Origin of the sequence: Pseudomonas karstica (assembly GCF_009707515.1) — a bacterium.
Taxonomy (GTDB): Bacteria; Pseudomonadota; Gammaproteobacteria; order Pseudomonadales; family Pseudomonadaceae; genus Aquipseudomonas; species Aquipseudomonas karstica.
Window position 1 is genome coordinate 1 of record NZ_WLYI01000025.1, and the last position, 57,328, is coordinate 57,328.

Consider the following 57,328-nt stretch of genomic DNA (forward strand, 5'->3'; position numbering starts at 1 on the left):
CCGTTTGGGCCTTGAAATTGTTGAAGGTCCTGCGGCCCTTATCGCAGCCTCGTGCCTCGACAGCGGCTACAAAGACCGCGCCGATCTCCTGTAGCCGCTGGCGCAGCCTGCGATCGGCTGCGCAGCAGTCGTCTGGGCCTTGGAATTGTTGAAGGTCCTGCGGCCCTTATCGCAGCCTCGTACCTCGACAGCGGCTACAAAGACCGCGCCGATCTCCTGTAGCCGCTGGCGCAGCCTGCGATCGGCTGCGCAGCAGTCGTCTGGGCCTTGAAATTGTTGAAGGTCCTGCGGCCCTTATCGCAGCCTCGTGCCTCGACAGCGGCTACATAGACCGCGCCGACCGCCTGTAGCCGCTGGCGCAGCCTGCGATCGGCTGCGCAGCAGTCGCTGGGGTTTTGAAATTGCTGAAGGTCCTGCGGCCCTTATCGCAGCCTCGTGCCTCGACAGCGGCTACAGTCGAGCAGGCCCGCTTGTCTCCCGTGTCAGCTCAGCCGGCAAGGCGCCGGCCGTCTTGATGGTCTTGGTGACGATGTAGGTGAAGTAGCGTTCGATGCCCAAATCATCGAGCAACAGTTGGTCGATGAAGCGCTGGTAGTGGTCGATGTCCGGGGACTGGATCATCGCCATGTAGTCGACACCGCCGCCAGTGGCGTAGCAGAAGGCGACTTCGCTGGCCTCGTTCATTCGTTGCTCGAAGCGCCGCATGTCCTGGGCGGTGTGGCGGGCCAGGGTGATTTCCACCAGTACTTGCTGGCTTTTGAATACCGCGCTCCAATCGACCTGGGCACGGTAGCCTTTGATCAGGCCCAACGCTTCCAGTTTGCGCACTCGTTCCCAGGCCGGGGTAACCGACAGGTTGATGGCCTCGGCCAGGCTCGACTTGGTGATGCGCCCATCCTCGGCGAGGATGCGCAGGATTTTCAGGTCGTAGCGGTCGAGTTTGTGCACGGGCCGTGGGTCTCCAGAACGATCAAGTTTCAGGTCAGTACTTCGGCGATCACCGCCAGCGTGTCCCCACACTGCACCAACCCCGGAAAATGCCGCGCAGCCAGCAAGCCACTGCGCGCCGCACGGTATTCCACCGGGGCGACACCGCTACGGGTGACGTCGTACACGCGGGCGATAAGATCGCCCTGGCTCACGGTGTCGCCCAGGTCCCGGCACATTTCCAACAGGCCGTCGTGCTCGCTGGCGATAAAACAATCGGCATCAGGCATATCGAGCATCGTTGACTCCCCAAGTTCGACCTCACCTTGAAGAATCCCCGCATGCACCAGCAGGTTGCGCACTCCGCGTTCGGCAATTGCCACGCTGTGCGCCGTGGACGAGCCACCACCGCCCAGTTCGGTAGTCACAAAGACCTTGCCCTGGCTTTCGGCGGCGGTGTCGTACATCGCCCCGGCGTCCAACTCCAGCATGCGCATGCTGTAGGGCGCGTTGAAGGCGCGCATGCCGGCTTCGCATTGGGCCTGCTGCTGTTTGTCGGGCAGCACGTGGCAGGCGGCGAACGGCAGAAAGTCCAGGGTGCGGCCACCGGAATGGATATCCAGCACGATGTCGGCCAGAGGCAGCAAGGTACGGGTGAAGTAGTCGGCGATTTTCTCGGTCACGGTACCGTCCGGCTTACCGGGAAAGCTGCGGTTGAGGTTGCCTTTGTCGATGGGTGAGGTGCGCCGGCCAGCATGAAATGCCGGGGTGTTCATGAACGGTACGATAATCAACCGGCCACTGACGTCGGCCGCGTCCAGGCCCTGGGCCAATTTGCTCAGGGCCACCGGGCCTTCGTATTCATCACCATGATTACCGCCGGTGAGCAGTGCAGTCGGCCCTCGGCCATGCTGGATCACGGTGACGGGAATCATCACCGCGCCCCAGGCCGAATCGTCCCGGGAATATGGCAGCTTGAGAAAGCCATGCTGCACGCCGTCGCGATTGAAATCCACGGTGGCGCTGATGGGGTTGTCGGGCAAGTCGCTCATGGCTCAATCCTTGACGAACAGTTGGCGTGGCACGTTGCACAGCGTCTCGACACCGGTGTCGGTGATCAAAATGCTTTCGGTGATTTCCAGGCCCCAATCGTCCATCCACAACCCGGGCATAAAGTGGAAAGTCATGCTCGGCTGCAACACGCTGGTGTCGCCAGGGCGCAGGCTCATGGTGCGCTCGCCCCAATCCGGTGGATAACTGATACCGATCGGGTAACCGCAGCGGCTGTCTTTGTGGATGCCGAATTTCTCCAGCACTTTGAAAAACGCCACGGCGATGTCACCGGTGGTATTGCCAGGCTTTGCGGCTTCGAGGCCGGCGGCGATGCCTTCGACCACGGCTTTTTCACCATCGATAAAGTGCTGCGGCGGCTTGCCCAGGTAGATGGTGCGGGATAACGGGCAGTGGTAACGCTTGTAGCACCCGGCAATTTCGAAAAAGGTACCGGCGCCTTTTTCGAACGGCGTATCGTCCCAAGTCAAGTGCGGTGCACTGGCGTCGGCGCCGGTAGGCAACAGCGGCACGATTGCGGGGTAGTCACCGCCATGACCGTCGGCGCCGAGGATGCCGCTGCTGTAGATCTCGGCCACCAGCTCGTTTTTGCGCATGCCCGGTTCGATGCGCTCAAGGATGCGCCCGTGCATGTTTTCGACGATACGCGCGGCGATGCGCATATAGGCGATTTCCTGGGGCGACTTGATCGCCCGCTGCCAGTTCACCAGCCCTGCCGCGTCGATGAAGGTGGCATTCGGCAGGTGCTTTTGCAGCGATAGGTAGGCGGCGGCGCTGAAATAATAATTGTCCATTTCCACGCCGATATTCAGCGTGTCCCAACCCCGGGCACTGATGACTTCCCGTGACAGATAATCCATGGGATGACGTTCCCGCGATTGCACGTAAATGTCCGGGTAGCCGACGATGTTCTCGTGTTGCATGAACACCGTACGCTTGGCGCCGTTGGCATCCTGGCCGCGACCAAACCACACCGGTTCGCCGTCCAGGGCCAGCAGCACACATTGGTGCACATAGAACGACCAGCCATCGTAGCCGGTCAGCCAGGCCATGTTGGAAGGGTCTGTAACCAGCAGCAACTCAATGCCCTGCCCTTGCATAGCCTGGCGCACCTTGAGCAGGCGCTGGGCGTATTCCGCTCGTTCGAACGGTAGGTTGACGACTATCTGAGACATGCACATGTCCTCTGATAAATGACGCACGAATGAAGTGAATCAGCTGGAAAACTGCAAACCCTTGTCGGCCGAACGCGCACGTTCGAACGCGCACGTTCGAACGCCAGATTGGCCATGGCCGTGTCCTGGGCGCCAGTGCCGGTAAGGTCACATAGAGTGATTTGCGCGGCATCGGTGCGCCCGGGGCGCTGGCCTGCCAATACCTGGCCCAGTTCCGCCAGGCGCGATTCGTCGACCTGCACCCCAGCCGCCAGGGCATGGTGCAGTTCGCCGAGGATGCGGGTCTGGCTCAAGCGATCCGCCACATAGCGGTCGACCTTGGCCAAGGCCTGGGGCGCGATTTCGTTTTTGTGTTCGGCGTCGGAGCCCATGGCCGTGATGTGCAGGCCGGGGTGCAAGTGGTGGGCCTGGATCAAGGGCTCGCGGCTTGGGGTGCAGGTGATGGCGATGTCCACGTCAGCCAGGGCCTCCTCGATGCTGGCGCATGCAACGACCGCCAGGCCACTACTGCGTACCAGCTCGGCGCAGAAATCCTGCGCCTTGGCACTGTCCCGTGCCCAGACACGAACCTGTTCAATCGGTCGCACCAGGCGCAGCGCCTGCAATTGCAACGCTGCCTGCTCGCCGGCGCCAATCAGCGCCACGCGGCGACTGTCGACACGTGACAATAAACGCGCGGCCACCGCACCGGCAGCGGCCGTACGCACCGCTGTCAGGTAGCCGTTATCGAGCAACAACGCCTCTAATAACCCGGTGCGCGCCGACAACAGCATCATCATGCCGTTGAGGCTTGGCAGGCCGAGTTTCGGATTGTCGAAAAAGCCCGGGCTGACCTTGATCGCAAACCGCTCAAGGCCTGGCAGGTACGCGGTCTTCACGTCCACCTCGCCGTTGTGTTCAGGGATGTCCAGACGCAGGATCGGCGGCATGGCAACGGCCGCGGTGGCCAGCAGCACAAAAGCCTGTTCGATGGCTTCGATACTCGGCAAATCCAGGTCGACGCAGGCGCGCAGATCGGCTTCGCTTAACAGGGTGACTTGACTCATCAACGTAGCGCTCCCGTTCGTTATTGTTGTGATTTACGCGTCGAGGCCATTGAGCACACGCAGGTGCTGATCGATATCGACGTTGCGCCCGCTGACCACCACCACAATCGGTCCGCGCGGCTCGATCAGGCCATCAAGCAGAGCCGCGATGCCCACCACCGCCGCACCTTCCAGTACCAGGCGCTCCTGGCGATAGGCATGGCGCAGGGCATTGGCGATGGAAGCTTCACTGAGCAGGTGCAGGTGATCGCAAAGGTCGAGGGTCATGTTGAAGGTGTAGTGGTTGTCCAGGCCGATGCCGCCGCCCAGGGAGTCGGCAAGGGTCGACAGCTCTTCGACTTCCAGTGGATGGCCTGCCGCGAGGCTGGCGTGCATGGCTGCGCCGCGCTGCATGCTGATGCCGTGGGTGACGATCTGCGGGCTGGCACTTTTGATCGCCAGGGCCACGCCGGCGAACAGGCCACCGCCGGACAACGGCACGAGGACTTGCGCCACATCGGGTAACTGCTCGAGAATTTCCAGGCCCAGAGTGCCCTGGCCGGCGATGATCGCGGGATGATCGAACGGTGGCAGCAAGGTCGCGCCCAGCTCGTTGGCAATTCGCTCGGCTTCACGCTGGGCATCGTCCTGGGAGTGGCCGACGATACACACTTCGGCACCCAGTTCACGAATGGCCTGAACCTTGTTCTCGGGTACAAGGTGCGACAAACAAATGGTGGCCTTGACCCCTTGCCGGGACGCGGCGTAAGCCAGGGCGCGACCGTGGTTGCCGGTCGATGCCGCCACCACCCCACGCGCCTTTTGCCTGGCATCGAGTTGTGCCACCGCATTGCTCGCACCGCGTAATTTGAAGCTACCGGTGATCTGCTGGGACTCAAGCTTGAGGTACACCGCCACACCCATCTGTTGCGACAGGCTCGGCGAATACTCCATGGCGGTACGCCGCACCTGCGACTCGATCCGCTGGCGAGCGAGGTAAATATCGTTTAGCTGCAACGCTGGCATGACCACCTCCCACATGGGTATTGGGCGCAGTCTAAGAGGGCTTGATTGTCGCGATGAATGTACTAGGGCAATTTAACCGACAAACTTTTCGGCTCGCTCAAAAGTCATGAATCTGCGGGTACTGGCCGAATATTTCACGCATGCCTATCAGTGCATCGCGCATTTCTTCATCACTGCATTCGGCACCGACACACAACCGTACAGCCCGTGGTCGCGGCGTGCCGCGCACGGTGAAAGGATCGGGCGAAGTGACCGCAATATGTTTGTGGCGCAGTGCCCGTACCAGGCTATCAAGCTCCCAATGGGCGGGTATCCCGACCCAGGCATTCAAGGCATGAGGATGTTGGCCGAGCAGGTATTCATCCAGGTATTCGCGGACCATCGCCTGGCGCCCGGCCAACAGGTTGCGTTGCAGGCCCACCAGGGTGTCGGCGCGACCGTCGCGAATCCAGCGCGCCGCAATCTCCGAGACCATGGGCGTCGCCATCCAACTGTTGACCCGCAAGATACTTTCGGTGCGCAACGCCAGGCGCTTGGGCACCACCAGATAGCCGATGCGCAAACCGGTGAGCACCGACTTGGTCATGCTGGTGCAATAGAATGACAGTTCCGGCAGGTAATGACTGATCGGTGGCGCGCGCTTCTGGTCCAGCAACGGGCCATATACATCGTCCTCGATGATGTGCACGCCGAAACGCCGGGCGATGTCGGCGATCTCGCGACGACGGCTGTCGGGCATCAAGCTGGTAGTCGGGTTATTCAGGTTCGGGGTGCAGACCAGCGCGGTGATCCGCTCATTGCTGCACATGTCTTCGAAATGCTCCGGGTCGATGCCATGACGGTCCGTCTCCAGGCCCTTGAGAGTAAAGCCCAGCACCTGGGAGTTGCCGATCACGCCGTGGTCGGTGAGCCCTTCACAGAGCACCACATCATCGGGGCCGGCCAGGGATGCCAAGGCCAGAAAGATCCCGTGGGCGGCGCCATTGGTGATCAGGATGTCATCGCGCTCCACCCGCAGGCCCTGCCGGCCGATCCAGTGCATGGCGGCGTCGCGGTGAGCCTCGAAACCGGCAATCGGACGAAAGGCATGAATCCACGGCTGATCGTCTTCGGTGCTGAGTTCACGGCAGGTCTCACGCCAGAACTGATCGTGCTCGCGCGTATGCAGGATGCGGGTGATGGAGAAGTCCACCAGGGCCCGCTCGGGGCTGTCGAGGATATAGGTGGCCACCCGATCGCTCATGCGCCGCGAGACAAAGCTGCCGCGCCCGACTTCACACCGCACCAGGCCTTGGCGCTCCAGCTCCTTGTAGGCATTGGTGACGGTTTGCACGCTGATGCCCATGGCATCGGCCATGTGCCGTTGCGGTGGCAGGCGCTGATCGTTGGCCAGCACGCCTTGCTCGATATCGTCGGCAATCGCCTGTACCAGTATTTTGTATTTAGACTCGCCGCTGCGGGCGCTTTGCAATGCTGCTTTCCACGTATCCATCGGCGCTAAAACCCGCGTAGGTGCCAGTGCGCACAGCATCCCGCGAGAATCAGTGCAAAGCAATTGTCCTAGTGCAATACCATGATGGCCGGGGCTTTTGTATGCTCGGCCCAAGGTCGATGCAGGGGCCGCTCGTCAGGCCCTCACAATAAAACCAATCGACCTGTACCGGTGCGCGGAGCCATCCATGCAATCCGCCCTTGTACGCTTTGCTCTTGTAACACTGCCTCCTACCACAGAGCCGTCGACGACGGGTCCACAAGAAACAGGAGATTTTACCGATGAGCAATTCCACCTCCCGCACTCCCCATGCGTTGCGTCACCTGTTCGTGGCTGGCGCGATGCTCGGCGTGGCCATCAGCGCCCAGGCCGCCACCACCCTGGAAACCATTCAGGAAAACAGCAGCATCAGCATCGGCTATGCCAATGAAACGCCTTTTGCGTTTACCGAGACCGACGGTCGGGTGACCGGTGAATCGCCGGAAATCGCCAAGGCGATCTTCGCCCAAATGGGCATCAAGCAAGTCAATGGTGTGTTAACCGAGTGGGGATCGTTGATCCCGGGCCTGCGCGCCGGGCGTTTCGATGTGATTGCCGCGGGTATGTACATCACCCCGGCACGCTGCAAGCAGGTGCTGTTCACCGACCCGCAGTATCAACTGCCGGACGCCCTGCTTACTGCCAAAGGCAACCCGCATAAGCTGCACAGCTATGAAGACATCGCCAAAAACCCCGAGGTAAAACTGGCGATCATGGCCGGCACGGTGAACCTGGCTTATGCGCGGGACTCAGGCGTAAAAGACTCGCAGATCCTGCAAGTGCCGGACACCACCGCACAATTGCAGGCGGTGCGCGCCGGCCGTGCCGATGCCGCCGTGGGCACTCAATTGACCATGAAAGGCCTGGCCGCCAAGGGTGGCGAAAAGGTCGAGGCGGTCACCGAGTTCAAGGATGACCCCTCGCACATCGGCTACGGCGCCCTCGCCTTCCGTCCGGAAGACAAAGAACTGCGGGATGCGGTCAATGCCGAACTGAAAAAATGGCTGGGCTCCGAAGAACACCTCAAGACGGTTGCCCCTTTCGGCTTCGACAAATCCAACGTGACAAGCAAAACGGCTGCCGAGCTCTGCGCTCAATAGTCGAGACAGGCATGGCGCCACGGCGCGATGCCTATTTTTCTGCTTAATCCGAATGGCCAGGCTGAACCATGGGTGAATTACTTCCGCTGTTGATACAAGGCGCCTGGGTCACGCTCCAGGTGACATTCCTCGGTTCGCTGCTGGCGATTGCCGCAGCGATTCTTGCGGCGCTGGGGCGCATGTCGCCCTGGCGTGCGCTGCGCTGGTTTTCCATTGCCTACATCGAGGTGTTCCGCGGCACGTCGTTGCTGGTGCAGTTGTTCTGGCTGTTTTTCGTGCTGCCATTGCCGCCGTTCAACATTGAACTGAGCTCCTACAGCGTGGCCATTGTCGGTCTCGGCTTGCACATCGGTGCTTATGGCGCGGAGGTGATGCGCGGGGCGATCAGCTCGGTGGCCAAGGGTCAGTACGAAGCGTCCACGGCGCTGAACTTCAGCGGCTACACGCGCTTTCGCCGGATCATTCTGCCCCAGGCTTTGCTGGCAGCCATCGCGCCGGGCACCAACTTGCTGATCGAGTTGCTGAAAAACACCTCGCTGGTGTCCCTGATCACCTTGTCCGACCTGAGCTTTCGCGCCCGGCAATTGGACCAGGCCACCTTCCAGACCCTGGAAATCTTCAGCCTGGCGCTGCTGATGTATTTCGTCCTGGCCCAGGCCATCAATCTTGGCATGCGCCATGTCGAGCGACGCCTGGCCCGTGGGCGGATGCGTGGAGGCTTGTCATGACCTTGTTCGACTGGAGCTATGCCTGGCAAATCCTCCCCGACTTGCTGCGTGCCTCGCTCAACACCGTGGGTATTACCCTGATCGGCTTTCTGATCGCCATTGTGCTCGGCTTGTTCCTGGCGATTGGCCGACGAAGCCGACGACTCTGGCTGTCTTGGCCGGCCACCGGGGTGATTGAGTTCATCCGCAGCACACCGCTGCTGATCCAGGTGTACTTCCTGTACTACGTGCTGCCCAACTACGGCGTCAGCATGAGTGCCATTCAGGTTGGCATCCTTGGCATTGGCCTGCATTACGCCTGCTACATCGCCGAGGTCTATCGCGGCGGCCTCGATGCGGTGCCACGGGCACAGTGGGAGGCGGTGACAGCGCTGAACATCGCCCCGTACAGCGCTTACCGCAACATCATCCTGCCCCAGGCCTTGCGCCCAATCCTGCCACCCTTGGGCAACTACCTGGTGGCAATGCTCAAGGACACGCCGGTGCTGTCGGCGATTACCGTGGTGGAAATCATGCAACAGGCCAAGAACATCGGCTCCGAGAACTTCCGCTACCTGGAACCGATCACCATGGTAGGTCTGTTCTTCCTGGCCCTGAGCATCGCTTTGGCTTACCTGGTACGGCGCCTTGAAACGCGCCTGGAGCTACGCTAATGACCTCTCAAATCTTTTCGACATCCAGTGATCTTTTCCGGCACGACACCCCGGCACCGTTGCAGCCGCAGGAGGCTCCCGTCATGCAGGCACCCGATTTGGCCAAGCCGATTGTCAGTTTCCAGGACGTCACCAAACGTTATGGCAGCTTCACCGTACTCGATGGTTTGAACCTGAATGTCACCCCCGGTGAAAAGGTCGCGATCATCGGTCCCAGTGGCTCCGGGAAATCCACCCTGCTGCGGGTGTTGATGACCCTTGAAGGCATCGATGATGGCGTGATCCGCATCGAGGATGACCTGCTGACCCACATGCCGAACCGCAATGGTGTACTGGTACCGGCCAACGACCGGCATATCCGTCGCGTGCGCGGCAAGATCGGCATGGTGTTTCAGAGCTTCAACTTGTTTCCGCACATGACGGCGCTACAAAACGTTATTGAGGCGCCAGTGCAAGTGCTCGGAATGAAGTCTTCCGAAGCCCGCGAGCGTGCGGCAGACCTGCTGGAACTGGTGGGGTTGGGCAGCAAGCTTGGACATTACCCCTCGCAGCTGTCTGGCGGCCAGCAGCAACGGGTGGCAATTGCCCGAGCGCTGGCGATGCGGCCCAAGGTCATGCTGTTCGACGAAGTGACCTCGGCCCTCGACCCGGAACTGTGTGGCGAAGTACTTAATGTGATTCGCAAACTCGGCAGCGAACACAACCTGACCATGCTGATGGTCACCCACCAGATGGGCTTCGCCCGGGAATTCGCTGACCGGGTGTGTTTTTTCTATAAAGGGCAGATACACGAACAGGGGACGCCGGCGCAGATTTTCGAGCATCCACAGCAAGAGCGTACGTGTGCGTTTCTGAGTGCGGTGAAGGAAGCTAATTAATCAACAGCCGGAGAGATGTGCCGCGCGGTGGTACTGTTGTCCCGGTCAATGAGTGCCCTCGCCTTATTGTGTAGCCTGAGTTTGTGCTTTCAGCGGAAAAACATACCACTCAGGTAAGCCCATTCTGATTTGCCAGACCACTGGTCCGGCCCCCTTTTTACTGCTGCAGACTCCGACGCCTCCTTCTTGCAGAGACGTCATGGATGACTGCTTCCTCCCCCCACATTGCCTTTATCGAACATGAGCTGGATGGCTTTCATCAGAGCCTGTCGGTGTACCGACAGCAGGTGACCACCTGGTACACACAGGCGCTGGACAACGTCAGCCACACGGTGGATCTGCCGTCGTTGCTGGGTATGGATCGGGTACTGCGGGTCGGGGATTCGCAGACGTCGGTGAGCATGATCGACAGGGATTTCCTGTCCGGTGTCACGCAGTGTCCAGCAGGTGGCGTGCTGGAGATTCAGAGCACATTCGAGTCGGTGTATGACGTGCCACTGGGAAATATCCCGGTCGAGGTGATCGGGCTGGATGACGGCAGTTCCACGCTGATCCAACTGGATGAACAGGGCAAGGGCTCACATCAGTGCGCGGCGGGTCAGCGCTACCAAGTACGGGTGCAGGGCGGCGTTTCGCCGCAGCAGGTGGAGGCGCTGTTTGAGTCCTACGACGGGCTGACGGCAGACCTTGAACGTTGGTTGCGCACGCAGTGGAACAGTTTCAAGCCGCACTGGCAGGCCTCGACGGCAAGCGCCATCGGCAGTGGGATATTGGCCGGCAGTTGGTCAGCCATTTCCGGGGTGTGGGACAGCATCACACTGGTGCAGGACATCCTCAAGGACCCGGCCAAACACATCGAGCGCCTGGGTGCGCAGGCCGCCGAGCTGGCAGAACTGGCCCGCGGCACGCCGCAGGTGATGGAACAAGCGATGTTGCTGGCCAGTGACGAGGCAGCGCTGTACCTGATGCTGCGCACGGCAATGATCTGGTTATCGGCGCTGCCGCCGAGCCAGATAGCGGGCAAGAGTGCCGAGGTCATCGCCGGGGTTGCGGTGTCATTGCTGATCGACTTGTTGATCGCGGTGGTGCTGACGCTGGCGTTGCCGGCGGTAGGCGTTGGCTACATCGCACTGCGATTGAGCAAATATGGGAAGCAGATTTTCGACGCCGCGAAAGCATTTATTGACGGTATTTTTTCGATCATCAAACGCTTTATGGCGGCGGTGGATCGCTACAAGGCAGTGGCGGTTCGCGGGACCGTCAATGGGCTGAAGAAAGGTGGCCTGCAGATGCATTGGGGCGCGCGGCAGAACACCGCGCTCAAGCAAATCGAATCCATTGATGATTCGCCATCTGTTGCGAAAACCCCCAATGGCGATGCGTCCTCCAGCGCAGACAAGACCGCCACCCACGGCTGCCCGGTGTCGATGGTCACCGGTGAAGAACTGCTGACGCTCACCGAGGGTGAGTTGGACGGTGTACTGCCGTTTGCCTGGACGCGCGCGTATCGCACCAGTGCGGTCGAGGTGGATTGCGGGCTCGGCTTTGGCTGGAGTCATTCCTTGGCCCACCGGCTTGCGGTGGTGGGCGAGTCCGTAGTGTGGACTGATCACGAGAACCGCAGCACCACATTTCCCCTGCCCTCCGTCGCTCGGCCTGCCATCACCAACAGTCTGGCTGAGGCGGCGATTTATCTGGGTTCAGCTCTTGATGAACTAGTGCTGGCTCAGGACTCGCGTTTCTATCACTTTCGTGACGGTGTTCTGACGTGTGTAAGCGATGAGTATGACAACCGCCTACGAATCAGCCGCGACTTTTCGGGACGGATTCAACGGCTGGATAACGATGCAGGTCGAGCACTGCTGTTGCGCTATGACAAGGACCATATCGTCGCAGTCGACTATCAGGTCTTCGACGCAAAAAGCCTTTCAGACGACACCTGGACTACCCGGCAAACCCTCGTTTCCTACCGTTACGACGAGCGTTGGCGACTGATTGAGGCGACCAATGCGGTAGGCGAAAGCGAGCGTTATCGGTACGACGATCAGCAAGTGATTCTGGAACGTTCGCTGGCCGGGGGCGCGAGTTTCTTTTGGGAGTGGGAACGTTCTGGCAAGGCTGCGCGATGTGTCCGGCATTGGGCGAGCTTTTCGCAGATGGACACGCGTTATGCCTGGGATGACAACGGCCGTGTCACGGTGCTTAACGCCGATGGCAGCCAGGAAGTCTATGTGCATGACCAGCGGGCTCGGCTGGTGCAGCGGATTGATCCGGACGGTGCCGAGCATTTCAAATCCTACGACGACAAGGGCCGGCTGACAGTTGAGCAGGATCCGCTGGGCGCAATAACGGCCTATCAGTACGACGAAGCCGGACGCTTGGTTGCGCTGTTTCCTGGCGATGATGAGCCTACTTCCTACGAGCACTCCAACGGATTCGTTCGCGTCGTGCGCCGTGGTGAAACGGTCTGGAAGTATCGGCGCAATGATCAGGGCGATATCACGCGTAAGACCGATCCCACCGGCAACGTTACCGATTACCGCTATGACAAACGTGGCCAACTGACGGAGGTTTGGTACCCGGACCACAGCTGTCAGCGCCTGAACTGGAACGACCTTGGGCAACTGGTTGAAGAGCAACTGCCCCAGGGTGGCGTGCGGCGTTATCGCTATGACGTCCTGGGCCGGCAGATTGTTCGTGAAGATGAGCACGGTGCGCTGATCCAATATCAATGGGATGGCGTTGGACGTCTGATCAAGGTGACGCTTCCGGACGGCGCCACCCGGGAGTTGAGCTACAACCCCTACGGAAAAATCACCGCCGAACGCGACGAGCTGGGGCGCGTCACCCGCTATGAATACGCCGACGGCTTGCACCTGATCAGTCGTCGTATCAATCCTGACGGCAGCACCCTGCGCTACCGCTATGACAACGTACGGTTGCTGCTGACCGGGATCGAAAACGAGGTCGGCGAAACCTACCAGTTGGACTATCACGCCAACGGCCTGATCCAGCAGGAAACCGGGTTTGACGGCAAGCGCACGGCTTACGCCTACGACCTCAACGGCCACCTGCTGGAAAAGACCGAGTTGGGTGATGACGACAGTCAGCTGGTTACCCGGTATCAGCGCGACGCTGCCGGCCGCCTCGTCAGAAAAACCCTGCCCGACGGCAACTCGGTGGATTACACCTACGACCGCCAGGGCAATCTCCTTAGCGTCGACGACGGCCACTGGTTCCTCAACTACGAATATGACATTCAGAACCGCCTGACCGCCGAGCATCAAGGCTGGGGCACTTTGCGCTACGGCTATGACGCCTGCGGTCAGCTCACCCACTTGCGCCTGCCCGACAACAACCGCCTCGCCTTCCATCACGACAAAGGCGGCCACCTCGCCACCCTTGAACTCAACGGCAAAACCCTGACCTCGCACCTGTTCAAGTCAGGCCGCGAACACCAGCGCCAGCAAGGCCAACTGCTCAGCCACTACCACTATGACGAGCAAGGCCGCCTGCACGCCCACGCCATCACCCAACAAGAACAGCGCCACTACCGCCGCCAATACGACTACGACCCAAGCGGCAACCTCATCCGGGTGCTCGACACCCGCAAAGGCCAGCACGACTACCACTACGACCCGCTCGACCGCCTGACCCGCGCCGACCACGCCCAGGACCAACAAGAGCGCTTCGCCCACGACCCGGCCGGCAACCTGCTGATGCAAGACCGCCCTGGCCCCGGCATCGTCGTCGGCAATCGCCTGTTGCTGCAAGGCGATCGGCATTACGACTACGACGCCTTCGGAAACCTCATACGCGAACGCCGTGGCCGCGCCCAACAGTTAGTCACCGAATACCGCTACGACTGCCAACACCGCCTGATCGGCATCACCCAACCCGACGGCCAAACCGCCCGCTACCGCTACGACCCGTTCGGACGACGAATCAGCAAAACCCTCGACGGCAACACCACCGAGTTCTTCTGGCAAGGCGACAAACTCATCGCCGAACACCACGCAGATCGCCATCGCAGCTATCTCTACGAGCCCGACAGCTTCCGCCCGCTGGCCCTGCTGGAAGGCTTCGGCCCGGACAACACCCAAGCCTTCCACTACCAACTCGACCACCTCGGCACGCCCCAGGAACTGACCAACCCCAACGGCGAAATCGTCTGGTCCGCCCACTACCGCGCCTACGGCAAAATCACCCGGCTGGATGTAAATACCGTCGACAACCCCCTGCGCTTCCAGGGCCAATACTTCGATCAAGAAAGCGGGCTGCACTACAACCGCCATCGCTACTACAATCCCGACAACGGCCGCTACCTGACCCCCGACCCGGTGAAACTGGGAGGCGGGCTGAACGGATACCAGTACGTGCCCAACCCGACGGGGTGGGTGGATCCGTTGGGGTTGAGTTGCAAGGCAGCAGCCTGCCCGGAATCGATAGTCGCCGACGGCCCTTACAGCGAAATAGTTCCAGGGGGAGGATTGGCAGCACATGAAGCAGCAGGTGGACATTTGATAAAAAAACATATTGGTAAAACCAATGAGCAATTGGCCTCGCGACTAAAGCATGAGCCTCACGTGCCCACTGCCTCTACCTTCCATGATCGCGCAACAGCAGAATCAACAGTTTCGAAAATGATTACTGATAACGGAGCCAAAATTAATAAATTCACTAAAGGCAACAAAGACAAAATTACGATTATTCAAAAAACCCAACACCCCATCGGCACCAGCTTAGTGAGAGGAGCAGCGGCAACCACACCAGGAACTAAAATCTACCTTGTGCTATTGAAAGATAAAAAAATGCCTGATGGCTATAAAGTACTTACGGGATATCCAAGCCCATGACTAACAGTTATCTTGAATTACAACAATTTCTTGCCAGTTACTTCAATCAGGACTGGCCCGACGAATATGCTAGTGCTGACGATGTGATTTCAAGCTTTATCTCTGAATCATCGGCAGATACCCTCATACAGGTAAACATAGGGCTACGCGAGCTTTTACTAACCGACAGAACAGAGCAGGAGCTGCAGGATTATTTATTCTTTGAAATAGGCTGCAACTATTACTATCCGTACGAATGGAAAAGTGGAAAGACCTGGTTAAAACACGTCAGCTCACTTCTAACGCAAAAAATCAACGACAAAAGATGAGTCTATTTGATCGCTGGTCAATGCTGCATTAGGTCCAATGTTGGTGCCCCCCGAGCCCTGAGCGTATGGCCTTGAGTGAAGACATACGCTAAGGCGTGATGAGCGGCGGCAAGCGCTTGCGGTCATTGCTCACGCACAGTGTTAAAGAGATCTGTCCCTTTAACTACGCTTCCACTACCAACTCGACCACCTCGGCACACCCCAGGAACTGACAAACCCCGACGGCGAAATCGTCTGGTCCGCGCATTACCGCGCCTACGGCCAAATCGCCCGGCTCGATGTCAACACCGTCACCAACCCGCTGCGCTTCCAGGGTCAATACTTCGACCAAGAAAGCGGGCTGCACTACAACCGCCATCGCTACTACAATCCGGACAACGGCCGCTACCTGACCCCCGACCCGGTGAAACTGGCGGGTGGGCTGAACGGATACCAGTACGCGCCCAGCCCGACGGGGTGGGTGGATCCGTTGGGGTTGGCATGTACACCTGGAAACTGTTCTGGACGAAAAGAAAAAAACTCCCAGCATCCATATGAGGAAAAGCCACCTAGCACCGGCAACCTCACTCGGTTCTCAACATATGAGAAGGCGTCAAATAAAGCCCTAGAATGGTTACTAGAAAATGGCTTCCGCGCAGAAAGGCCTACGCAAGGAAAATTCGGAACCGCCATAGGAAGGCCCATAGGTATGCAAACAAGTGATGGTAAAACCGGATATCGGGTTGAGTATGATGAGCGAAATGGTGCTCACGTTAACGTTTGGTCCGGTAAGAAAAAGGGCCCCCACTATCTTTTCGAAGGCTCCCCAGAGCTTGTTCTTAAGATAAACAAAAGATTTTATAAAAAATGACTTACTTCGACGAGGATCTGACAAACACGCTCAAAAAAATAGGAGTCGTCTATAAACAACTATCGGAGAGCGATCACAAAAAACTAATCCATCAGATACAACAAAAAGTCATTTTTATTGGAAACCAGATCGACTGGAGCACCCTGAAAAACCCGTGCAACCTTAACTCAATCGAAAAAACGAACGCTTTAACTCAAATCTCAGAAAAGCTAAAAACGTTGGCTACTCAGAATGTGATATTCCTGGGTGACTCTGCTATTGATCATGCTTATTCCATTGAAATTTCCGACATTAAAGAGGCAGTTGACATATTTTCTGAAATACCTCAACACACCTATATTTTTCCTGAAAACCTTCGTTGGATAGCCTGCTTGTCCCTTGAGGGACATATAGACTACGCGGACTTCCCAGAAGACTAATTTGAAAATCGCGCGAACTTCAGATGTGTGTGGTACATGCCGACAGGACGAAATCCTCTTCTTAATCGGCTCACAAAATGAGCCGATTAAGCCTTCTATTCGGCTCACGCGCCTGAGCTCAAGCCCCCCTCATTTGCCCCAATCCCCCCTATCTGCTAGTGTCGCGCCGGTTTACCGTCAACCGGAATAGCCGCCATGGCCCGCAAAAAAGTTGCACTCGATTTCGAACAGTCCCTCGCTGATCTACAAACCCTGGTCGAGCGTCTGGAGAACGGCGAGTTGTCGCTGGAAGACTCGTTGACGGCATTCGAGCAAGGCATTGGCCTGACCCGCGACTGCCAGAGCGCGTTGGCGCAGGCCGAGCAGAAGGTTCAGGTGTTGCTGGAGCGTGACGGGGAGTTGGCTGAAGAACCTTTCGACGCGGAACAGCCTGAATGATCGGTGCCTATCAGGCCAGCAGCCAGGCCCGGGTCAATGCTGCGCTGGAAACCCTGTTCGTTGCCCCCAGCCCTGAACTGAATCGCCTGTACGAAGCCATGCGTTACAGCGTGATGAACGGCGGCAAACGCGTGCGCCCGTTGCTCGCCTATGCGGCTTGCGAGAGTTTGGGTGCTCCAGCAGAGCAAGCCAACGGCGCGGCGTGTGCCGTGGAGCTGATTCACGCTTATTCCCTGGTGCATGACGATTTGCCGGCGATGGACGACGACGATCTGCGTCGCGGCCTGCCGACAACCCATAAGGCCTTCGATGAGGCCTGCGCGATTCTCGCCGGTGACGGCCTGCAAAGCCTGGCGTTCAGTGCCTTGCTGGACCCGCAACTGAGTGGCGTGAGCGCTGAGCTCCGTTTGCGCATGGTCAGCGCCCTGGCCCTGGCCGCGGGCCCTGCCGGCATGGTTGGGGGCCAGGCGATCGACTTGGGCTCGGTGGGCCTGAAGCTCGACCAAAAAGCCCTTGAATACATGCATCGCCACAAAACCGGCGCGCTGATCGAAGCCGCCGTGCAGCTCGGCGCCCTGGCCAGTGGGCGTGCCGATGCCGCGCAATTGGCGGCGTTGAAGACCTATGCCCAGGCCATTGGCCTGGCTTTTCAGGTTCAGGACGACATTCTCGACGTCGAAAGCGATACCGCCACCCTCGGTAAACGCCAGGGCGCCGATATCGCACGGGACAAACCGACTTATCCCTCACTGCTCGGGCTTGAAGCCGCCAAGGCCTACGCCCTTGAATTACGGGACCAGGCGCTGCACGCCCTGCGACCTTTCGACGCGCCAGCCGAGCCCTTGCGTGACCTGGCGCGGTATATCGTCGAACGCCGTCATTGAGATCACCGCCCGATTGCACCGCATATCGGCCAACTTCAATGCACTGCGTGGGCAGCATGCGATGCTTGAGGTAAACTGCGGCCTCTTCTATACCTATAATGATTCGCCTGATGCCCACGACGTTTCAAGAGATTCCCCGCAAACGCCCGTCCACGCCCCTGCTCGACCGTGCTGACACACCGGCCGGCCTGCGCCGTCTGGGTGAAGCCGAGCTGGAAACCCTGGCCGATGAGTTGCGCCTGGAGTTGCTCTATGCGGTCGGCCAGACCGGCGGGCATTTCGGCGCCGGCCTGGGCGTCATCGAGCTGACTATCGCGCTGCATTACGTCTTCGACACCCCCGACGACCGGCTGGTGTGGGATGTGGGTCATCAGGCTTATCCACACAAGATCCTCACCGGTCGCCGCGAGCGCATGGCCACCCTGCGCCAGAAGGACGGCATTGCCGCCTTTCCACGCCGTTCCGAGAGCGAGTACGACACATTTGGCGTTGGACATTCCAGCACCTCCATCAGTGCAGCCCTGGGCATGGCGATTGCCGCCCGTCTGCAAAACAGTGATCGCAAGGCGATTGCAGTGATCGGTGATGGAGCGCTGACGGCGGGCATGGCGTTCGAAGCACTGAACCATGCGCCGGAAGTCAACGCCAACATGCTGGTGATCCTCAACGACAACGACATGTCGATCTCACGCAACGTCGGCGGGTTGTCCAACTACCTGGCGAAGATTCTGTCCAGCCGTACCTACGCAAGCATGCGCGAGGGCAGTAAGAAAATACTGTCGCGCCTGCCTGGCGCGTGGGAAATAGCCCGTCGTACCGAAGAATATGCCAAGGGCATGCTGGTCCCCGGCACTCTGTTCGAAGAGCTGGGCTGGAATTACATCGGCCCGATCGACGGCCACGACCTGCCGACCCTGATCGCCACCTTGCGCAACATGCGTGACCTCAAGGGCCCGCAGTTCCTGCACATCGTCACCAAGAAAGGCAAAGGCTTCGCCCCGGCGGAAGTCGACCCGATTGGCTATCACGCCATCACCAAGCTGGAGCCGGTGGACGCCCCGGCCGCTGCACCGAAAAAGGCCAGCGGGCCGAAGTATTCCGGTGTGTTCGGCGAATGGCTGTGCGACATGGCCGCCGCCGACCCGCGCCTGGTGGGCATCACCCCGGCGATGAAAGAGGGCTCCGACCTGGTGGCGTTCAGCGAGCGCTTCCCGCTGCGCTATTTCGACGTAGCAATTGCCGAGCAACACGCGGTGACTTTCGCCGCCGGCATGGCCTGCGAAGGCGCCAAGCCGGTGGTGGCGATCTACTCCACCTTCCTGCAGCGTGGGTACGACCAGCTTGTTCACGATGTGGCGGTGCAAAACCTCGACGTGCTGTTCGCCATCGACCGTGCTGGCCTGGTGGGCGAAGACGGTCCGACCCACGCCGGCAGTTTCGACCTGTCCTACCTGCGCTGCATCCCCGGCATGCTGGTGATGACCCCGAGTGACGAGAACGAACTGCGCAAGATGCTCAGCACCGGCCACCTGTACAACGGCCCGGCCGCCGTGCGTTACCCGCGTGGCAATGGCCCGAATGCGCTGATCGAGAAAGGCCTGGAGCCGATCGAGATTGGGAAAGGCATCGTGCGCCGCCAGGGCAGCAAAGTCGCGTTACTGGTGTTCGGCGTGCAACTGGCCGAAGCCCTGAAAGTCGCTGAAAAAATCGACGCCACCGTGGTGGATATGCGTTTTGTCAAACCTTTGGACGAAGCCCTGGTGCGCGAGATTGCCAGCAGTCACGAACTGCTGGTGACCGTCGAAGAGAACGCCATCATGGGCGGCGCCGGCGCGGCGGTCAGCGAGTTCCTTGCGCGAGAGAACATCCTCAAGTCGGTGCTGCACCTGGGCTTGCCGGACGTGTATGTCGAGCACGCCAAGCCGGCGCAGATGCTCGCCGAATGCGGGCTGGATGAAGCCGGGATTGAAGCCTCGGTGCGTCAACGCCTGGCACTATTAGATCGATAACCCACCGACAATACTGTAGGAGCGAGCTTGCTCGCGAAAAACCAGAGAGCGCCGCGTCCACCCAGGCTGCCAGCGTTATCGTTGAGGTTTTTTCGCGCGCAAGCTCGCGCCTATAAGCGCTACGGACAGTCCATGAAACGCCTGTGTCTTGCCCTGCCCCTGCTGCTTCCCGCCGCTGACCTGCTCGCCGCCAGCTTCGAGCGCGACGACGCGCTGAAGCTTTCCAACGTGGTAATCAGCGCCAATCGTCAAGTTCAAGCGCGCAATGACAGCAGCGCCGCCAACACCGTATTCACCCGTGACGACATCGACCGCCTGCAACCCTCCAGCGTGACCGATCTGCTCAGCCGCGTGCCGGGTGTGCAGGTCTCACAGGCTGGCGGTCGTGGCAGCCTGGCCAGTATTTATATTCGCGGCACCAAGCCTGCGCAAAGCCTGGTGCTGGTAGATGGACAGCGCATCGGCAATTCGACCTCCGGCGACAGCAACCTGCAACACCTGAATATCCAGCAAATTGAACGGGTGGAAGTGTTGCGCGGTTCGCGCTCGGTGATCTACGGCAGCGATGCGATTGGCGGGGTGATTCAGATTTTCACCCGCCGCAGCACCGAGTCCGGCCTGCAGCCACGTGTCCACGTAGGGTTTGGCAGTAACCAGACCTGGGAGCGCAGCCTGGGCTTGTCCGGTGGTGACGAGCAAACCCGCTTTAACCTAGGCGCCAGCCTGGATGAGACCGCCGGGATCAATCGCACCCACACGTCGTACCCCAGCGATGGCGACCATGATGCCTATCGCAATCGCTCTGTCAGTTTCAGCCTGAGCCATGCCTTCAATGACGACATCGAGGCTGGGCTGAACGTGCTCGATAACCGCGGCAAAAGCGAGTTCGACAACCCGTTCGGGCGCTACGACGCCAATTATCAGGTTTTCCAACAAAAGCCCTACAGCCAGTTCACCGTAAGCGGCGTCAGCAGCTATGTCGATGCGCGTATCAACGACGCCTGGACGTCCCGGGTGGAATTGAGCCACAGCGAAAACCGTGAAGAAACCCTCGACAAGCTCAGCGCCGAACGTAGCGTATTCAATACCTATCGCAACTCGCTGAACTGGCAGAACGATCTGGCCCTGAATGAACAGAACAGCCTGATCCTGGGCGGCGACTGGTACGAAGACCAGGTCAACAGCAGCACAACGCTTGCCGAAGACAGCCGCTGGAACCGTGCAGCGTTTATCCAGCACCGCTTTCAAGGGCAGTTTTTCTCCACCGAACTGGGTCTGCGCCGCGACCAGAACCAGCAGTTCGGCGGCCAGAACAGTTGGAGCGGCACGCTCACCTTGCCCCTCAACCCGGACAATGACCTGCTGTGGAGCTACAGCGAGGGCTTTCGCGCCCCGACGTTCAACGACCTCTACTACCCGAACGACAACGGTTTTCAAAACAGCAACCCGAACTTGAAACCCGAAACCTCCAAAAGCTACGAAGTGCAGTGGCGCAGCCAGCTCAGCGACACCAGCCGGCTGGAAGCCTCGCTGTACCGGACCGACATCAAGGACGCGATCGTGTTCGCTAGCGACGGCCCGCAAAACATTGCCTCGGCGCGCATCAACGGTTTCGAGGCGGCGCTCAAGCAAGAGCTGTTCGGTTGGCAAGGCAGCCTTGGGTTGGCAATCATCGACCCACGGGACCGCGACAGCGGCTACACCCTGACTCGTCGCGCCAAACGCACCGTGAGCCTGGACCTGGATCGCCAGTTCGAGCAGTTCGGTGTCGGCGCCAGTTGGCAAGCGGTGAGCAGTAGCTACGACGACTCGAAGAACCAGCAGCGACTGGGCGGTTACGGGCTACTCGGGCTGCGCGGCAGTTGGGCAGTCAATCGCGAGATCAAGCTGGACATGAAGGTCGATAACCTGCTGGACAAAGGCTACAGCCGGACGCTGTATCAGCATCAAGGCGCGCAGTATGGCTATCGCGAGGAAGGCCGGGCCTTGATGGTTGGGGTAACCTGGACGCCGCAAATCTGATCCGAAACATGGACTGCCTGCATGGGCACCTACACATCTCTTGAGCTTGCCGAAAACCTGTAGCCGCTGGCGCAGCCTGCGATCGGCTGCGTAGCAGTCGCCAGGGTCTTGGCACCGTTGAAGGTCCTTCGGCTCTTATCGCAGCCTCGTGCCTCGACAGCGGCAACAGAAAACCAAGCCCTCAGAGGGATCTTAAAGGCCCGGAGCAATCACCTGGCACAATCTGGCCACCGCCTCCAACATCTGCCCACTGGGCCGCTCCAGACCCTTGTCTGGCACTTGCAACAAGCGCCCCTGCGCCACCGCAGCCATCTGCGGCCAAGCCTTCCAGGCATCCAGTTGTGCCTGGTCACCCGCCAGGATCACCTCGGGATTGCGCTGCAACACCGACTCAAGACTGACCTGTGGTGCCGGCAGCTTGAGGTCATCGAATACATTGCGCGCCCCGCACACACTCAGCGCATCGCTGATGATCTGCCCGCCGCCCACGGTATACAGCGGCTGATTCCACACCTGGTAAAACACCCGCAACGGCACTGCTCGCCGGTAACGCTGACGTAGCCCATCAAGGCGCTGGCGCAGTTGCGCGGCCAATTGTTTGCCTGCTTCGGCACGCCCCAACTGTCGGGAGATGGCTTCGACCTGGCGGGTGAGCTGCTCGAGGCTATGGGGCTCGGCCACATAGACCGGGATATTCAGGTGCCTAAGCTGCCCGCGCTGCGCAGGCCCGACACTGCCGGGCCATAGCAGGATCAGGTCGGGCTTGAGGCTGAGCAATTGCTCCATGTCCAACTGACCGTAACGCCCGACGGAGGCCACGTGCGCCAATTGCGCAGGTCGATCGCCGCCATCCAGCACGCCCACCAGCAAATCGGCAGCGCCCAGTTCAACGACGATTTCAGACAAGGACGGAGCCAGGCTGACTACCCGCTCCACGGCGTTGGACGATACGCTGACGGCCAGCAGCAGAACCGCCAGCCAGGCGCGCATCAACCCAACTGACGCGGAATGCGATAGAGGTAGAACAGCACCAGGGTCGACAGCGCCAGCAAAAACAGCGGTACCGCTTCCAGGCCGACAAATACGGCCAGGGCGCCGACCCAGGCGGGCAACGCGGCAATCAGCAGTGCCATGCGCCGACGGGCCGCCAGGGAGATCCAGGCAGCCGGTTCTTCAGGGGTATCAAGGGCTTTGTGGGTAGCGATCAGACCGTGTTTATAGCCGTGGAAATAACGCAGGCTGACAAACATCGATGCTACACCGGCGATAAACAACGGCATGGCCAGCACTGGCAGCAATGGCTCGGTCTTGCCAAACACCAGGTTGATCACAAACAGCGGCAGCAGCGCCAGGGCCAAGTACTGCCACCAGTTGACGGACAGTCGCCGCCGGACCTGGCCGCGGGTCACGCCCGGTCGGCCTCGCCCTGGTGCTCGTTGCCCATCATGTGGTCGAGCTTGCTCGCCTTAGTGGCCAGGTAGAGTTTGTTGTGCGGGTTGTGACCGGTGTGCAACGGCACGCGCTCGGCAACCGTAATGCCCATGTCGGTCAAGGCTTTGACCTTGCGCGGGTTGTTGGTCATCAAGCGCAATGACTGGACGCCCAAGTGCTCAAGCATCGGCAGGCACATGGCGTAATCACGCTGATCGGCAGCAAAGCCCAGGCGCTCATTGGCTTCCACGGTGTCGGCGCCACCGTCTTGCAGTTCGTAGGCGCGAATTTTGTTCAACAAGCCGATGCCACGGCCTTCCTGGCGCAAGTACAGCAATACGCCACGACCTTCACGGGCAATGGCTTGCAAGGCGGCTTCCAGTTGCGAACCGCAGTCGCAACGCTGGCTGAACAAGGCATCACCGGTCAGGCACTCGGAATGCAAACGGCCGAGCACCGGGGCGCCATCAGCCACATCACCCAGGCTGAGGACAACATGTTCGCGCCCGGTGGCCTCTTCAAGAAAGCCGTGCATGGTGAACTGGGCAAAAGGGGTAGGCAGCTTGGAAGCAGCGACGAAAACGACGGGCACCATGTGCTCCTGATTTCAGATTTCACAGAGGTAGGCATTGTAACAGCAGGTTCCTACAGACGCTTAAGCTGAATTATCGTTGATAAAGATCAATCGGTTCGATTGGCCTTTGACCTGATTCTATGAAAAGGCATGCCAACGCTGTAGGAGCGAGCTTGCTCGCGAAGGTCGCTAACGGTGAAGCTGACATTCTGAGTTTACGCGGTGCCTTGGCGTTCTTCGCGAGCAAGCTCGCGCCTACAAAAACCCACTAAAACGGATACGGCTGGTGCCAGCGCTCGAAAATCGGCTTCAACTCACCGCTTTTCACCAGGACATCCATGCGCAGGTCAAACAACGTCATCAACGCCCGTCCTCGCTCGTTGTCGGTAAAACCCAGGTACAACGGCAACTCGGCTACGTGAGTGAGCTTGAGCACAGATGGGTCCGGGGCCTGCTCGAGGACGTATTGCGCTTCGCTCAGGGCATCGATGTAGAAATCCACCCGGCCGTACTGAAGCATTGGCAGAATCCCGGTACGGCGCTCAATCTGATTGAAACGGTGAATATTGGGCAAGTATTTCTCGTACTTGTAGCCGCGCACCCAGGCCAGGCGGTATTTGCCCAGGGTCGCCAGGGTCGGTGTCGGCCTGCTCGCCAGTCCCAGGGCGTAGATGTGATCAGAGTCATAGTGCCTGCGTGGGTAAAGCATGCCCTCGGCTTCATCACGGTAGGCGCCGACCCAGCCGTCGACTTCGCCACGCCGGGCCAGGCCGACGGATCGGGTGTAAGTCATGCTGCGAATCTTGACCTTGACCCCGGCAGGCTCGAAAATTTCCCGCAGCAGATCCCATGCCAGACCAGTGCCATCGGCGTTGGTGTAGTCATTCCAGGCTTCACTGGCCAGGTGAATCTGGCCGGGCACCACGGGGACGTCGTCGGCCCTGGCCGAAGAAACTAATACACACAGCAGTATCAATAGCCAGCGACAAACAACCATAACCACGACCTCACGTAAAACACTGCTGGGTGGATGTGTCAGTGCGTTTCGCGAAAGTGCTGATAGCCACGAATCACAGGGGTGATGTCCTGCCCGGCAGGGTCCACCAGAACGACGCCTTGGCCTTGCTCAACGCGTCCGACCACCTGGACCGGCCAGCCGTCTGCCTGTAACGGTACCAGCTCGGCCGGTGGCAGCGTGAACGCCAATACGTAGTCGTCGCCACCGCTCAAGGCCGCAGACCTGGCCTCATCGTCGCCGAGAAAAGCCAGCAGCGCCGAGGACAAGGGTAGTCGTTGGCGCTCAATCACCAAGCGGACCGCTGAAGCCTTGGCGATATGCTCGCAATCAGCCAATAGGCCGTCGGAAACATCCATGGCTGACGTGGCTTTGCCCCGTAGGGCCAAACCCAGGGCCAATTGCGGCTGCGGTGACCAGTAATGGGCCAGCAGTGGCTCGGCAATGGCTGCCGGAGCGGTACGCTGGTTCAGTACCAGAGGCAAGGCGCCGGCGGCATTGCCCAGCTCACCACCGACGCACAACAAGTCTCCTGGCTGTGCGCCGTGACGGGTCAAGGCCAGCCCGGCCGGAACCCGGCCAAACACGGTCAGGGTCAGGCTCAACGGCCCACGGGTGGTGTCACCGCCCACCAGGCCCACACCGCAATTAAGCGCCATGGCGTTCAAACCCTGGGCATAGCGTTGCAGCCAATCGGCATCAACCGTCGGGGTGGTCAGGGCAAGGGTAAAGGCAAGGGGGTGGGCGCCCATGGCCGCCAGATCGCTAACTGCCACAGCCAGCGAGCGCTGGCCAAGCAGGAACGGATCACAGGGGTCGGCAAAATGCACACCGGCCACCAGGGTATCGGTGGAAATCGCCAGCTGCTCCCCAGGAGGGAGCGCCAGCAGGGCGCAGTCATCGCCGATCCCCAGGGCAATGCCCTCGCCGCCTTGTGCACAAGGCGCGGCAGCGAAGAACGTGCGGATCAGCTCAAACTCGCCCATTGCGCAAGCAAGCGCCAGTTAGCGCTTGAACGCCTTCACTTCGGCTTCACGCAGGCGTGGTGCCAGCTTGTCGAGCACACCGTTGACGAACTTGTGACCATCGGTGGAACCGTAGACTTTCGCCAGTTCGATACCTTCGTTGATCACGACGCGATACGGCACGTCGACGCGCTTGAGCAGTTCCCAGGTGGACAGGCGCAGTACGGCCAGTTCAACTGGGTCCAGCTCTTCGATGGTCAGGTCCAGGCACGGAGTCAGCGCAGCGTCGATATCTGACAGGTGGGCCGGGACGCCGTGCAGGATGTCGTGGAAGTAGCTGGCATCTGCCGTGCTGAAATCGTTGTCGACGCGAAACTGCGCCTCGATTTCGTTCAGCGAGGTGCCTGCCATGTGCCGCTGATACAACGCCTGGGTCGCGAGTTGGCGAGCCGCACGACGTTTTTCGCTCTTCGATGGCTTGCCGGCGTCCGCTGGGCGCGGGTCACGGGGGTTGAAACGATCACTTTCGTCGCTAATCACTTGGCCTCCAACTGCGCCAGCAGGCTGACCATTTCCAGGGCAGACAGGGCTGCTTCAGCACCTTTGTTGCCGGCCTTGGTGCCGGAACGCTCGATAGCTTGCTCGATGGAGTCAACGGTCAACACGCCAAACGCGACGGGCACACCGAACTCCATGGACACCTGGGCCAGGCCCTTGGTGCATTCGCCAGCCACGTATTCGAAGTGCGGGGTACCGCCACGAATGACTGCACCCAAGGCGATGAGCGCCGCATACTCTCCTTGTTGAGCAACTTTCTGCGCAACCAGTGGAATCTCGAAGGCGCCAGGGGCACGGATAAGGGTGATATCGCTTTCGCTCACACCGTGGCGAACCAGGGTATCCACGGCACCGCTTACCAGGCTTTCAACCACGAAGCTGTTGAAACGGCCAACCACTAGAGCGTAGCGGCCTTTGGGGGCGATGAAGGTACCTTCGATGGTCTTCAGGGTCATTCGACAAATCTCTTAAAGAGCCGGGATGCGAAAAGTGCATCCCTCGGTGATGTTTTAACCGCGAACAAGGGGCGAAAATCGCCGGCCTTTATTCGGAGGGCACATATTCTACAACTTCCAGGTCGAAACCGGATATCGCATTAAATTTCATTGGCGCACTCATCAGGCGCATTTTGCGCACGCCCAGGTCCCGCAGGATCTGCGAACCGGCGCCGACGATGCTGTAGGTGGTCGGTTTTTTCACCGGAACCGGGTCAGCTGTTTCGCGAATATGGGCCAGCAACACATCACCATCCAGCGGATGACCGAGTAACAACACCACGCCGCTGCCTGCGTCGGATACCGCGGCCATCGCGGCTCGCAGGCTCCAGCGGCCCGGTTGCTTGACCATCAACAGGTCCCGCAGCGGGTCCATATTGTGCACGCGCACCAGGGTCGGTTCCTCTGCGCAGATGTTGCCCAGGGTCAGCGCCATATGCACATCACCCTCCACCGAATCACGATAGGTCACCAGGTTGAACTGGCCCAGTTCGCTGTCCAGCGGCTGTTCGGCAATCCGCTGAACGGTACGTTCGTGGATCATCCGATAGTGAATCAAGTCGGCAATGGTGCCGATCTTGATGTCATGTTCAGCAGCAAACGCTTCCAGTTCTGTGCGACGGGCCATGGTGCCGTCGTCGTTCATCACCTCGCAGATCACCCCACTCGGCTCGAAACCGGCCATGCGCGCCAGGTCGCAGGCGGCCTCGGTGTGGCCAGCGCGGGCCAGGGTGCCGCCCGGTTGGGCCATCAGCGGGAAGATATGACCAGGGCTGACGATGTCTTCGGCCTTGGCGTCTTTCGCTGCGGCCGCTTGCACGGTGCGGGCACGGTCAGCAGCGGAGATACCGGTGGTGACGCCAGTGGTGGCTTCAATGGACACGGTGAACTTGGTGCCGAAACCCGAACCGTTGCGCGGCGCCATCAGAGGCAACTTGAGCAGTTCACAGCGCTCACGGCTCATGGGCATGCAGATCAGGCCACGGGCGTGCTTGGCCATGAAATTGATGTGTTCAGGCTGGCAAAGCTCGGCGGCCATGATCAGGTCGCCTTCGTTCTCGCGGTCTTCGTCATCCATGAGGATGACCATCTTGCCTTGGCGAATGTCTTCTACCAGTTCTTCGATGCTGTTGAGCGCCACGCGGCACCCCCTTGGGTCAGGATTTGAGGTAGCCGTTGGCGGCCAGAAAGCTTTCAGTGATGTTCCCGGACGTTGGCTCTGCGGCCTTATCGCCCAAAAGCAGGCGTTCCAGGTAACGGGCCAGCAAGTCCACTTCCAGGTTCACTCGGCGCCCTGGCTGGTAGGACGCCATGATGGTTTCGCTCAAGGTGTGGGGAATGATGGTCAGTTCAAATTCGGCGCCATTGACGGCGTTTACGGTGAGGCTGGTGCCGTCGACGGTGATCGAGCCTTTATGGGCGATGTACTTGGCCAGTTCTTTGGGCGCGCGGATACGGAACTCCACGGCACGGGCGTTTTCGCTGCGGGCAACCACTTCGCCGACACCGTCGACGTGACCGCTGACCAAGTGCCCACCGAGCCGGGTGGTCGGGGTCAGGGCTTTTTCCAGATTGACCGGGCTGCCGCTCTTGAGGTCGTTCATCGCGGTGCAGTCCAGGGTTTCCCGGCTGACATCGGCGGCAAAGCCGTTGCCAGGCAACTCGATGACAGTCAGGCACACGCCGCTGACGGCAATGCTGTCGCCCAACTTGACGTCGCTCAGGTCGAGCTTGCCGGTTTCAACCAACAACCGTACGTCGCCGCCTTTTGGGGCCATTGCACGGATGCTGCCGATAGATTCGATAATGCCGGTAAACATGCAGTTCTCCTGAAGACGTGGCGCAGGCCGGGAATTATACGCTTGCCGATGGGACAGGAATGGCAGTGACTCGCCAGTCGTCGCCTACAGCGCGCATTTCAGTGATCTTGAGTTGGGGTGCGTCGCCCAGTTTCTCAAGCGGCCAGTCCAGCAAAGGCCGGGCAGCGGAGCCGAGGAACTTGCCTGCGACGAAAATCACGTATTCGTCCACCAGGCCCTGCTGGGCGAAGGCACCGGCCAGGCTTGGGCCCGCTTCCACCAACACATCATTGACACCGCGGGCTGCCAGGGCCACCAAGGCGGAACGCAGGTCTACCTGGCCATCGATCCCCGGTACCACCAGGCACTCGGGGCCTGTGGGGTACTGGTTTTCCGGGGTCACACAGGTGATGACCAGCGCGGGCCCTGCCTTGAAGAACGGCGCGTCCAGCGGTACCCGCAGGCGGCCATCGATCAGCACCCGCAGCGGTGGACGGGACATGGCCAGGGCCGTGGTCTCTTCATCCAACCCCAACTCGGCGGCGCGTACAGTCAGGCGGGCGCCGTCGGCCAGCACCGTATCGGCACCGGTCAGCACTACGCTGGACCGGGCTCGCAGGCGCTGTACCGCAGCACGCGCCGCTGGGCCGGTGATCCATTGGCTTTCGCCATTGGCCATCGCCGTGCGACCGTCCAGGCTCATGGCCAACTTGACCCGCACAAACGGCAACCCATGTTCCATGCGCTTGAGGAAACCCGAGTTGAGGGCCCGCGCTTCGTTTTCAAGTAAACCGCTGTGGATTTCAATTCCGGCCTGGGCCAGGCGTCGCATGCCACGCCCGGCAACTTCCGGGTTTGGGTCCTGCATCGCCGCGACAACCCGCGCCAGGCCTGCATTCACCAGGGCATCGGCACAGGGCGGCGTGTGCCCGTAGTGGCTGCACGGTTCAAGGGTCACGTAGGCCGTGGCACCCCGGGCCTTGTCGCCAGCATCGCGCAGGGCGTGGACTTCGGCGTGAGGCTCGCCGGTGCGCACGTGCCAGCCTTCGCCGACAACCTGTCCGTCACGGACAATGACGCAACCGACCCGTGGGTTGGGGTGAGTGGTGTACAGGCCCTTGCGCGCCAATTCCAGGGCGCGAGCCATGTAATGGGCATCGAGGACCGTTTGTTCTGCCGAAGGTAGGTTCATTCTTTAACCGGCTCACGGGCCAGGCGGTCGATCTCTTCCCGGAACTCGTTAAGATCCTGGAAGCGTCGATACACCGAGGCGAAACGGATATAGGCGACTTCGTCGAGCTTTTGCAGCTCGGCCATCACCAACTCTCCAACTACCAGGGATTTGACTTCGCGCTCGCCGGTTGCCCGCAACTTGTGCTTGATATGCACAAGTGCCGCTTCCAGCCGCTCGACACTCACCGGGCGTTTTTCCAGGGCACGCTGCATTCCGGCGCGCAGTTTTTCTTCGTCGAAGGGCTGGCGACTGCCGTCAGTCTTGATCAGACGTGGCAATACCAGTTCGGCGGTTTCGAAGGTGGTGAAACGCTCACCGCAGCCAGAGGCCAGGCATTCACGCCGGCGACGCACCTGTTCGCCCTCGGCGACCAGACGCGAGTCAATGACCTTGGTGTCGTTGGCACCGCAGAAGGGACAGTGCATGGTGGCAGGCAACAAAAAATGGGAGGGCCATGGTAGCGCATCCCCGTGGCAAGACAAGCCATTGCCTTTACGGTATATAGGCCGACTATTATGTTTCATATCTTTAAGCCACAGATTTTCGCCTTTTTTGGAGCCATACATGTCGCTACGACCGTTTGTCCTGCTTACTTTGTTCAGTTTTCTGGTCGCCTGCAGCAGCGATGCCCCAAAACCGGCGGCACCCGCCCCGGCACCACAGCAAGAGAAAAAAATCCCGAATGTCGAAGACTTGGGCCCGTTGCCCGCCTACCAACGTGAAATCAGCGGGACTCTGAACGGCGTGCCGGCTGGCGCGGAAGTCGAGTTGGCGCTATTGGTGATCGATGACAGCAGCCGTCCGCAACAACTGCTCGCCAGCAGCGTCCTGATCGGCAACAACAAACCCTTGGCCTTTCGCCTGCGCTTCAGCCCCGAAGCCTTTCCAGCCGGCGCGCAGGTTGAATTACGCGGTCGCGCCAGCCAGTCCGGCCAGTTGATCCTGCACCTGCCCGCCGTGCGCATCACTCAGGCAATCACCCAGACCACCGGCCCCCTGCAATTCGTCAAGGCACCATGACGCCACCGCTGGACCTGCAACGGGCCTTGAGTGAACTGATCGGCGACGCCCACCTGGTGCCCTGCCCGTTGCCGGGCACTGAGTTGTCACTCTGGCTGTTGGATGCCGACAACATGGACCGCGCTTTCAGCCAGGAAGAAACCCGCCGCATTCTGCATGAGCCGCCGTATTGGAGCTTTTGCTGGGCCAGCGGCCTGGCGCTCGCGCGGTATCTGGCAGCCAATCCACAGTGGGTTGCGGGCAAACGGGTGCTGGACTTTGGCGCGGGTTCCGGTGTGGCCGCGATTGCCGCAGTGAAAGCCGGGGCACTGGAAGTCGTGGCTTGCGACATGGATCCCCTGGCGCTGGCATCCTGCCGGGCCAATGCACAACTTAATCGCGTTGAGCTGGGTTATTCGGCGGATTTTTTCGCCGAAGCGGATCGTTTTGATCTGATCCTGGTGGCGGATGTCTTGTACGACCGGGCAAATTTGCCATTACTGGATCAGTTCCTCACTCGCGGCCGCGAAGCGTTAGTCGCGGACTCCCGCGTAAGGGATTTCCAGCACCCGGATTATCAGCGGCTGGAGATCCTGGATGCCCTGACCTTGCCGGACCTGGCCGAGCCCTGGGAGTTTCGCAAGGTCAGCCTGTACCATTCGCAGCGCACTTGAGGCCTGGTATAGCCGCTGCCCCGCTTTCAGCCAACCCCGCCAGCCCTTATAGTTGCCCCATCCCACGCTTTGTTCGAGATACCCCATGAGTGAGCCCACGCCGTACATCTTCGACGCCACCACCGCCACCTTCGACCAGGCGGTAATCGAGAACTCCTTCCACAAACCGGTGCTGGTGGACTTCTGGGCCGAGTGGTGCGCGCCGTGCAAGGCGTTGATGCCGATGCTGGCGCAAATTGCCGAAAGTTATCAGGGTGAACTGCTGCTGGCCAAGGTCGATTGCGATGCGGAACCGGACGTGGTTGCCCGCTTCGGCATTCGCAGCCTGCCAACCGTGGTGCTGTTCAAGGACGGCCAACCCGTGGATGGCTTTGCCGGTGCGCAGCCGGAATCCGCGGTGCGGGCGATACTGGAGCCTCATGTGCAAATGCCGCCGCCAGTCGCCGCTGACCCGTTGGAGCAGGCCCAGGCGTTGTTTGCCGACGGTCGCATCAGTGATGCCGAAGCGGCGCTGGTGACCTTGCTCGGTGAAGACAATACCAACGCCGGCGCGCTGATTCTCTATGCGCGCTGCCTCGCCGAGCGGGGCGAACTGAGCGAAGCGCAAACCGTGCTTGATGCAGTAACGAGCGACGAACACAAGGCCGCCCTGGCCGGCGCCAGGGCGCAGATCACCTTCCTGCGCCAGGCCGCAGACCTGCCGGACGCCGCCGAACTGAAAGGCCGCCTGGCGCAAAACCCGCTGGATGACGAGGCGGTGTATCAACTGGCCGTGCAGCAACTGGCACGCCAGCAATACGAGGCGGCGCTGGAAGGCTTGCTCAAGCTGTTTATCCGCAATCGCAGCTACAGCGAGGGCTTACCTCACAAGACGTTGCTACAGGTGTTCGAACTGCTGGGCAATGATCACCCGCTCGTCACCACCTATCGACGCAAGCTGTTCGCCGCATTGTATTGAGCGCTTTGGCGTAGGCGCGAGCTCGCTCGCGCCTACAGAGGGTCAGCCGATCCAGTGGTATTGGGGCACATCGCCTTCGCTGACCACTTTCACCCTGGCGCTATGGCGCAGGCGTACCAACAGGCGCTTGCCTGCCGAGGCGCTGCCGGCCAATCCTTCCAACTGATCCAGCAACTCAGGCCCGCTGAGCTGCCCGGCCTGGCGCAGCAGGTCCTGGGTGGCCTGCCACAGGGCAGCATCCTGATTGACCGATGGCGCTGGCGCCACAGGGGCCGCACTTGCCGGCTTGACCGTTTGCAACTGCGCGCCCAACTGAGCCCAGTCGCCTTCGTCCAGCTCCAGGGTCAAGTCCACCGGCAGGTCGCCGATGGTTCCACGAACTCGCAACATCGCCTCTACTCCTGCAGTTTTCTGACGACATGCTCCCATGCGCCTTGCGCAACGCCAAGCAGGCGGTCAAACTCTCGACAGTATTGTTATAAGATCACATAACAAAATCTTCATCTTTTCCTGGAGTTTCGCTATGCGCCGTTTGCTGCTCGCCTTGCCGTTCGCCCTGTTGCCACTGGCCTGTGCCCAGGCCGCCGCCGAGCATGACCACGACCATGACCATGAACACGGCAGCCTCGGCGCCCATGAACACGGTGTTGGCCGCCTCAACGCAGTACTCGATGGCCAGGCTCTGGAGCTGGAGCTGGAAAGTCCGGCGATGAACCTGGTGGGCTTCGAACATCAGGCGACTACTGACGCCGACAAGGCCAAGGTCGCCGCCGCCCGCAAACAGCTGGAACAACCATTGGCGCTGTTCAGCCTGCCAAAAGCCGCTGGTTGTGTGGTCAGCACCCAGGAATTGAATAGCCCGCTGTTCGGCGACAAGCCTGAAGCCGATCATGACGACGATCACGCCACCGACGGCAAAGGCGTGGCCTCCCATGAGCATCATCACGACCATAGCGAAATCCACGCGCACTACCAATTCACTTGCGCCACCCCAACCGCCCTGAGCAACCTCGACCTGACCCAAGTGTTCAAGACCTTTCCCGCCACGCAGAAAATCCAGGTACAACTCATTGGCCCGAGCGGCCAGCAGGGTGTTGAAACGACGGCCGCAGCCGCTACTCTCAAATTCTGAAACGAACCCCTGTAGGAGCGAGCTTGCTCGCGAAGAACCTGAGGACGCCTCGAGGCATCAGATTTCCCGCGTTATCGTTAACGACCTTCGCGAGCAAGCTCGCTCCTACAGTAAAGATAGCCGGATGCGTGATTTTATAACCATGACCCAAGCACTTATCGAACTGTCCGACCTGAGCTTCAACTGGCCCGGTCATCCACAGTTGCTGGACATCCCGGCGTTTCGCCTGGAACCAGGGGAAACCCTGTTCCTCAAAGGCCCCAGCGGCAGCGGCAAGACCACGCTGCTGGGCCTGCTGGGCGGTGTGCAAAAACCCAGTCGCGGCAGTATTCATCTGCTGGGCCAGGAGCTTACCGAACTCTCGGCGGGTGACCGTGATCGCTTTCGTGTCGATCACACCGGCTACATCTTCCAGCAATTCAACCTGCTGCCGTTTCTCTCAGTGCGCGAGAACGTCGAACTGCCTTGTCATTTCTCCAAGCTGCGGGCGCAGCGGGCGGTCCAGCGTCATGGCAGTATCGACCAGGCCACCACCACCTTGCTGGCCCACTTGGGGTTGAAAGACAAGGGCCTGCTGGAACGCCGCGCAGACTCCCTGTCCATCGGCCAACAACAACGGGTTGCCGCCGCTCGGGCACTGATCGGCCAACCGGAACTGGTGATCGCTGACGAACCCACTTCGGCTCTGGACTACGACGCCCGGGAAGCGTTCATCCAGTTGCTATTCGCTGAATGCCGCGAAGCGGGTTCCAGTCTGTTGTTTGTCAGCCATGACCAGAGCCTGGCACCGCTGTTCGACCGAAACCTGTCGCTGGCCGAACTCAATCGCGCCGCCATGCTTGTAGAGGTTTGAGATGTATCTGTTCCGTCTAGCCATGGCCAGCCTGGCTAACCGCCGCTTTACCGCGATCCTCACCGCTTTCGCCATCGCCCTTTCGGTGTGCCTGTTGCTGGCGGTGGAACGGGTACGCACCGAAGCCCGCGCCAGTTTCGCCAGCACCATCAACGGCACCGACCTGATCGTTGGCGCCCGCTCCGGGTCGGTGAACCTGTTGCTGTACTCGGTATTTCGCATCGGCAACGCCACCAACAATATTCGCTGGGACAGCTACGAGCACTTCGCCGCCAACCCCCGGGTGAAATGGGCGATCCCGATCTCCCTCGGCGACTCCCATCGTGGCTACCGGGTAATGGGTACCAACGAATCCTACTTCGAGCACTACCAATACGGCCGCAGGCAGAACCTGGAACTGGCCAGCGGTCGTGCCTTCGCCACCGACCCTTTTGAGGTGGTGCTCGGTGCAGAAGTGGCCGATGCACTGCACTACAAACTCGACGACAAGCTGGTGCTGGCCCATGGCGTGGCCGTGGTCAGCCTGGTCAAGCACGATGACAAACCCTTCAAAGTGGTTGGCATCCTCAAGCGCACCGGAACTCCGGTGGACCGTACGCTGCACATCAGCCTCGGCGGTATGGAAGCGATTCACATCGACTGGCACAACGGAGTGCCAGCCCAGGGCAAAGGCCGGATCAGCGCCGACCAGGCGCGCAATATGGACCTCACACCCCAGGCCATCACCGCCTTCATGCTGGGCCTGAACAACAAGATCTCCACCTTCGCCCTGCAACGGGAAATCAACGAGTTTCGTGGCGAGCCAATGCTCGCGATCCTGCCGGGCGTGGCCTTGCAAGAGCTATGGAGCATGATGGGCACGGCTGAAAAGGCGCTGTTCGTGATCTCGTTGTTTGTGGTGCTGACGGGGTTGATCGGCATGCTCACGGCGATTCTCACCAGCCTCAACGAGCGTCGCCGGGAAATGGCGATCCTGCGTTCCGTGGGCGCGCGCCCCTGGCATATTGCGACCCTGCTGATTTTTGAAGCCTTCGCCCTGGCATTCTCCGGTGTCGTCGCAGGCGTTGGGCTGTTGTACGTGTGCATCGCCGCCTCGCGGGGCTATCTACAGGCCAACTACGGGCTGGATTTGCCGCTGTCCTGGCCAAGCGAATATGAGTGGACGCTGCTGGCCGGTATCCTTATCGCCGCACTGTTGATGGGCAGCGTGCCAGCCTGGCGCGCCTATCGACAATCCCTGGCCGATGGCCTGTCCATACGGCTGTGAACAGCATCTGCAAGTTTCAAGCTACCCACTAAGGAGTCGTTGATGCACCGTGCTCTGCTTGCACTGTTATTGCTGGTGGCGCTGCCCACCTGGGCCGCCCAGCCCAAGGACTTGTCCTGGCAGGAGATGATCCCGGCGGATGCGCCGCCGGAAATCCCCAATATGCAACCGCTGCACGACTTGTCGAGCATGGCCGATGCCTTGTCCGTCGAGTCTGCACCAGCGGCCAAACAAGACTTGCCCGATGCACCGGTCGTACAAGGCCTCGACGGCCAGCACATTCGCCTGCCGGGTTATATCGTGCCCCTGGAAGTCAGCGAAGAAGGCCGTACTACGGAGTTTTTGCTGGTGCCGTATTTCGGCGCGTGCATCCATGTGCCGCCACCACCGTCGAACCAGATCGTGCATGTCAAAAGCGAGGTGGGCGTGAAGTTGGATGAGTTGTATCAGCCGTATTGGATCGAAGGGCAGATGCAGGTCAAACCCTCTAGCAGTGAGCTTGCAGATGCCGGTTATCAGATGGATGCCGAGAAGATTTATATCTATGAGCTGCAGGAGTAACCCGTGATCCGCGTTTCATTGAGCTGAGTCAAAGACTCGAGCGAAACGATCTTTACCATTGGACATAGCCAACTTAAAACGTCCTTTGGAGCTCCCATGAACCAGTCTCTGCTCGGCGCGTCTCTCTGCGCGCTCGCCCTCATCGCCCCTGCCGTCCACGCTCACGAAGCGGGTGACATTCTGCTCCGCGCGGGGGCGATCACCGTCAACCCGAAGGCCGACAGCGGGCATGTCAAGGTTGACCAGGGCCCATTGGCAGGTACCAACCTGGGCGGTAAGGCGACCATGAGCAGCGACACTCAACTGGGCCTCAACTTCGCGTACATGCTGACTAACCACATCGGTATCGAACTACTGGCGGCCACACCCTTCGAGCATGATGTGAAAATCAAGAATACCACCCTGGGTGCCGCCAACGGCAAGCTCGGTAGCCTGAAGCACCTGCCGCCGACCTTGAGCATCGTGTACTACCCGTTGGACAGTAAGTCGGCGTTCCAGCCGTATGTCGGTGCCGGTATCAACTACACCTGGATTTACGACGAGCACGTCGGCAGCCGCGCCGAGCAGGCGGGTTTCAGCAACTTCAAGGCTGAGAACTCCTGGGGCTGGGCCGCGCAGATCGGCGCCGACTACATGATCAACGATAAGTGGATGATCAACGGCCAGGTGCGTTACATCGACATCAGCACCAAAGCCACTGTCGATAACAATGCATTGGCTGCCGGTACACGGGCCAAGGTCAACGTGGATGTTGATCCGATGGTCTACATGGTGGGGATTGGCTACAAGTTCTAAACTTCAAAAAACATAAAGGGTGCCTGAAACAGGCACCTTTTAGGCTTGTCCATGCCGGTAAAAGCGGTCCAGCAATGCCGGCAATCCCGCCCGCCACGCCCGCGGCTTGATGCCGAAGGTGTGCAGGATTTTCTTGCAGGCCAGCACCGCATGTTGCGGCTCATCACCGGCATCCGGCCGTGCGGCGTGAGCTTGGGCGGTGGGCGACTCAACCGCCAGCGCATGGAAGTTGCGCGCTTCGGTCAAAATCGCCTGGCCCAGGGCCAGCGGCGTGGTGGCCTCATGACCGGCGTAGTGGTAAGTGCCCCACAACGGCGCGGCGCAATCGAGTTGCTTGAGCACGGAAATAATCACCCGCGCGGCATCGTCCACCGGCGTCGGATTGCCACGACGGTCATCGGCCATCAGCAATTCGTCAAGGGTCTCGGCGCGGGCCAGGAAGCGCCCAAGAGTGCCGTCGACACTGTCATCCAACAGCCAGCCAAAGCGCAGCAGCACATGTTGCGGGCAAGTGGCCCGCACGCTCTGCTCGATGCGCCACAACGCCTGGCCGCGCAGGCCCAAGGGCACCGGCTCATCTTTTTCGCTGTAGGCGGTGGCGCGGGAGCCATCGAACACCCGGTAGCTGGACGGCTGCAGCAAGGTAATATCGTGGTGCTGACACAGTTCGGCCAGCCGCTCGATGGCAAACTCCTGCGCAGCCAGGCGAGCTTCACTGACAGACTCCGCCTGGAACCAGTCAAAATAATAGGCGAGGTTGATCAAGGCATCGGGACGGGTGTCGTCGAGCAATTGGGTAAGACTTGCGGCATCCCAGCCGTCTTGGGGCGGTTTGGGTGCGAGGAAACCGATGTCTTCCTCCGCACCGAGGCGAATCAGCGCCTGCCCGAGGGCATTCCCGCCGCCCAGTAACATAAGGCGCATTCGCATAGATTGAGCAGGCCCGGTCTGTTTGGAACGATGGTTATTATCGACAAGCTGGTGAGCCGTGCCGTTGGTATTTGCCAGAATCGTTGCATTTTGCGGGTTTGTAGCGCAACCGTCACTTAGAAAGTGCGGGGGTTGCAACTTGTGCAGGCTCGACGCATAAATCTGTGTATGAACCTTTCCCAATCCACGGACACGGTGTTGAACGGTTTCCATCCCGCCGTCAGCGCCTGGTTTCGCAGTAGCTTCCCATCGGTGACCCAGGCCCAAGCCCAGGCGTGGCCGCTGATCCGCCAGCGCCATTCAACCCTGGTCGCCGCACCCACCGGCTCTGGCAAAACCTTGACGGCCTTTCTCGCGGTGCTGGACGACCTGGTCCATCAAGGCTTGGCCAATGGCGGACAATTGCCAGAGCAAACCCTGGTGGTCTACGTCTCGCCTCTCAAGGCGTTGTCCAACGACATCCAGATCAACCTGCAAAACCCGCTGGCCGGGATCACTGAGCACTTGCAGCATCAGGGCCTGCCGTCCCTGGAGATCCGTACCGCCGTGCGCACCGGCGATACTCCGCAAAAAGATCGTGCACAGATGCGCAAAAAGCCGCCGCATATCCTGGTTACCACCCCGGAATCGCTCTATGTGCTCCTGGGCTCGGACTCCGGCCGGCAGATGCTCGCCAGTGCCCGTACGGTAATCGTCGACGAAATCCATGCCATCGCCGCCAGCAAGCGCGGCAGCCACTTGGCCTTGAGCCTGGAGCGCTTGCAGGCACTCTGTGCCGAACCGCTGACCCGAATCGGTTTATCGGCCACACAAAAGCCCATCGCAGCGGTATCACGTTTTCTGGTGGGCACCGGCCGGCCCTGCGAGATCGTCGACATTGGCCACGCCCGCCCCCGCGACCTGGACATCGAAGTACCGCCCGTGCCGCTGTCGGCCGTAATGGCCAATGACGTCTGGGACTTGGTCTACGATCGTCTCACCGAACTGGCCCGCGCCCACCGCACCACGCTGATTTTCGTCAACACCCGGCGCCTGGCCGAACGCCTGGCCCGGCATTTGAGCGAACGCCTGGGCAAAGACGCCGTAGCCGCCCACCACGGCAGCCTGGCCAAGGAGTTGCGCCTGGACGCCGAGCAACGGCTCAAGAGTGGCGCTTTGCAGGTTCTGATCGCTACTGCGTCCCTGGAGCTGGGGATTGATATCGGCGATGTCGACCTGGTGTGCCAGATTGGCTCACCCGGCTCCATCAATGGTTTTTTGCAGCGGGTCGGCCGCTCCGGGCATCAGGTCGGCGGAACACCCAAGGGCCGCTTGTTCGCCACCACCCGCGATGACCTGATCGAATGTACCGCCTTGCTCGACTGCGTGCGCCGGGGCGAGCTCGACACCTTGCTGATCCCGGTCTCGCCGCTGGACGTACTGGCCCAGCAGATCATCGCCGAGGTCAGTTGCCAGGAATGGCAGGAACAAGCCCTACTCGATTTAATCCACCGCGCCTGGCCCTACGCCAAACTGGATGATCACCACTATCAAGCGCTGCTCCAGATGCTCGCCGAAGGCTATAACGGTCGCCAGGGCATCCGCAGCGCCTACCTGCACCGTGACGCCCTGACCCGTACCCTGCGCGGTCGCCGTGGCGCCAAGCTGACAGCGGTGACCAGCGGCGGCACCATCCCCGACAACGCCGACTACAACGTGCTGCTGGAACCACAAAGCCTGAACATCGGCAGCGTCAACGAAGACTTCGCCGTGGAAAGCATCGCCGGGGATATCTTCCAGTTGGGCAATACCTCCTACCGCATCCTGCGGGTGGAAACCGGCAAGGTGCGGGTCGAAGACGCTCACGGCCAACCACCCACCATTCCGTTCTGGCTCGGCGAAGCACCAGGACGCAGCACCGAGTTGTCATTCGCCGTGGCGCGCTTGCATGGGCAGTTGGATGACATGTTGGGGGCCACCCCCGGTAACCTGCAACCCGGCCTCGACTGGCTGACAGGCACCCTGGGCCTGAACCTGGCCAGCGCCGAACAACTGCTGGACTACCTGGCCCGGGCCCGACTCGCCCTCAGCGCGTTACCGTCCCAGGACACGTTGATCATGGAGCGGTTTTTCGATGAGTCCGGCGGCACCCAACTGATCATCCACACGACGTTCGGCAGCCGCATCAACCGCGCCTGGGGCCTGGCCTTGCGCAAGCGCTTTTGCCGAACCTTCAATTTCGAACTGCAAGCCGCCGCCAGCGAGAACGCCATCGTGCTATCGCTGTCCACCAGCCACAGCTTCGAGCTGAATGAAGTCTGGCGCTATTTACACAGCAACAGCGCCGAGCACATCCTGATCCAGGCGGTGCTGGATGCGCCGCTGTTTGGCGTGCGCTGGCGCTGGAATGCCGGTGTAGCCCTGGCGTTGCCGCGCTATGTCGGCGGGCGCAAGGTGGCGCCGCAAATCCAGCGGATGAAAAGTGAAGACCTGATCGCCAGCGTCTTCCCCGATCAAATCGCGTGCCTGGAAAACCTCGCTGGCGAACGGGAAATACCCGATCATCCGCTGGTGGAGCAGACCCTTGACGACTGCCTGCACGAGGCCATGGACAGCGAAGGCTGGCTAACCGTGCTGCGACGTATGGAACGCGGCGAGATTCGCCTGATCAGCCGCGACCTGCCAGCGCCCTCGCCGCTGGCGGCAGAGATTCTCAGCGCCCGCCCCTACACCTTCCTCGATGACGCTCCGCTGGAAGAGCGCCGCACCCAGGCCGTGCTCAACCGGCGTTGGAGCGACCCGCAAAGTACCGACGACCTCGGCGCGCTGGATGCCCAGGCTATTGCGGGGGTTCGTGAAGAAGCCTGGCCGGCGCCCCATGGCCTGGATGAAATGCACGAGGCGTTGATAAGCCTGGCGTGCATCGCCGAAACCGAGGTCACCACGCAATGGTGCGAGTGGCTACACGCCTTGGCCGACAGTGGACGCGCCTGCCGTCTGCAGATCGACACCGGGCACGCCGTGTGGGTGGCATTGGAACGCTTGAGTTGTGTGCAAGCCCTCTATCCACATACGGCAGCGGATCTGCCCTTGCTGCCTGGCTTCGATTCACCCTGGAGCTTTGATGAGGCGCTGGTGGAAGTGCTGCGGGCACGGCTCGGCGGCTTCGGCCCGTTGACTCTGATGGAGATCGCCGCGCCCTTGGCATTGCCGCCGGCCGTCGTGACCCAGGCCCTGTCGCAACTGGAGCTCGAAGGTTATGGGTTGCGCGGGCGGTTCAGCCCGGGGGCGCAGGAAGAACAATGGTGCGAACGGCATCTGCTGGCGCGGATTCATCGTTACACCGTCAAACGCTTGCGCCGGGAAATCGAGCCGGTGGCGTTGCAAGACTTCATGCGCTTTCTGTTCGATTGGCAACACCTGTCCGACGACACTCGCGGCCAGGGCAGCGCAGTGTTGACGCAGATTATCGGCCAATTCGAAGGCTATCCCGCTGCCACATCGGCATGGGACAGTGATTTGCTGAGCGCGCGGATCAAGGACTATTCGCCCAGTTGGCTGGACGAATTGTGCCGCAGCGGCAAGGTTGTATGGGCTCGCCTCGGTGCCAGGGCCAGCTCAACTGCCCTGCGCAGTACGCCGGTGGTGGTGTTGCCGCGTAGCCAGGTAGCGTTATGGAGTGGACTGACAGAAACGACTGAGCATGAATTGTCTCCCAAGGCGCAGAAAGTCCATCAAGCCTTGCGCGACCACGGCGCGTTGTTTTTCGATGAGCTGGTCCATGAAGCCCATCTCTTGCGCAGTGAACTGGAAACGGCCTTGCAGGAGTTGGTAGGCGCCGGCCAAGTGAATGCCGACAGCTTCGCCGGGCTGCGCGCGCTGACCACACCAGTGAGTAAACGCCAGGCCCGTAACAGTCGGCGCGGGCGCGGGTCGTTTGTCGGCGGGATGGACGATGCTGGGCGCTGGGCATTGATACGCAGAGCCTCCGTCACGGACGGTACACGCCCGGCGGCTCATTCGGCCGAGACACTGGAGCATGTGGCGATGACGCTGTTGCGCCGTTACGGCGTGGTGTTCTGGCGGTTGCTGGAGCGCGAAGCGGATTGGCTGCCCAATTGGCGGGAATTGCTACGCACCCTCCATCGCCTGGAGGCACGCGGCGAGATTCGTGGTGGGCGGTTTGTCAGCGGTCTGGCAGGTGAACAATTCGCCCTGCCGGAAGCTATCCCGCTGCTGCGCGAGGTTCGGCGTCGGCCCCACGACGGCAGCTTGATTGCAGTGTGCGGAGCCGACCCATTGAACCTGGTAGGCACGTTGTTGCCAGGCAGCAAGGTACCGGCGCTAAGCGGCAATCGGCTGGTGTACCGTGATGGCTTGCCGGCGGCGGTGGAGATTGCCGGCAAGCAACAGGTGTTGCTGGAGCTGGATCAGCAGGCGGCGAGGTTACTCCGGGAAAAGTTGGTCCGGCATTGATTTAGGGGGTAGCTGCTGCTCAGGCCTCAACACAAGCCCGTTCAGTTTCAGCATCGATCTGTGCATGCCAAGCAAATATCAAATGCCAATACCTGTCTTTTTCTGCACAAGCCCAACCTTGACACTGCGCTCCTGATTGAAATCCTCCGGAGTTTGCAGCCATGCCCATTGCTTTGCTCGCGCTGACCCTCAGCGCTTTTGCCATCGGGACGACCGAGTTCGTCATCGTTGGCCTGCTACCCACCATCGGCACCGACCTGGGTGTCGACTTGCCATCCGCCGGTCTACTGGTCAGCCTTTACGCCCTGGGCGTTGCCATCGGCGCTCCAGTGTTGACTGCCCTGACCGGCAAAGTACCGCGCAAGTTACTGCTATTGTCGCTGATGGTGCTATTTACCCTGGGCAACTTGCTGGCCTGGCAGGCCCCCAGCTATGAGTCCCTGGTGTTGGCGCGAATCGTCACCGGCCTGGCTCATGGGGTGTTCTTCTCCATCGGCTCGACCATCGCCACCAGCCTGGTACCCAAGGAAAAAGCCGCTAGCGCCATTGCTATCATGTTTACCGGCCTCACCGTGGCCCTGGTCACCGGCGTGCCCCTTGGGACGTTTATCGGTCAACACTTCGGCTGGCGCGAAACCTTTCTTGCCGTTTCGGCCCTGGGTGTGATCGCGTTTATCGGCAGCCTGATCTATGTGCCGAATAACATCGTCCACAGCAAGCCAGCCTCATTGCTCCAACAGCTGCAAGTGCTGAAACAGCCTCGTTTGTTGTTGGTGTATGCCATGACTGCCATCGGTTACGGCGGTTCATTTATCGCATTTACCTTTCTGGCGCCGATCCTTCAGGACATCTCGGGTTTCAGTGCCAGCACTGTCAGCCTGGTGTTACTGGTCTATGGTATTTCAGTCGCCGCCGGGAATATCTGGGGCGGCAAGCTGGCCGACAAACGCGGCCCCATCAGCGCCTTGAAAATCATCTTCGCCCTGCTCGCCGTGGTGTTGTTCATCCTGACCCTGACCGCCGGCAACCCATGGCTGGCCTTGGCCACCGTACTGGTTTGGGGCGCGGTAGCCTTCGGCAACGTGCCGGGATTGCAGGTGTATGTGGTGCGCCAGGCGGAACACCATACGCCGAACGCGGTGGATGTGGCCTCGGGCCTGAACATTGCCGCCTTCAACCTGGGAATCGCTGGCGGCGCCTGGGCCGGAGGGTTGATCGTCGCTCACATGGGCTTGATCCATACCGCCTGGATTGGCGGTTCGGTGGTGTTGGTGGCGCTGGCGTTGACCGCTTGGAGCGGACGTCTTGATCGGTTAGGACCGGTGCATGCCGAGCGCTCGACCCGGGTGGTTGGCGGTCACTGACTTCGTTTTTCTGTAGAGCGAATTTGCTCGCGAAGGGCGTCAACGATAACGCAGGGCTGCTGAATAAATGCGTTGGCCTTACGTTCTTCACGAGCAAGAACCAGGCGCCCTCTCGTTCCTACAATTGATATGTGCCGCCTGTAGAACCGTCGAAACTTTTCCCCAACCATCACAGTCACCTGAAGACGGAGGTCATCCAACACCCACTCTACGGGAGCAACCATGTCCGCGATTCATATCGGCACTTCCGGCGCGTGCTACACGCCCTGGCGGGGGGATCTTTCCCCCGATTGCTCCCCCGAGGATCGGACCACACAGCCAGGCCTGCTGCCTGAACCGGGAGCGATGCCATGACTACTCCCGAGTTGGTGCCCACCACGCCCACCGCGGCCATCACCCGCTTCAAGGTCCTGACAGTCAACACCCATAAGGGTTTCACTGCGCTGAATCGACGCTTTATCCTGCCGGAGTTGCGTGAAGCGGTGCGTAGCGTGGCCGCCGACGTGGTGTTCCTCCAAGAGATCCACGGCACCCACGAGCGCCATCCCAAGCGCTACAGCAATTGGCCGAGCATGCCCCAGTATGAATTCCTCGCCGACAGCATCTGGCCGCAATTTGCCTATGGCCGCAATGCCGTGTACCCGGATGGCGATCACGGCAACGCGCTGTTGTCGAAATTCCAGATCATCCGCTATGACAACCTCGACATATCCCAGAACGGCCATGAAAGCCGCGGGCTGTTGCATTGTGTATTGCGCCTGCCCGGCAACACGCGTGAGCTGCATGCCATTTGCGTGCATCTAGGGTTGCGCGAGGTCCATCGCCAGCAGCAGTTGCAATTGATTGCCCAGCGGATCGCCGAGACTCCGGCCGACGCCCCGCTGATCGTCGCCGGGGATTTCAATGACTGGCGCCAGCAGGCCGACCTCAGCCAGTGTGGCCTGCGGGAAGTGTTTATCGAGGCCCACGGCAAGCCCGCCCGCACCTTCCCCGCGCGTTTGCCACTGCTGCGCCTGGATCGTATCTATGTACGCAACCTCAAGGTTCATCAACCTCAGGTACTGAACAGCCGCCCCTGGTCCCATCTGTCCGACCACGCGCCCCTGTCGGTGGAGATTGAACTATGAATAGCGCGCCGGTGGAAAAGGTGGCGGTGGACCCTATCGTGATGGATCAGTTGCCAGACGGCTCGATGGCCAAGGATGTGGACTATGGCTGGCAAAGTGGTAATCAACTTGAGTTGCTGGAGAACGGCGAGGCGTATTTCCCCAAGGTCTTTGAAGCACTGCGCCAGGCTCGACAGGAGATCTTGCTGGAGACCTTTATCCTGTTCGAAGACAAGGTCGGCCTTGAGCTGCAAGGCATTCTGATCGAGGCTGCGCAGCGTGGGGTGAAGGTGGTGGTTAGCCTCGACGGCTTTGGCTGCGGCGAACTGAGCTCGGGGTTTATCGCAGAGCTGAGCAAGGCCGGCGTGAGCGTGCAGATGTTCGATCCGGCGTCCAAGACCCTGGGGTTTCGTACCAACTGGTTTCGCCGCTTGCACCGCAAGATCGTGGTGGTGGACGCGAAGGTAGCGTTTATCGGCGGAATCAATTTTTCTGCTGATCACCTGGAAGATTTCGGCCCCGAGGCCAAGCAGGATTATGCGGTCCAGGTACTGGGGCCGGCGGTGGCGGACCTGCATCACTTTGCCCTGGCGCAAAGTGGGCCCCAGGTACGCACCCGACGCGGCTGGCAGCGCCGTGAACAGCCGCCGTCATTGCGGTTTACCGGCGAAGGCGACGGGCTGGTGCGGTTGGTCTATCGCGATAACCTGCAACACCGCTCGGACATTGAAGAGGCTTACCTGGATGCGTTGCGCAAGGCCCGGCAGCGGGTGGTGATCGCCAACGCCTACTTCTTTCCGGGCTATCGGTTGCTGCGAGAGATTCGCAACGCCGCCCGTCGTGGGGTGCAGGTGCAACTGATCATGCAGGGCCAGCCGGATGTGGCGTTTGCCAAGCTGGCGGCACGCATGCTGTATGACTATTTGCTCAAGGAAGGCGTGGTGATCCACGAATATTGTCAGCGGCCGTTGCATGGCAAAGTGGCGCTGGTCGATGAGGCATGGAGCACCGTCGGTTCAAGCAATCTCGACCCGTTGAGCCTGTCGCTGAACCTGGAAGCCAATGTGTTGATTCTCGACCGTGGGTTTAATCAGCAGTTGTACGAACGCCTGGAGCACCTGAGCCGGAACCACTGCAAGACCATGCCGGAAAACCGCACGCCTCGCGGCTGGTTGTGGCGGGTCACGGTAGGGTTTGTGGTGTTTCATGTGCTGCGACATTTCCCGGCCTGGACCGGATGGTTGCCGGCTCATAAGCCGCGCTTGAAACCCTTCGTCCATGAGGAGCGCCAGGGCTATGACTCAAGCACGCGCCACTGAGCACTCCACTCACGGTTTCAAACGCTGGAAAAAGCCGCTGACCATCGTCTTTTTCCTGCTGCTTATCGTGTTGTTCACCCTGCTCGCCCGGCGCATCGACTGGAGTGAGGTGTTCGACACCCTGGGCGATTTCAAGCTACAGACCTTGCTGATCGCCGCCGGGCTGACCGTGATCAGCTTTCTGGTATACGCCAGTTTCGACTTGATCGGTCGCACCTACATCCGCCAGCCACTGCGTTGGAAACAGATATTACCGGTGGGAATCATCAGCTATGCCTTCAACCTCAATCTCAGTGCCTGGGTCGGCGGCATCGCCATGCGGTATCGGCTGTATTCACGGCTGGGGGTGAGCACCAGCAACATCGCCAAGATCCTCGGCTTGAGCCTGGCCACCAACTGGTTTGGCTACATGACCCTGGCCGGCGTGGTGTTCAGCTGCGGGCTGGTGACGCTGCCGCCCGGATGGAAGCTCAGCAGCGGCGCACTGCAAGGGGTAGGCGTGCTGTTGCTGCTGACGAGCGCCGGTTATCTGGCGGCGTGTCGTTTTTCCCGGCGCCGGGCGTGGACGGTGCGGGGAATTGAAATCAACTTGCCGTCTCTGCGCATGGCTCTGTTGCAGTTGGCGTTGGGGGCGTTGAACTGGTCGTTGATGGCAGCAGTGATCTTCACACTGCTACCTGGGCAACTGGGCTATCCGGTAGTACTGGGGGTGTTGTTGATCAGCAGTATTGCCGGCGTAGTCACCCACATTCCTGCCGGCCTCGGTGTGCTGGAAGCGGTGTTTATTGCCTTGTTGCAGCACGAAGCGTCGCGGGGCAGTTTGCTGGCGGGGCTGATTGCCTATCGGGCGATTTATTTTATTTTGCCGTTGCTGGTGGCGCTGGTGATGTACCTCGGGGTAGAAGCCAAGGCGAAGGCGTTACGGGTGAAAAAGACAGGCTGATGGGAAGGCAGGCATCTGAAAACTATCGGGATTGGATAATACTCAATCGTTCACCCACTACCATCTCGGTAATCCAGTCCACCAGGATCGACGTGTAGGCCTGTTGGGATATCGGATCGCCCAGGGAATGGTCGGCACCATCGATGATCCTGTGGGTCAGGGAGTGAGTCTGCTGGCAGGCGGCGCGGTAGCTCATGATGGTGGCGTGGGGCACGTGGTCGTCGGTCTGTGACTCAACGATCAGTACATCGCCGGTAAAGGCCGCGCAAGCGTGCAAGGCACGATTGGTCTTGGCATGCACCAGAGTGTTGCGGTAATCGACCAGGTCGGCCTTATCCAGGTCACGCTTGGGCTTGAGCCATTGCTCGTCGCGGTACAGAGCAGGTGCCCGCAAAGCCAGCCAGCGTACCGGGCGCAGCGAGGTGAGGATGGCGGCCAGGTAGCCGCCGTAACTGGTGCCCACTACCGCCACCGCCGAGGTGTCGATGGCCGGATGTGCCAACAGGCGATCGTAGGCCGCCAGCAGGTCTCGCAGATTGTCTTCGCGGGTGACCCGGGACAGTGGAATGCCATTGCCTGCATGGCCGCGCAAATCGAACGTCAGGCAGACACACCCCAAACCCGCAATGCCCTTGGCCCGCTCCAGATCCCGCTCCTGGCTGCCGCCCCAGCCGTGGACAAACAACACCCCCGGCACTTTCGACTTGGGGCTGAGAAAGGTTGCGCTCATTTGCTCGTCATCGATATCAATGGTGATGGTTTCGCTTCTAGCCGTCATAAGAGTTGACCGTTACGTACTTGAGAAGAAAGTCGCTGCTTTGCGCGGGGCCCCGATACACCTCAATGGCATCGATCGGCAGCGGCTGGTCACGGTAGGTTTCCACCGATGACACACGAGTCGCCCGCAACCCGGGATTGTTGATAAAGGCTTGCAGCGCCGCGACTTCAGCACTGCTGGCTCCACCCATGCGCCAGGATTGTTCCAGCACACCGCTACGAGGCTGGCCATTACTGTCCAGGCCCTGGACGATGTCGTAATTGCGCCGTGAGGCATAAAAACCGGGATAGGCTTCGTCTGCCGCGTTATCGAATACCTGTGCCTGCTCAATGGCCTGGCGCACGTCATCGGGCAGTTCGAGCTTGAGCAGGTCTTCGTAGTAACCCTGGACCACCAGCAGGTTGGAACCACCGTAGACGTCTGCGCCCTCCCCGTCCTCGGTCAGGTATTGCTCACCGCAGTAACTGAAGACGTGATCGCCGATAAAACTCTGGCCGACGCTATGAGTAACCACTTCGTGCAGGTCCTGCTCCAGTACCACGCCATCGGTGAACAGTTGCGCCGCACCGGGGCGTGCCAGGATGGTGTCGAATTGATCAATGCTCTGGATCACTTCCTGGTCGCGGCCAGCGCAGGCATGCACGGGTTTCAAACGGATCGGGCCGGTGTACAACAAATGAGTCGCCGCCGGCCGCGCGTCCTCCAGGGCAAATACACTCAGGCCGTCGAGCACCACCGTGCGTATACGCTCGGAAAACAGCGGCGACCACCCTTCGGGGGCAAACGCGTTTTTATTCAGCAAGCCATGGCTGATAGCCTTGGTGCAGATGAAGTCGTAATCGACGTAGCCGCCCCACAGGTCTTCTGGCCCCTTGACCCCCAATTGCCGCGCCTGAGCCGGCCCGACAAGGGTTTGGGTGGGCACCAGGTACAAGTCCTGCCCGGCGTGTAACTGTGGGTTGTAACTGCCGCCGTATTTGAGCCCGAGGAGGTGTGCCAGCCATCGAGCCAGGGCACGGTTGGTTTCGACTTCATGCAGTGGCGCGTCCGGTCGAACCGAGTGCGCGACTATCATTTTCTTGCGATTGCTTGGGGTCATGCATCCCCCTTGGCCATCCTGCCATGTATGTGGGGAGAAACGCTGCAGGGATCAGGCCAAGGCCAGAGGCGTCAAAAACGCCCTGAAATCAGATGTCCACTGAAAAAATGATAGCACTTAGCCTGTTTTATTCTGCACGACACGCCACTTATGGGGCGGCGTTCTGCACGATGGCGGCCTGCTTCCTGGCATTGGCTGAAGTCACGCCAAAACGGTTGCGGTAATCACTGGGCGCCAGCCCGGTGACCTTTTTGAAGATCGCGCGAAAGGCGCTGGGGTCCTGATAACCCACGTTCCAGGCAATCCGATCAATGGTGTTATTGGTAAACTCCAGCATTTGTCGGGCCTTGCCTACTCGCAGGTGCTGACAGTATTCGGTGGGTTTGAGGCCCGTAGCGCTGCGAAAACGCCGCAGAAACGTACGCTCTTCCAGACCCGCTTCCTGAGCCATCGCGGCTAATGACACATCCACCGCGCCACTGGCCTGCAGCCAGTGTTGAACCTTGAGAATGGCGCCGTCACCATGGCTGAGGATCGGCGCAAAGTTGCTGCCACACTGGCTGGCGCTGTCACTGTGCTCGATCACCAGAAAGCGTGCGGTGCTGGCGGCGATGCTCGGGCCGAGCAATCGGTCCACCACCCGCAAACCCAACTCGGACCAGGCCATGAGCCCGGCGGTGGTGATCAGGTCGCCATCGTCGACGATGGGTTTATCTGCCTCAAGCCGGACCCCTGGGTAGTGGGCGCTGAAAGACTTGGCAGACGTCCAGTGGGTGGTGGCACTGCGACCGTTCAGCAAACCGCTTTCGGCCAACAGGATCGAGCCTACGCACACCCCTCCAAGGACTGTACCGGCGCGGTGCAATTGGCGAAGCCAGCCCAGCAGCGCCGCGGATACCTGACCTTCGGAAAAGCCGGCGATGGAGGGCGGAATCAGCAAAGCGGCCAGTGGCTGGTCAGGCCCAGGCAGACTGTCAAACACCCGGCTCGGCGACTCGCCGGCATCGGCCCGCCAATGGCTCAGACGCAGCACCGGCAGTTGCCCGGTTTGATGCTCGGCACCCATGCGATTGGCGACCCCGAACAGATCCGTCAACCCATGCACGGCAGCCATCTGCGCGCCGCTGTAGATCAGGATGCCCAGTTCGACAACTGTACGCTGCAACGCCATTGTCAGTTTTCCCCCTGCTATTGTCGGTGTGGCCAATCCCCATACTGCACGCCAGCCACGATACTGGACGCCTCAACCATTCACGAGGGAACAATCATGACCCAGCAAGCACTCATCCTAGTCGATATCCAGAACGACTACTTCCCCCAAGGCAAGTGGCCACTTAACGCTGTGGAGGCCGCGGCGGACAAGGCGGCGCAGGTGCTTAAGGCATTTCGCCAGGCGGGTGATTCGGTTATCCACATTCGTCACGAGTTCACCTCTGACGATGCGCCATTTTTCACCCCGGGCTCCCAAGGTGCGCATTTGCATCCCAAGGTGTTGAACCAGGCCGATGAGCCAGTGGTACTCAAACACTTCGTCAATGCCTTTCGCGAGACCAACTTGAGGACACTGCTGGAGCAACGCAGCGTGACCCATCTGGTGGTAGTCGGCAGCATGAGCCATATGTGCGTCGATGGCCTGGTCCGCGCAGCAGCGGATTTGGGCTATACCGTCACCGTGATCCATGACGCCTGTGCCACTCGGGAGTTGGAGTTTGGTGGCGTGACCGTGCCCGCAGCCCAAGTGCACGCGGCGTTTATGTCATCGCTGGGGTTTGCTTATGCGAGCGTGGTATCGGCGGATGAATTCTTGAAGACCCACGCGGCGCAGTGACCGCCACCTGATCGCCTGGATGGCTAGCGCGTGGCAATGATGAACAGCCGCGGAAACGGCAACAGCACCGTGCCATCAACCAGGGCCGGATACGCCTGGGTGATTCGCGCCAGATAGGCGTCCAGGAAGGCGCTCTTCTCGGACTCATCCAGTGGCGCGAGGAACGGCCGCAACGCCGAGCCCTTGAACCACTCCACCACTGCGCCATGACCGCCGGCCAATGGATGGTGGTACGTGGTGCGCCACACGTCGACAGTGCTGCAGTGCCTGCTCAACAGCTCATAATAGAAACTCGCGGTGTGCCGTTCATTGTGTTTGACCGCACCGATCTTGCTTGCCCACGGGCCCTGCGCCGCTACTTCACGGGCCAGGCGGTGTGCCGGCTCATCGAGGTTATCCGGGGTTTGCACCGCCAGGGTTCCTCCCGGTGTCAGTTGGTTCACGAGATGCGGATAGAGCGTCGCGTGGTCCGGCAACCACTGCAGCGAGGCATTGGCCAGGATCACATCGAATGGCTGCGCCGGATGCCAGGTCCCAATGTCGGTCAACTCGAAGTTCAGCGCCGGCAACCGTTCCCGGGCATTGACCAGCATGTCATCAGAGCTGTCCATGCCGGTCACCACCGCCTGCGGGAAGCGTTGGGCCAGGACCTCGGTGGAGTTACCGGGGCCGCAACCCAGGTCAACGGCGGTGCGCACGTTGGTAACAGGAATAGCCGCGACCAAGTCCCGGACAGGGCGAGTACGCTGTTGCTCGAACATCGAATATTGCTGGGCTGACCAGGTCATCACGGCTTTCCTTCTTTGGGAGGGGCTTTATGAGGGGTGGCTACAGCCTAAATCGTGTGACCCGCGAGAACAAATGCCAGGTTTGACTGCCCCCCCATACTTATAAAGTATTTACAGGCTAGAACTTCGACAGCTCAAGGCTTTTGTGTTGTCTCGCCGTCACGCGGGGTTGGGGTTGTGCGTCGCCATTCTCGTGGCGTGCCACAAGACCGAGTTCAGCCTGCCGGGGGTGCCGCTACGCATGACGGCTACGTTGAACCTGGTAGCGGGGCTCATGATGATGTTGTACTTGTCTTATAAGGATCAAGCATGGAGGGCGAAACGCGGCTAAAGGCCAGGATTGTCTTTTTCATGACGCTATATTCCACCTGCTTCAAGCTCAATTAGAACCGTGTTCTGACTTCAAATAGGTCTTAGCCCACTCGCGGTAATTGTCCGAGTGCGTGTACTTAGATAGCAGTTCCGGTAGCGAAACCTCGCTCCCCTTCTTGCCGCTTTGTTCGCGCAATGCCTCGTAACTTGCTTTGATCGCAGCCAAAAACGGGGCATGACCGTTGACCACAATCCGCACATTGGCTGCGCTCAGCTTCTCAACATCACTTAGTGCAGGGTTTCCATAGTTTATCAACATGATCGGCACGGATAGATGCGAGGTGAGTGCCTCCAAGTGTTGGAAATCCTTTACTCCGACAAGGCAAATCGCATCGGCTCCAGCCTTCTGATAAGCCGTTGTGCGTGTGATGGAATCCTCCAAAGTGGTAACGGATACATTCGTACGGGCGATGATGCTGAGGGCATCATCGGAACGGGCAAACCGCGCAGCGTAAATCTTGCTTGCGGCTTCTTCCATTTCGATAAGCACCTGCGACTGCTCGTCGTATTTTGCAGGGAGATGTGTGTCTTCTAGTGTAAGAGCAGCAACGCCGGCCTTTTGAAGCTCGGTGACCGTGCGCATCACATTGAGCGCGTTGCCAAAACCATGATCAGCGTCTCCGATGATTGGGATGTGGCTAGCCCGACCGACTCTGGAAACTTGCTCTACATATTCATCAAGCGTGAGTAGTGAGATGTCAGGGGCACCGAGCACTTGAAGCGAGGCGACAGAACCACCCTGGATAGCAACCTCGAAACCAAGGTCGGATGCCATACGAACCGAGATGGGATCGAACACAGATGCGGCAAATTTACAGACTGTTCCGCGAAGCAAATCACCGAACGCCTTACGTAGTTCATGATGAGTTCGTTCAATCATTTTTTCGACTCCATCAGTTTGCAGCTGGGTACATCACTTGATCGTCTAGCGAGAGCGAGACATGACATTAGCTACCGGTCATTACGCCATGCTCGAAGGGGAATGACCGGTTAGCGTTACTGGTTACTTTTGAGCTAATAACGCTTTTCGATCTGCTTTTTCTTGCTTCATCGCAGCGATCTCGCGCTCGCAGGCTTCCACGTCAAAAGAGTTGTCCCATTTGGCAATCGCGATAGTGCCAATCCCGTTACCAATCAGGTTGGTCACTGCCCGTGCTTCGTTGAGGAATCGGTCGATGCCTAGCAGCAAGACCAGACCTACCAAGGGTATGGAATGGAGGGTTGTGAGCGTTGCGGCAAGCGTTACGAAACCCGCGCCCGCCACCCCAGCCGAACCTTTGGAAGTCAGCAAAAAAACGCCAAGAAGAATCATTTGATCCATAAAGGTCAGCGGCGTATTGGTCGCCTGTGCGATGAAGATAGCTGCCATGGTGAGATAGATGCAGGTGCCGTCCGCATTGAAGGTGTACCCCGTTGGCAGCACCATGCCCACTACCGACTTTTTGCAGCCCAGCTTTTCAAGCTTCACCATCATTCGCGGCAGCACAGCTTCGGTTGAACAGGTGCCGAGCGTGATGAGAATTTCATCTTTGAAATAACGAAGAAATTGCATCAACGGCATACCCGACCATCTTGCAACCGCACCCAGCACCACCACGATGAAAATCAAGGTCGTGATATAGAGGGCGACCAGTAACTGGCCGAGCGACAGCAAGGTGCCAATCCCGTATTTGCCGATAGTGAATGCCATACCGGCGCCGGCACCAATCGGAGCCAATCGCATGACCATTGCCACGATCTTGAACAATCCCTGCAGAAATAAATCAATGGTGTTGATTAGCGGCTTGCTGGTTTCGCCCATTTGAACCAAGGCGACACCCATCAAGACCGAAAGCAGGATGACCTGAAGCATGACGCCATTCGAGAATGCTCCGACGAAGGTATGCGGGATAATGTTAAGAAAGAACTCAATGGTTCCACCCTGCTCGCTAGCAGCTTGGCTGTACTTACTGATGGAACTACCATCCAGCGCAGCAACATTTATGTTCATCCCAACGCCTGGTTTAACTACGTTGACCACAATTAGGCCAACGACCAGAGCGATGGTTGAAAGTATCTCAAAATAGATCAGCGCTTTTACGCCAATCCGTCCGACTTCTTTGATACTGCCCATTTTTGCGATACCAACAACGACCGTACCGAAAATGATGGGTGCCAACAGCATTTTTATGAGCTTGATGAAGCCATCGGCAAAAGGTTGAAGCTTGGCTCCGATATCAGGTACGAAGTAACCGATAGCTGCACCAATCACGATGCCGATCAGCACTTGCACATACAACTGGCTGTACCAGCGGGATTTGGAAATTTCCACGGAAGCACCTCATTTTATTTTTGTGATGGGCATGTGGCTTGGCGTCAGTGGGTGACGCCTAAGTCTGCGGCCTCTTTCAAAGAGGCCGCAGACCGGAGTTGATCAACCTTCGCCCAACTCACGCATTACCGCGTACAAGGCGGACTTGGCTTCGAAGCCAACACCTGGAATATCCGGCAGGCCAACATAGCTATTTTCGACCTTGATCCCGTCAGCGAAGCCGCCGAATGGTTGGAAGACATCTGGGTAAGATTCGTTGCCGCCCAGGTGCAGACCTGCTGCGATGTTCAGGGACATCTGGTGACCACCATGCGGAACCACGCGACGGGAAGACCAACCCATTTCCTCCATTACCTTCAGGGTGCGCATGTACTCCACGAGCCCGTAGGACAGAGCACAGTCGAACTGGAGGTAATCGCGATCAGGGCGCATGCCGCCGTGGCGCAGAAGGTTACGGGCGTCCTGGTGGGAGAACAGGTTTTCACCGGTCGCCATGGGCAATTCATAGTGATTGGCAAGCTCGGCCTGGAGCGCGTAATCCAGCGGATCGCCGACCTCTTCGTACCAGAAGAGGTTGTACTTCTTGATGGCTTCAGCGTACGCAATACCGGTCTGAAGATCGAAACGACCATTGGCATCGACCGCCAGGCGACGACCATCCCCAACAACTTCAAGTACCGCTTCGATGCGCCGGATATCTTCGTCCAGTGGCACCGCACCAATCTTCATCTTGACGACGTCGTAACCACGATCCAGATAGCTCTGCATTTCTGCTTTGAGCTTTGTCTGATCTTTGCCTGGATAGTAGTAGCCGCCCGCTGCATAGACCCAGACCTTGTCATCGGCCACGCCGTCGCGGTAGCGGTCGGCCAGCAGGCGATACAGTGGCTTGCCTTCGATTTTGGCAACAGCATCCCATACGGCCATATCAATGGTGCCGACTGCTACTGAGCGCTCGCCATGACCACCTGGCTTTTCGTTGGTCATCAGGGTTTTCCAGATGGCGAACGGATCCAGGTTGTTGTTCTCATGGTCGATGAGAGTATCTGGATCAGCTTCCGTGATACGTGCCAAGAAGCGATCACGCATCAGTGCGCCTTGGCCATAGCGACCGTTGGAGTTGAAACCATAGCCGATGACAGGTTTACCATCGCGAATCACATCCGTGACGACTGCGACGACCGAGCAGGTCATTTTGGAAAAGTCGATGTAGGCGTTGGCAATTGGGGAGGCAATGGAAACAGTTTTTTCGCGGATGTCTACGATACGCATGACGGGCTCCTCTTGTTGTTGGTGGCCCCACGTTATGCTTTGCGATGACACCCGCCCAATGCTATTAATGCCGCACCCTATGCACAGGAGGCATGGCCCTTGGAACTCGTTTGGCTCGAAGACTTTTCAGCTCTTGCGGAGTACGGCAGCTTTGTTCGGGCGGCTGAAGCGCGGCACGTTACTCAGCCGGCGTTTAGTCGCAGAGTTCGCTCATTCGAGAGTTGGATGGGAGTGCAGTTGTTCGTTCGCACCCATCAAGGGGCGACCCTGACCGAAGCAGGAAGGCAAATTTTGCCTAGTGCTCAGGAGGCGGCCAGGCGCTTGTACAGGATGCGCAACGAAGCACAAGAAGTGGCTGGGATGGCTGCTAAGTCCCTGCACTTTGCTGCAACCCACTCCCTGTCTTTTACATTTTTTCCTAAGTGGCTTCGGGCCGCGGAGAACGGTGCTCCTATCGAGGCTGTGCAACTGCACTCAGATAGCATGGCTGTCTGTGAGCAGATGCTAATACATGGCCAAGTTCAGTTTCTGCTCTGTCACCGCCACCCCGATGTGCCACCTTTGTTGGCTTCTGATCAGTTCATCGGCAAAAAGGTTGGTGAGGACGTTCTGATTCCACTGGCGAGTGCTTCTGCCAATTTTGGCACCTCTCCAGCGACACTGCCTTACCTGGCTTATACCCACGAGTCGGGACTGGGGCGGATAGTCGCTCACCGACTGCATGGCAAGGAAGACTACCTTCACCTCAAGCCTCTTTTCAGTAGCCACCTTGCGGCGGTGCTGATGTCCATGGCACTGGAAAGCAAGGGCGTAGCGTGGTTACCGAAAAGCCTGACGGAACAGGAAATGGCTGATGGACGACTTGTCAGGGCCCTCGACCAAAGCTGGGATATTCCCTTGGAAATTCATCTAACCCGACCTACAGGCCCAATCAGTCCTTCTGCTGAAGAATTCTGGGCCAAGCTGGGCGAATAAATTTATTTTGCTAATTCCGACTTCTATATCCAGAGACATTGCAGGGCCGAAGCAAGACCAAATACGCCACGAATCGTGAAGTGTTTGATCAGTGAATCGTTATTGCTTGAAGCTAGTAACCTGATTACGCTCGTGGCCGCGATTTTCCAATACCAGCAAGCGCGACTTGGCTGCGAAGGCTTTATGTTTAATGTTGTTTCTTCTGGCCAATGGCCCGCGGCTATCTGATCAATTCAAACGTGGAACCTCCAGATCAAAAATGGCTGAAGGAATTCACTCTGCCAAACAAAATCTCGCCCTCGGGATCCAACGCATCCTGAAGAAACTGGGCTTGTTTGCCAGTGAGGTGCTTATGAAACTTGCGGCTGCCTTCAGCCGACTGATAGCCATTCAGAAACACCTTCACCCTCTTTTCACGCATGGCAGTTAAGCGTTCTTGTAGTTGCTCCGGGGTGGAGGGATCTGCGATTAGTTCATCGATGAACCAGAGAAGATAGCCCATCGCAGTGCTGAGTCGCTTGTTACGGGTATCGGGACTGACCGCAAGTTTGGTCACCTTCTGCCCCGTGGGCTGGGGAC

General features: G+C 59.6%; 53 protein-coding genes and 2 pseudogenes (1 of these 55 cut by a window edge). 28 read left to right on the forward strand and 27 right to left on the reverse strand.

Translation table 11 applies throughout. The features are described from left to right. Positions 1-450: 450 nt before the first annotated feature. The 6 genes and pseudogenes from GIR22_RS17800 to ehuR all read right to left on the reverse strand — a co-directional run bounded on the left by GIR22_RS17800 (position 451) and on the right by ehuR (position 6,716). A complete protein-coding gene (locus GIR22_RS17800; protein ID WP_178122337.1) occupies positions 451-948 on the reverse strand; it encodes a winged helix-turn-helix transcriptional regulator in 498 nt (165 codons plus the stop codon). 29 nt (positions 949-977) lie between these two features. After that, the gene (doeB, locus tag GIR22_RS17805) at positions 978-1,979 is read right to left on the reverse strand and encodes a N(2)-acetyl-L-2,4-diaminobutanoate deacetylase DoeB (protein WP_154744617.1); all 1,002 of its coding nucleotides are present in this window, start codon (positions 1,977-1,979) and stop codon (positions 978-980) included. Between the two features lie 3 nt (positions 1,980-1,982). Next, positions 1,983-3,173 (reverse strand): ectoine hydrolase DoeA, encoded by a 1,191-nt coding sequence (gene doeA / locus GIR22_RS17810; RefSeq protein ID WP_154744618.1) that lies wholly within the window; start codon positions 3,171-3,173, stop codon positions 1,983-1,985. Between the two features lie 83 nt (positions 3,174-3,256). Then, positions 3,257-4,219: pseudogene (locus tag GIR22_RS17815) on the reverse strand (cyclodeaminase); the annotation flags it as partial. Between the two features lie 33 nt (positions 4,220-4,252). Then, positions 4,253-5,224 (reverse strand): hydroxyectoine utilization dehydratase EutB, encoded by a 972-nt coding sequence (eutB, locus tag GIR22_RS17820; RefSeq protein WP_154744620.1) that lies wholly within the window; start codon positions 5,222-5,224, stop codon positions 4,253-4,255. A gap of 97 nt (positions 5,225-5,321) precedes the next feature. Next, on the reverse strand, positions 5,322-6,716 hold the full coding sequence (gene ehuR / locus GIR22_RS17825; RefSeq protein WP_154744621.1) for a MocR-like ectoine utilization transcription factor EhuR: 1,395 nt from the start codon (positions 6,714-6,716) through the stop codon (positions 5,322-5,324). Positions 6,717-6,997: 281 nt separating this feature from the next. Here ehuR and ehuB point away from each other — a divergent pair, with 281 nt between their 5' ends. From ehuB to GIR22_RS17885, 12 genes and pseudogenes are all read left to right on the forward strand, one after another. Next, positions 6,998-7,855, forward strand: coding sequence for an ectoine/hydroxyectoine ABC transporter substrate-binding protein EhuB (ehuB, locus tag GIR22_RS17830; RefSeq protein ID WP_154744622.1), 858 nt, complete (start codon positions 6,998-7,000; stop codon positions 7,853-7,855). Positions 7,856-7,923: 68 nt separating this feature from the next. Further along, a complete protein-coding gene (gene ehuC / locus GIR22_RS17835; RefSeq protein ID WP_154744623.1) occupies positions 7,924-8,583 on the forward strand; it encodes an ectoine/hydroxyectoine ABC transporter permease subunit EhuC in 660 nt (219 codons plus the stop codon). Further along, positions 8,580-9,236 (forward strand): ectoine/hydroxyectoine ABC transporter permease subunit EhuD, encoded by a 657-nt coding sequence (ehuD, locus tag GIR22_RS17840; protein ID WP_154744624.1) that lies wholly within the window; start codon positions 8,580-8,582, stop codon positions 9,234-9,236. The genes ehuC and ehuD overlap by 4 nt, the downstream gene beginning before the upstream one ends. Positions 9,237-9,319: 83 nt before the next feature. Then, complete coding sequence (gene ehuA, locus GIR22_RS17845) at positions 9,320-10,114, forward strand: ectoine/hydroxyectoine ABC transporter ATP-binding protein EhuA (protein WP_178122338.1); 795 nt, start codon at positions 9,320-9,322, stop codon at positions 10,112-10,114. Positions 10,115-10,317: 203 nt separating this feature from the next. After that, positions 10,318-14,970 carry an RNase A-like domain-containing protein gene (locus GIR22_RS17850; RefSeq protein ID WP_154744625.1) on the forward strand — a complete coding sequence of 1,551 codons (4,653 nt, stop codon included), beginning with the start codon at positions 10,318-10,320 and terminating at the stop codon, positions 14,968-14,970. Beyond that, entirely contained in the window at positions 14,967-15,278 is a 312-nt protein-coding gene (locus GIR22_RS17855) for a contact-dependent growth inhibition system immunity protein (protein ID WP_154744626.1), read from the forward strand. Before GIR22_RS17850 ends, GIR22_RS17855 begins: the two co-directional genes overlap by 4 nt. Before the next feature lie 169 nt (positions 15,279-15,447). Continuing rightward, a pseudogene (locus GIR22_RS17860) lies at positions 15,448-16,128 on the forward strand (RHS repeat-associated core domain-containing protein); the annotation flags it as partial. Then, on the forward strand, positions 16,125-16,547 hold the full coding sequence (locus GIR22_RS17865) for a hypothetical protein (RefSeq protein WP_154744627.1): 423 nt from the start codon (positions 16,125-16,127) through the stop codon (positions 16,545-16,547). The pseudogene GIR22_RS17860 and the gene GIR22_RS17865, both read left to right, overlap by 4 nt. A 195-nt stretch (positions 16,548-16,742) precedes the next feature. Further along, positions 16,743-16,985 carry an exodeoxyribonuclease VII small subunit gene (locus tag GIR22_RS17870; protein WP_003176346.1) on the forward strand — a complete coding sequence of 81 codons (243 nt, stop codon included), beginning with the start codon at positions 16,743-16,745 and terminating at the stop codon, positions 16,983-16,985. Next, positions 16,982-17,869 carry a (2E,6E)-farnesyl diphosphate synthase gene (gene ispA, locus GIR22_RS17875; protein WP_154744628.1) on the forward strand — a complete coding sequence of 296 codons (888 nt, stop codon included), beginning with the start codon at positions 16,982-16,984 and terminating at the stop codon, positions 17,867-17,869. The genes GIR22_RS17870 and ispA overlap by 4 nt, the downstream gene beginning before the upstream one ends. Positions 17,870-17,979: 110 nt before the next feature. Next, the gene (gene dxs / locus GIR22_RS17880) at positions 17,980-19,878 is read left to right on the forward strand and encodes a 1-deoxy-D-xylulose-5-phosphate synthase (protein ID WP_154744629.1); all 1,899 of its coding nucleotides are present in this window, start codon (positions 17,980-17,982) and stop codon (positions 19,876-19,878) included. A gap of 132 nt (positions 19,879-20,010) precedes the next feature. Continuing rightward, positions 20,011-21,900, forward strand: a complete 1,890-nt coding sequence (locus tag GIR22_RS17885; protein WP_154744630.1) for a TonB-dependent receptor domain-containing protein — start codon at positions 20,011-20,013, stop codon at positions 21,898-21,900. 192 nt (positions 21,901-22,092) lie between these two features. On the opposite strand, the gene GIR22_RS17890 is transcribed toward GIR22_RS17885, so the two are convergent. The 11 genes from GIR22_RS17890 to nrdR all read right to left on the reverse strand — a co-directional run bounded on the left by GIR22_RS17890 (position 22,093) and on the right by nrdR (position 30,395). Continuing rightward, positions 22,093-22,890 carry a cobalamin-binding protein gene (locus GIR22_RS17890; protein ID WP_154744631.1) on the reverse strand — a complete coding sequence of 266 codons (798 nt, stop codon included), beginning with the start codon at positions 22,888-22,890 and terminating at the stop codon, positions 22,093-22,095. Beyond that, on the reverse strand, positions 22,890-23,309 hold the full coding sequence (locus GIR22_RS17895) for a nuclear FMR1 interacting 1 family protein (RefSeq protein WP_178122339.1): 420 nt from the start codon (positions 23,307-23,309) through the stop codon (positions 22,890-22,892). The genes GIR22_RS17890 and GIR22_RS17895 overlap by 1 nt, the downstream gene beginning before the upstream one ends. Further along, on the reverse strand, positions 23,306-23,923 hold the full coding sequence (ribA, locus tag GIR22_RS17900) for a GTP cyclohydrolase II (protein ID WP_178122340.1): 618 nt from the start codon (positions 23,921-23,923) through the stop codon (positions 23,306-23,308). Before ribA ends, GIR22_RS17895 begins: the two co-directional genes overlap by 4 nt. A 250-nt stretch (positions 23,924-24,173) precedes the next feature. Next, positions 24,174-24,902, reverse strand: a complete 729-nt coding sequence (locus tag GIR22_RS17905) for a substrate-binding periplasmic protein (protein WP_154744633.1) — start codon at positions 24,900-24,902, stop codon at positions 24,174-24,176. Between the two features lie 38 nt (positions 24,903-24,940). Next, positions 24,941-25,906 (reverse strand): thiamine-phosphate kinase, encoded by a 966-nt coding sequence (gene thiL / locus GIR22_RS17910; RefSeq protein ID WP_154744634.1) that lies wholly within the window; start codon positions 25,904-25,906, stop codon positions 24,941-24,943. Positions 25,907-25,924: 18 nt separating this feature from the next. Then, a complete protein-coding gene (nusB, locus tag GIR22_RS17915) occupies positions 25,925-26,425 on the reverse strand; it encodes a transcription antitermination factor NusB (protein ID WP_178122341.1) in 501 nt (166 codons plus the stop codon). After that, positions 26,422-26,898, reverse strand: coding sequence for a 6,7-dimethyl-8-ribityllumazine synthase (gene ribH, locus GIR22_RS17920; protein ID WP_154744635.1), 477 nt, complete (start codon positions 26,896-26,898; stop codon positions 26,422-26,424). The genes nusB and ribH overlap by 4 nt, the downstream gene beginning before the upstream one ends. Positions 26,899-26,986: 88 nt before the next feature. Next, positions 26,987-28,078, reverse strand: a complete 1,092-nt coding sequence (gene ribBA, locus GIR22_RS17925) for a bifunctional 3,4-dihydroxy-2-butanone-4-phosphate synthase/GTP cyclohydrolase II (RefSeq protein WP_178122342.1) — start codon at positions 28,076-28,078, stop codon at positions 26,987-26,989. Between the two features lie 16 nt (positions 28,079-28,094). Further along, complete coding sequence (locus tag GIR22_RS17930; protein WP_154744637.1) at positions 28,095-28,757, reverse strand: riboflavin synthase; 663 nt, start codon at positions 28,755-28,757, stop codon at positions 28,095-28,097. 34 nt (positions 28,758-28,791) lie between these two features. Then, a complete protein-coding gene (ribD, locus tag GIR22_RS17935) occupies positions 28,792-29,928 on the reverse strand; it encodes a bifunctional diaminohydroxyphosphoribosylaminopyrimidine deaminase/5-amino-6-(5-phosphoribosylamino)uracil reductase RibD (RefSeq protein WP_154744638.1) in 1,137 nt (378 codons plus the stop codon). Continuing rightward, positions 29,925-30,395, reverse strand: a complete 471-nt coding sequence (gene nrdR, locus GIR22_RS17940; RefSeq protein WP_010174661.1) for a transcriptional regulator NrdR — start codon at positions 30,393-30,395, stop codon at positions 29,925-29,927. Before nrdR ends, ribD begins: the two co-directional genes overlap by 4 nt. A gap of 139 nt (positions 30,396-30,534) precedes the next feature. On the opposite strand from nrdR, the gene GIR22_RS17945 reads away from it, so the two are divergent. From GIR22_RS17945 to trxA, 3 genes are all read left to right on the forward strand, one after another. After that, the gene (locus GIR22_RS17945; RefSeq protein WP_154744639.1) at positions 30,535-30,990 is read left to right on the forward strand and encodes a YbaY family lipoprotein; all 456 of its coding nucleotides are present in this window, start codon (positions 30,535-30,537) and stop codon (positions 30,988-30,990) included. Then, positions 30,987-31,643: a class I SAM-dependent methyltransferase gene (locus tag GIR22_RS17950; protein ID WP_154744640.1), complete on the forward strand. Its 657-nt coding sequence runs from the start codon at positions 30,987-30,989 to the stop codon at positions 31,641-31,643. Before GIR22_RS17945 ends, GIR22_RS17950 begins: the two co-directional genes overlap by 4 nt. A gap of 85 nt (positions 31,644-31,728) precedes the next feature. Next, positions 31,729-32,601 (forward strand): thioredoxin, encoded by an 873-nt coding sequence (gene trxA / locus GIR22_RS17955; RefSeq protein WP_154744641.1) that lies wholly within the window; start codon positions 31,729-31,731, stop codon positions 32,599-32,601. 42 nt (positions 32,602-32,643) lie between these two features. Here trxA and GIR22_RS17960 read toward each other — a convergent pair whose 3' ends face one another. Continuing rightward, positions 32,644-32,991, reverse strand: a complete 348-nt coding sequence (locus GIR22_RS17960) for a hypothetical protein (RefSeq protein WP_154744642.1) — start codon at positions 32,989-32,991, stop codon at positions 32,644-32,646. A 133-nt stretch (positions 32,992-33,124) separates the two neighbouring features. Here GIR22_RS17960 and GIR22_RS17965 point away from each other — a divergent pair, with 133 nt between their 5' ends. The 5 genes from GIR22_RS17965 (at position 33,125) to GIR22_RS17985 (ending at position 37,209) form a co-directional block, all read left to right on the forward strand. Beyond that, positions 33,125-33,733 carry a DUF2796 domain-containing protein gene (locus tag GIR22_RS17965; RefSeq protein ID WP_154744643.1) on the forward strand — a complete coding sequence of 203 codons (609 nt, stop codon included), beginning with the start codon at positions 33,125-33,127 and terminating at the stop codon, positions 33,731-33,733. A 142-nt stretch (positions 33,734-33,875) separates the two neighbouring features. Beyond that, complete coding sequence (locus GIR22_RS17970; RefSeq protein ID WP_154744684.1) at positions 33,876-34,586, forward strand: ABC transporter ATP-binding protein; 711 nt, start codon at positions 33,876-33,878, stop codon at positions 34,584-34,586. Between the two features lies 1 nt (position 34,587). Then, positions 34,588-35,853 (forward strand): ABC transporter permease, encoded by a 1,266-nt coding sequence (locus tag GIR22_RS17975; RefSeq protein ID WP_154744644.1) that lies wholly within the window; start codon positions 34,588-34,590, stop codon positions 35,851-35,853. Between the two features lie 42 nt (positions 35,854-35,895). Continuing rightward, positions 35,896-36,414 carry a DUF3299 domain-containing protein gene (locus GIR22_RS17980; RefSeq protein WP_154744645.1) on the forward strand — a complete coding sequence of 173 codons (519 nt, stop codon included), beginning with the start codon at positions 35,896-35,898 and terminating at the stop codon, positions 36,412-36,414. A 96-nt stretch (positions 36,415-36,510) separates the two neighbouring features. Beyond that, on the forward strand, positions 36,511-37,209 hold the full coding sequence (locus GIR22_RS17985) for an OmpW/AlkL family protein (RefSeq protein ID WP_154744646.1): 699 nt from the start codon (positions 36,511-36,513) through the stop codon (positions 37,207-37,209). A gap of 39 nt (positions 37,210-37,248) precedes the next feature. Here GIR22_RS17985 and GIR22_RS17990 read toward each other — a convergent pair whose 3' ends face one another. Beyond that, a complete protein-coding gene (locus GIR22_RS17990; RefSeq protein WP_154744647.1) occupies positions 37,249-38,139 on the reverse strand; it encodes a sugar nucleotide-binding protein in 891 nt (296 codons plus the stop codon). 168 nt (positions 38,140-38,307) lie between these two features. Here GIR22_RS17990 and GIR22_RS17995 point away from each other — a divergent pair, with 168 nt between their 5' ends. From GIR22_RS17995 to GIR22_RS18015, 5 genes are all read left to right on the forward strand, one after another. Further along, complete coding sequence (locus tag GIR22_RS17995) at positions 38,308-42,594, forward strand: DEAD/DEAH box helicase (protein ID WP_154744648.1); 4,287 nt, start codon at positions 38,308-38,310, stop codon at positions 42,592-42,594. A 161-nt stretch (positions 42,595-42,755) separates the two neighbouring features. Beyond that, a complete protein-coding gene (locus tag GIR22_RS18000) occupies positions 42,756-43,958 on the forward strand; it encodes an MFS transporter (protein WP_154744649.1) in 1,203 nt (400 codons plus the stop codon). 350 nt (positions 43,959-44,308) lie between these two features. Beyond that, the gene (locus GIR22_RS18005) at positions 44,309-45,085 is read left to right on the forward strand and encodes an endonuclease/exonuclease/phosphatase family protein (protein ID WP_154744650.1); all 777 of its coding nucleotides are present in this window, start codon (positions 44,309-44,311) and stop codon (positions 45,083-45,085) included. Continuing rightward, positions 45,082-46,383, forward strand: a complete 1,302-nt coding sequence (gene clsB, locus GIR22_RS18010; protein ID WP_154744651.1) for a cardiolipin synthase ClsB — start codon at positions 45,082-45,084, stop codon at positions 46,381-46,383. Before GIR22_RS18005 ends, clsB begins: the two co-directional genes overlap by 4 nt. Continuing rightward, positions 46,361-47,326, forward strand: a complete 966-nt coding sequence (locus tag GIR22_RS18015) for a lysylphosphatidylglycerol synthase domain-containing protein (RefSeq protein WP_154744652.1) — start codon at positions 46,361-46,363, stop codon at positions 47,324-47,326. Before clsB ends, GIR22_RS18015 begins: the two co-directional genes overlap by 23 nt. Before the next feature lie 22 nt (positions 47,327-47,348). Here the strand turns inward: GIR22_RS18015 and GIR22_RS18020 are convergent, their stop codons facing one another. From GIR22_RS18020 to GIR22_RS18030, 3 genes are all read right to left on the reverse strand, one after another. After that, the gene (locus GIR22_RS18020) at positions 47,349-48,104 is read right to left on the reverse strand and encodes an alpha/beta hydrolase family protein (protein WP_154744653.1); all 756 of its coding nucleotides are present in this window, start codon (positions 48,102-48,104) and stop codon (positions 47,349-47,351) included. Further along, on the reverse strand, positions 48,094-49,203 hold the full coding sequence (locus GIR22_RS18025) for a DUF3182 family protein (RefSeq protein ID WP_154744654.1): 1,110 nt from the start codon (positions 49,201-49,203) through the stop codon (positions 48,094-48,096). The genes GIR22_RS18020 and GIR22_RS18025 overlap by 11 nt, the downstream gene beginning before the upstream one ends. Before the next feature lie 148 nt (positions 49,204-49,351). Continuing rightward, positions 49,352-50,374: a GlxA family transcriptional regulator gene (locus GIR22_RS18030; protein ID WP_154744655.1), complete on the reverse strand. Its 1,023-nt coding sequence runs from the start codon at positions 50,372-50,374 to the stop codon at positions 49,352-49,354. 96 nt (positions 50,375-50,470) lie between these two features. Here GIR22_RS18030 and GIR22_RS18035 point away from each other — a divergent pair, with 96 nt between their 5' ends. Then, a complete protein-coding gene (locus GIR22_RS18035; protein WP_154744656.1) occupies positions 50,471-51,031 on the forward strand; it encodes a cysteine hydrolase family protein in 561 nt (186 codons plus the stop codon). Positions 51,032-51,054: 23 nt separating this feature from the next. Here GIR22_RS18035 and tam read toward each other — a convergent pair whose 3' ends face one another. After that, positions 51,055-51,819, reverse strand: coding sequence for a trans-aconitate 2-methyltransferase (gene tam / locus GIR22_RS18040; RefSeq protein WP_154744657.1), 765 nt, complete (start codon positions 51,817-51,819; stop codon positions 51,055-51,057). A gap of 148 nt (positions 51,820-51,967) precedes the next feature. On the opposite strand from tam, the gene GIR22_RS18045 reads away from it, so the two are divergent. Then, complete coding sequence (locus GIR22_RS18045; protein WP_154744658.1) at positions 51,968-52,150, forward strand: hypothetical protein; 183 nt, start codon at positions 51,968-51,970, stop codon at positions 52,148-52,150. Between the two features lie 48 nt (positions 52,151-52,198). On the opposite strand, the gene GIR22_RS18050 is transcribed toward GIR22_RS18045, so the two are convergent. The 3 genes from GIR22_RS18050 to GIR22_RS18060 all read right to left on the reverse strand — a co-directional run bounded on the left by GIR22_RS18050 (position 52,199) and on the right by GIR22_RS18060 (position 55,774). Further along, positions 52,199-53,071 carry an isocitrate lyase/PEP mutase family protein gene (locus tag GIR22_RS18050; RefSeq protein WP_154744659.1) on the reverse strand — a complete coding sequence of 291 codons (873 nt, stop codon included), beginning with the start codon at positions 53,069-53,071 and terminating at the stop codon, positions 52,199-52,201. Between the two features lie 123 nt (positions 53,072-53,194). Further along, positions 53,195-54,502 carry a C4-dicarboxylate transporter DctA gene (gene dctA / locus GIR22_RS18055; protein ID WP_178122343.1) on the reverse strand — a complete coding sequence of 436 codons (1,308 nt, stop codon included), beginning with the start codon at positions 54,500-54,502 and terminating at the stop codon, positions 53,195-53,197. A 102-nt stretch (positions 54,503-54,604) separates the two neighbouring features. Next, positions 54,605-55,774 carry a mandelate racemase/muconate lactonizing enzyme family protein gene (locus GIR22_RS18060; protein ID WP_154744660.1) on the reverse strand — a complete coding sequence of 390 codons (1,170 nt, stop codon included), beginning with the start codon at positions 55,772-55,774 and terminating at the stop codon, positions 54,605-54,607. A 99-nt stretch (positions 55,775-55,873) separates the two neighbouring features. Here GIR22_RS18060 and GIR22_RS18065 point away from each other — a divergent pair, with 99 nt between their 5' ends. Then, positions 55,874-56,749, forward strand: coding sequence for a LysR family transcriptional regulator (locus tag GIR22_RS18065; RefSeq protein ID WP_154744661.1), 876 nt, complete (start codon positions 55,874-55,876; stop codon positions 56,747-56,749). A gap of 253 nt (positions 56,750-57,002) precedes the next feature. Here GIR22_RS18065 and GIR22_RS18070 read toward each other — a convergent pair whose 3' ends face one another. Beyond that, positions 57,003-57,328, reverse strand: partial view of a hypothetical protein gene (locus GIR22_RS18070; RefSeq protein WP_154744662.1) — the 3' portion only. 112 nt of this gene lie beyond the right edge of the window; 326 of the gene's 438 nt are visible here — the last part of the coding sequence; its start codon lies off the right edge, out of view; it ends in the stop codon at positions 57,003-57,005.

Coding starts and splice junctions, on each gene's coding strand:
- thiL (WP_154744634.1), bottom strand. CDS start 25,906: ATGGGCGAGTTTGAGCTGATCCGCACGTTCTTCGCTGCCGCGCCTTGT.
- GIR22_RS17890 (WP_154744631.1), bottom strand. CDS start 22,890: ATGCGCGCCTGGCTGGCGGTTCTGCTGCTGGCCGTCAGCGTATCGTCC.
- GIR22_RS18020 (WP_154744653.1), bottom strand. CDS start 48,104: ATGACGGCTAGAAGCGAAACCATCACCATTGATATCGATGACGAGCAA.
- GIR22_RS17885 (WP_154744630.1), top strand. CDS start 20,011: ATGAAACGCCTGTGTCTTGCCCTGCCCCTGCTGCTTCCCGCCGCTGAC.
- GIR22_RS18000 (WP_154744649.1), top strand. CDS start 42,756: ATGCCCATTGCTTTGCTCGCGCTGACCCTCAGCGCTTTTGCCATCGGG.
- ehuR (WP_154744621.1), bottom strand. CDS start 6,716: ATGGATACGTGGAAAGCAGCATTGCAAAGCGCCCGCAGCGGCGAGTCT.
- doeA (WP_154744618.1), bottom strand. CDS start 3,173: ATGTCTCAGATAGTCGTCAACCTACCGTTCGAACGAGCGGAATACGCC.
- GIR22_RS18005 (WP_154744650.1), top strand. CDS start 44,309: ATGACTACTCCCGAGTTGGTGCCCACCACGCCCACCGCGGCCATCACC.
- nrdR (WP_010174661.1), bottom strand. CDS start 30,395: ATGCACTGTCCCTTCTGCGGTGCCAACGACACCAAGGTCATTGACTCG.
- GIR22_RS17965 (WP_154744643.1), top strand. CDS start 33,125: ATGCGCCGTTTGCTGCTCGCCTTGCCGTTCGCCCTGTTGCCACTGGCC.
- GIR22_RS18030 (WP_154744655.1), bottom strand. CDS start 50,374: ATGGCGTTGCAGCGTACAGTTGTCGAACTGGGCATCCTGATCTACAGC.
- GIR22_RS17905 (WP_154744633.1), bottom strand. CDS start 24,902: ATGGTTGTTTGTCGCTGGCTATTGATACTGCTGTGTGTATTAGTTTCT.
- GIR22_RS17970 (WP_154744684.1), top strand. CDS start 33,876: ATGACCCAAGCACTTATCGAACTGTCCGACCTGAGCTTCAACTGGCCC.
- trxA (WP_154744641.1), top strand. CDS start 31,729: ATGAGTGAGCCCACGCCGTACATCTTCGACGCCACCACCGCCACCTTC.
- GIR22_RS18060 (WP_154744660.1), bottom strand. CDS start 55,774: ATGCGTATCGTAGACATCCGCGAAAAAACTGTTTCCATTGCCTCCCCA.
- GIR22_RS18015 (WP_154744652.1), top strand. CDS start 46,361: ATGACTCAAGCACGCGCCACTGAGCACTCCACTCACGGTTTCAAACGC.
- GIR22_RS17980 (WP_154744645.1), top strand. CDS start 35,896: ATGCACCGTGCTCTGCTTGCACTGTTATTGCTGGTGGCGCTGCCCACC.
- GIR22_RS17950 (WP_154744640.1), top strand. CDS start 30,987: ATGACGCCACCGCTGGACCTGCAACGGGCCTTGAGTGAACTGATCGGC.
- GIR22_RS17870 (WP_003176346.1), top strand. CDS start 16,743: ATGGCCCGCAAAAAAGTTGCACTCGATTTCGAACAGTCCCTCGCTGAT.
- GIR22_RS17985 (WP_154744646.1), top strand. CDS start 36,511: ATGAACCAGTCTCTGCTCGGCGCGTCTCTCTGCGCGCTCGCCCTCATC.
- doeB (WP_154744617.1), bottom strand. CDS start 1,979: ATGAGCGACTTGCCCGACAACCCCATCAGCGCCACCGTGGATTTCAAT.
- GIR22_RS17990 (WP_154744647.1), bottom strand. CDS start 38,139: ATGCGAATGCGCCTTATGTTACTGGGCGGCGGGAATGCCCTCGGGCAG.
- GIR22_RS17865 (WP_154744627.1), top strand. CDS start 16,125: ATGACTTACTTCGACGAGGATCTGACAAACACGCTCAAAAAAATAGGA.
- ehuA (WP_178122338.1), top strand. CDS start 9,320: ATGCAGGCACCCGATTTGGCCAAGCCGATTGTCAGTTTCCAGGACGTC.
- GIR22_RS17930 (WP_154744637.1), bottom strand. CDS start 28,757: ATGTTTACCGGCATTATCGAATCTATCGGCAGCATCCGTGCAATGGCC.
- ispA (WP_154744628.1), top strand. CDS start 16,982: ATGATCGGTGCCTATCAGGCCAGCAGCCAGGCCCGGGTCAATGCTGCG.
- GIR22_RS18035 (WP_154744656.1), top strand. CDS start 50,471: ATGACCCAGCAAGCACTCATCCTAGTCGATATCCAGAACGACTACTTC.
- GIR22_RS17855 (WP_154744626.1), top strand. CDS start 14,967: ATGACTAACAGTTATCTTGAATTACAACAATTTCTTGCCAGTTACTTC.
- GIR22_RS17975 (WP_154744644.1), top strand. CDS start 34,588: ATGTATCTGTTCCGTCTAGCCATGGCCAGCCTGGCTAACCGCCGCTTT.
- ehuB (WP_154744622.1), top strand. CDS start 6,998: ATGAGCAATTCCACCTCCCGCACTCCCCATGCGTTGCGTCACCTGTTC.
- GIR22_RS17960 (WP_154744642.1), bottom strand. CDS start 32,991: ATGTTGCGAGTTCGTGGAACCATCGGCGACCTGCCGGTGGACTTGACC.
- tam (WP_154744657.1), bottom strand. CDS start 51,819: ATGACCTGGTCAGCCCAGCAATATTCGATGTTCGAGCAACAGCGTACT.
- eutB (WP_154744620.1), bottom strand. CDS start 5,224: ATGCCAGCGTTGCAGCTAAACGATATTTACCTCGCTCGCCAGCGGATC.
- GIR22_RS18025 (WP_154744654.1), bottom strand. CDS start 49,203: ATGACCCCAAGCAATCGCAAGAAAATGATAGTCGCGCACTCGGTTCGA.
- GIR22_RS18050 (WP_154744659.1), bottom strand. CDS start 53,071: ATGATTGAACGAACTCATCATGAACTACGTAAGGCGTTCGGTGATTTG.
- ehuC (WP_154744623.1), top strand. CDS start 7,924: ATGGGTGAATTACTTCCGCTGTTGATACAAGGCGCCTGGGTCACGCTC.
- GIR22_RS17850 (WP_154744625.1), top strand. CDS start 10,318: ATGACTGCTTCCTCCCCCCACATTGCCTTTATCGAACATGAGCTGGAT.
- ribH (WP_154744635.1), bottom strand. CDS start 26,898: ATGACCCTGAAGACCATCGAAGGTACCTTCATCGCCCCCAAAGGCCGC.
- GIR22_RS17945 (WP_154744639.1), top strand. CDS start 30,535: ATGTCGCTACGACCGTTTGTCCTGCTTACTTTGTTCAGTTTTCTGGTC.
- dxs (WP_154744629.1), top strand. CDS start 17,980: ATGCCCACGACGTTTCAAGAGATTCCCCGCAAACGCCCGTCCACGCCC.
- ehuD (WP_154744624.1), top strand. CDS start 8,580: ATGACCTTGTTCGACTGGAGCTATGCCTGGCAAATCCTCCCCGACTTG.
- ribD (WP_154744638.1), bottom strand. CDS start 29,928: ATGAACCTACCTTCGGCAGAACAAACGGTCCTCGATGCCCATTACATG.
- GIR22_RS17995 (WP_154744648.1), top strand. CDS start 38,308: ATGAACCTTTCCCAATCCACGGACACGGTGTTGAACGGTTTCCATCCC.
- clsB (WP_154744651.1), top strand. CDS start 45,082: ATGAATAGCGCGCCGGTGGAAAAGGTGGCGGTGGACCCTATCGTGATG.